Source organism: Hydrogenophaga soli, from assembly GCF_054777695.1.
This window is the reverse complement of sequence record NZ_BAAHAK010000012.1, coordinates 56,167-111,043: the sequence shown is the minus strand read 5'-3', so window position 1 is coordinate 111,043 and position 54,877 is coordinate 56,167. Positions and strand designations below refer to the sequence as shown.

Below are 54,877 nucleotides of genomic sequence, written 5' to 3'. Positions count from 1 at the left end.
GTCAAGGTGTGGGTCTACAAGGGTGACACGTTGGGCCGTGCCGATGCTGTTTCTCTGGACAGCACGCCGCGTCCTGAAGAAGAGCGCCGTCCTCGCGGTCCTCGTCGTGACGGTGCCCGTCCGGGCAGCGACCGTCCCGCACGCGGTGCCCGTCGTCCCGCCGGTGGCAATGCCGCTCCGGCTGACGGCAGTGACAAACCTGCAGAGGCTGGTGCCAATGCAAATGCCGCCGTTAAGCGCGTACGCAAAGCCGCGCCCGCCGCAGCCGCGGACGGTAAAGGAGAATAAACATGCTGCAACCTTCCCGCCGCAAGTACCGCAAGGAGCAGAAGGGCCGTAACACGGGTGTTGCCACCCGCGGTGCGACCGTGGCCTTCGGTGATTTCGGTCTGAAGTCCACGGACCGTGGCCGTCTGACCGCTCGCCAGATCGAGTCTGCTCGTCGTGCGATTTCCCGTCACGTCAAGCGTGGTGGCCGCATCTGGATTCGTGTCTTCCCCGACAAGCCGATTTCCAACAAGCCCGCTGAAGTGCGTATGGGTAACGGTAAAGGCAACGTGGAGTACTACGTGGCCGAAATCCAACCCGGCAAGGTGTTGTACGAAATCGTCGGTGTGCCCGAGCAACTGGCCCGTGAGGCGTTTGCCCTTGCTGCCGCCAAGCTGCCCCTGCGCACCACGTTCGTTGCCCGTCAATTGGGTCAGTGATCAGGAGAATCCACATGAAAGCTGCTGAACTGCGCCAAAAAGACGTTGCCGGCCTGGAAAACGAAGTGAAGTCCTTGCAAAAGGCCCACTTCAACCTGCGCATGCAAAAGGCCACCCAACAACTGGCCAACACCAACACGCTGCGTCAGACGCGCCGTGCCATCGCTCGCGCCAAGACCATCTTGGCCGAGAAAACCCGTGCCGCCTAAGGAGTGACCATGACGGAAGCCAAACCCTCCCTCAAGCGCACCTTGATCGGCAAGGTGGTCAGCGACAAACGCGCCAAGACCGTGACGGTCCTGGTCGAGCGTCGTGTGAAGCACGAGCTGTACGACAAGATCGTGATCAAGTCGTCCAAGTACCAGGCTCACGATGAAGCTGGTGAATACAAAAACGGCGATGTGGTGGAAATCACCGAAAGCCGTCCGCTGTCCAAGACCAAAAACTGGGTGGCCACCCGCTTGGTTCAAAAGGCCGCCGCGGTGTAAGCCTGTTCCGGCCTCGGGGCACACGCCCACGAAAAGCGACCGACAATTCGGTCGCTTTTTTTATGCCCGTTCGCATTGGTGTGAACGGGTTTTACCCTGAGGACCCCCATGATCAAGATCGGCGATTCCCTGCCAGCAACCACCCTGATGGAGTACAACGAAGTGGAGGGTGAAGGCTGTTCCATCGGTCCCATGCCGGTGGACGTGACGCAGGCCACGCAAGGCAAGACCATTGCGTTGTTTGCGCTCCCTGGTGCTTACACGCCCACCTGCTCCGCCAAGCATGTGCCCGGCTATGTGGCGCACGCGGATGCTTTCAAGGCCGCAGGCGTGGATGAGATCTGGTGCGTCAGCGTCAACGACGCGTTTGTGATGGGCGCATGGGCCAAAGACCAAGGCACCCAAGGCAAGGTGCGCATGCTGGGCGACGGCTCGGCTGAATTTGCCAAGGCCACGGGCCTGACCCTGGACTTGACGGCGCGCGGCATGGGGTTGCGCAGCAACCGCTATTCCATGCTGGTGAAAGACGGGGTGGTGAAGACCCTCAACATTGATGGTCCTGGCCAGTTTGAGGTCAGCGATGCCGACACGCTGCTGGCACAGGCCAAGCAACTGAGCTGAGCAAAAGCCCTCAGAGCTCGGCCATCAGGTGGTGGGCGCCCGGAATGGGGCTCTGGGTGTACGGCGGAATGGGGACGAAACCCATGTCTTCGTACAGGGTTCGTGCGGCTTCCATCTCGGTCAGGGTGTCCAGCAGCATCACGCCGTAGCCGGCGACCCGGGCCGCGTCCATCACGGCCTCGACGAGCCTGTGCCCCAGGCCCAGCCGCCGGTAGGCAGGCGCCACGAACAGACGCTTCATTTCGCAGGCGTTGGCATGGTCGGCGTCGTGGAGCGCTCTGAACGCGCAACAACCTGCGGCCACGCCATCCACCCATGCCATGTGAAACCCACCAGAGGGTGAAGGGTAGGCATGGGCCAAGTCGGCCAACTCCACGTTCAGGCCGGGAAAACACTCGGGCTGCTGAACGTTGGCCACGTAGGTCTGGATGAGCTGGACCGCCCGTTCATGGTCAGAGGGCCAGACCGCGTCGGTCACCAGGATGAGGGGCGTTGAGGGGCCGTCAAACATGGGGCGACTATAGCCAAACCGCGCGTTCATTCGGTTCGTCAACCGCCCAAAGACACCACCCAGGCAACGGCACCAGCACAGAGAAGGGCGACTCCCAGCGCGACCAGTCGCTGCATCGGACCGTCAGCAGCGTCCACGGGAACCTGCTGGGGGGGCACGGGCCAGTCGCCTGACAGCATGCCCTGGACAAGCGGCTTCTTCTTGAACCGCTGGTGGTACACGATGGCGGCAACGTGCAGTGCCACCAGGCTGAGCAGAAACAACTTGCCCAGTCCCTTGTGATACCGGGTGGCTGCCGAAATGGCGTCACCCGACACCAGGGACACCAATGGACCGGTGAAGGCGATTTCATCGTCGCTGATCAACCCGGTGCCGACCTGAGCGGACAGCACAACCATCATCGCCAACACGGACAGTGCTCCCAACGGGTTGTGCCCGACGGACTCCGTGCCATGGCCCCGCAGATAGGCCCAAAGCCGGGCGGGAGAGGGCACAAACACCACAAACCTCGACCAATGTCCGCCGACCAGGCCCCACGCCAGCCGGAACAGCAGCAGCCCAAGCACGGCATACCCCAGTCGCATGTGCCAAGTCATGGCATTGCCGCCGACGTTGCCGGTGATGACCAAGCCAACAACCGCGATCACCAACGCCCAATGAAAGAGTCGGGTGGGCAAGTCCCATACTTTGACCGTTGCCATGTGCACATCTCCAGCGGTGGTTGGTACAGCGTGGATTGTGTGCCAAGGTGCCGGACACTGTCTTGGTGACGGAGGTCACACAACGCGGCGCGGCAGGAATTCGTTTGCCTCACTACACTTCCGTGCACAGGCGCTGTTGCCTGACAACCCCCTTTGATCAAGGAGCTTGCATGAAGATCCGTTCGCGAATCGTATTGCTCACCGCGCTGGCATGTGCCGCTGTTCCCGCGATGGCGCAGTTTCAAAAGCCCGAAGACGCGGTGAAGTACCGCCAGAGCGCGTTTTCAGTGATGGCCAGCCACTTTGGTCGCCTGGGGGCCATGGCCAGCGGCAAGGCGCCGTATGACGCCAAACTGGCGCAGGAAAACGCCGCCGTGGTGGAGTTCATGAGCAAATTGCCGTGGGCCGGTTTCACGCCCAGTACCGAAGGCGTGAAATCCAAGGCCAAGCCCGAAGTGTGGATGGACAAGGCCAAGTTCGACCAAGGGGCCGAAAAAATGGTGGCGGAAGTGGCCAAGCTGAACACCGCAGCCAAGGCGGGCAACCTGGATGCGTTGAAGGCCGCGTTTGGCGAAACGGCCAAGACCTGCAAGGCCTGCCACGACGCGTTCCGCGAGTGACAATTCCATAGCAAAAACCCGTTCATCTGAAAGCGATGGACGGGTTTTTGTTAGGTTTCTGCCAGGAGCTTGTCCAGCAGATGGTGCAGCGCCTCGAAGTCCGGCGGACCCACATACCGTTTGACGATCTGTCCCTGCTTGTTCACGATGAATGTGGTGGGGGTCAGCCGGATCTCGCCCCAGGCCTTGGCCACCGCCCCGGTGTTGTCAATGGCCACCTTGAACGGCAACTGTCGGGTTTGCGCAAAGTTGACCACATAAGCTGGCGGGTCGTAGGCCATGGCCACGGCCACCGTTTCAAAGCCCCGGTCTTTGAACTTCTGGTAGGTGGACACCAGCTCGGGCATCTCTTGCACACAGCTTGTGCAGGTGGTGGCCCAGAAATTGACCAGGGTCACCTTGCCTTTGAGCGCTTGTGTGCTGGACTGGCTGCCATCCAGCAGCGTGAAGGTGGCCTCTGGCGCTGACTCCGCACCCGTGCACCCTGATCCCAACACCACGGTCAGCGCACAGGCATTCAGAACAAGCAAACGACGCAGGACATTCATGGACGCGTGACCTCAAGGGCGGAAAGGGGGCTGCAACATGGACACTGTACCCGGCGTTGCCAGGCCGCACGGTGTTTCATGGCAAATGTGACCGACGACGAGGGACAAAGTTCAGTGTTCGTGAGCGCCACAGGACAGGCGGTGCCGTGGCACCCCGCTATAGTGGTGAGCGGCAAAGGACCCACCTCGCAGACAGGGGGCCATGCCCAGCTGCCGTTCAGAGCAACATGGAGACAACCGTCAGGGACTTTCAGGTCGAACGATGAACAACGAACCTCGGTCTTCAAGGCCTTTGCGCGTGCTGGTGGCAGACGACAACCCGGTCAACCTGCGGGTGGCAACCCGGGTGCTGCGGGACATGGGCCACAGCGGCGTGTTGGTCACCGACGGCGAAAAGGCGCTGAAAGCCCTGGAAGCGCAGGCCTTTGACGTGTGCCTGTTCGACGTGACCATGCCCAACCTGGACGGCATTGGTGCATTGACCGAGCTGCGCCGCAGGGAAGCGCGCGGCCAACGCAAGACGCCCGTCATCATGGTGACGGCCTTCGACCTCCCCTCTGACCGCACACGGCTGATGGCGCAAGGGGCTGACGGCTATGTGCCCAAGCCCTTGGAGCGTGGCGCGCTGGAGACCGAGCTGCAGCGTGTGTTGGGCTGAGCATGGGGCGGTACAAGTCTTGGTTTCCCGCTTGGCTCGCCACCCTCACCTTGCTCGTGGGGCTGGTGGGCACGGGGGTGTCGGTCAAGGTGGTTCGGCAAACGCTGAACGCCAAGGCCGAAGGGCAGTTTGACCGGGAAGTGGAGCGATTGAAGCTGGCTCTGCAGACGCAGCTGGACCAGCAACACACGCTGTTGACGGCGGCCCGGGGTGCTTTTGCCGCCAGCCAGCAGATCAACCGGGAAGAGTTCACCCAGTTTGTGGCGTCTCTGGATCTGCCGGTTCGCTACCCGGCCGTGGACATGTTTGCGTTTGTGCGCACCGTGCCCGCGGCGGACTTGGCGAGTTTTCTGGCCCAACGGCGCGAGGAGAACGCGCACTACCACTTCCGCTACATGGTGCCTCCCGCACAACCCCTCACCTTGGATCATCAGGTGGTGGACTACATCGAGCCGGTGGCCAAGCGGGCGTTGATCGGGCTGGAGCTCTCCACCAGCCAAGAACGCAAGGGGGCCATGGAGCGGGCGATACGGTCGGGGACGGCCGTGCTCACGGCGCCGCTGAAGGCGGCGATGGACCCAAACGGCGCCCCCATTTTTGGGTACTTCATGCCGGTGTACGCGTCGGGGCAAGTGCCCAACTTGATGGACGACCGATTCCGTCTGATTTCCGGTTTTGTGGTGACGGTGTTCACCGTCAAGGGCGTGGTGGATGCCGCCCTGATGGGGGTCAACATCAGCATCGACTTCACCCTGTCCGATCCGTTGGCACCTGCGGCCGACGGGTCCGGTTTGGGGCTCACGCTGTACGACCGGACCACCGAGGTTGATTTGCCGGAAGGACAGGCGCACCTGCTGGAGCGGCGCGAACAGTTCTTTCTGGGCAACCGGTCTTTCGAGTTGCATGCCCACAGCACGCGCACGTTTGAAGCCCAGCTGGACCGCCGCTTGATCATGCTGCTGGGCGCTGCAGGCCTGGTCACCAGCGTGGCACTGGCCTGGGGGGTGTTTGTGCTGGCGCGCAGTCGAAGCCAGGCGGAGCGGGAGGTGGCCAGCCTGTCTGAAGACCTGGAGCGTTTGTCGCTGGTGGCGAAAAAGACCACCAATGCCGTGTTGATCCGCGATGCCCAAGGGCGCATCAACTGGGTCAATGCCGCGTACACGCGCATCACCGGCAAGACGTTGGAGGACGTGCGCGGTTTGACCCCGTCCCAGGCGGTCCACACCCCACGCTCACCCAACGACGGGGTGGATCGCCTGACGGCCGCCGAAGAGCGAGGCGAACCGACCCGTGAAGAGTTGACCATTGTGGACACCCAGGGCCAGACGCACTGGTTGGACATCGAGTTGATGCCGCTGCGCAGCGCCGGGGGGGCGTTGAGCGGGTTCATCTCGATCGAGGTGGACATCACCGCCCGCAAGCTGACCGAGCAGGCCCTGTTGAAAGCACAAAGAGCCTTGGAGCTGTCCAACCACGCGGCCCGCATCGGCACCTGGGAACTGGATGTGGCACAGGACAGCCTCACCGGGTCGGCCACCACGCGGGAGATTTTTGGGGTTTCGGCGGATTTCAACCTGAACCGCCAGACGGCCTTGCAGCTGTTCCCGGAAGGTGAAGTCAGGGAACGCGCACGCGCCTTGATGGCACGAGCCTTGTCCGAAGGCGTGGGCTGGGACGAGGAAATGCAGGTGGTTTCCCTGGGCGGGGAGCGCAAATGGGTTCGGACCATTGGCGTGGTGGAGCTGGACCAAGGGCGGAGCCTGCGGGTGTACGGCACGTTCCAAGACATTCACGAACGCAAGCAGCGCGAGGTGGAGCTGGCCCAGGAGCGGGAGCGCCTGCAAAGCATCATCGAAGCCACGCGGGTGGGCGTCTGGGAATGGAACCTAGAGACCGGTCAAGCCAGCTACAACGCCCGCTGGGCCGAGCTGCTGGGGTACACGCCTGATGAGCTGGGCCGCGACGCCTGGGCCATCGTGGCGCGGGTCACCCACCCGGACGACCATGCCATGGCGCAGCGGGCCTTGCAGCGCCACTGGAAGGGGGAGACGGACTACCACGACCTCACCTTGCGAGCCCTTCACAAAGACGGGCGGGTGATTTGGGTGCAGGACCGCGGGCGGGTGTTGCGGCGCGCCGAGGACGGGCGGGCCTTGTTCATGACCGGCACCCGCGCAGACGTCACCGACCTCATGGTGGCCAAGGAGGCAGCCGCTGAGAAAGCACGCACCCTGCGCGGCGCCATCGACGCCTTGGGTGAGGGTTTTGTGCTCTACGACGACCAGGACCGGCTCGTCTACTGCAACGACCGCTACAAGCAGCTGTACCCCAAAGCCGCCCCCGCCATGGTGCCGGGCAACACGTTTGAACACATCATCCGGCACGGCGCAGAGCGTGGCGAATACGCGGCGGCCGTGGGGCGGGTGGACGACTGGGTGGCCGAGCGCATGGCCTCCCACCTTCGTGCGTCCGAGGACGTGGTGCAGCAATTGACCTCGGGCACCGTGTTGCGCATCGTGGAACGGTTGACGCCGGATGGCTTTCGGGTGGGGTTCCGCATCGACATCACCGAACTGGAGCGAGCCCGGGCATCGGCCCAGGAAAAGGAGCAACTGCTGGTGCAGTCGCTGGACGCCGTGGGGGTGGCGTTGGCACTGTTCGACACCGAAGAACGGTTGGTGTGGGCCAACGAAATCTTCTACGCCATGCACGAGCTGGCGCGGCACCTGATGCACGAGGGCATGACCTTTGCCGAGTTCATCCAGGCCAACCTGGACGTGAATGGGGTGAGTTGTCCGCCAGAGGATCTGCCCCACTGGAAGGCCATGCGGCTGGCGACGTTCCGCAGCGGACAGGGGACCTTGGTCACGCGCACCACGTCCGGGCGGTCCATGCGCGTGGTGGAGCGGCGCCTGCCCTCGGGAATGACGGTCAGCCTGCGCACCGACGTCACCGAACAAATCCGGGCGCAAGAGCAAGCGGAAGCGGCCAGCCAGGCCAAGAGCCAGTTTGTGGCCAACATGAGCCACGAAATCCGCACGCCCATGAACGCCATCCTGGGCATGCTGCACCTGCTCCAGACCACCTCGCTGTCGGCGCGCCAGAAGGACTACGCCGAAAAAAGCGAAAGCGCGGCGCGCAGCCTGCTGGGCATCCTCAACGACATCCTGGACTTTTCCAAGGTTGAGGCGGGCAAGCTGGAACTGGACCCCGAGCCGTTTGCCTTCGACAAACTCATCCGCGACCTGGCCACCATCTACGCCAGCAACCTCAAGGGCAAGCAGCTGGAGTTGCTGTTCGACATCGACCCGCGGGTGCCCCGGGTTCTGGTGGGGGATGCCTTGCGCTTGCAACAGGTGCTCATCAACCTGGGGGGCAACGCCATCAAGTTCACGGCGCACGGTGAGGTGCTGCTCAAGGTGTCGGTGCAAAGCCAGGTGGTGCGCGAAGACGGCGGCGGCGAAGTGGTGTTGCTGTTTGAGGTGCGCGACAGCGGCATCGGCATCGCCCCGGAGGCCCAGTCCAAGATCTTCAGCGGCTTCACCCAGGCGGAAACCTCCACCACCCGCAAATACGGCGGCACGGGCTTGGGCCTGGCCATCAGCCAGCGGCTGGTGAACCTGATGGGCGGTGAGCTGGGTCTGCAAAGCACCCTGGGCCAGGGCAGCACGTTCTCGTTTGCGCTGCCCCTGCGTGTGCCTGCCACGGTGCCCACCGAATTTACGCCGCAAGACCGCAGCGCCCTGCATGACCTGCGGGCCCTGGTGGTGGACGACAACCCGGCCGCGCAACACATCATGCAGGGCATCCTCGACGGCGTGGGCTGGGGGGCGACGGTGGTGGGGGGGGCCGACGCGGCGCTGACCGCGGTGGACGCCAGCCTGACCGACGGGGGCGAGCCGTTCGACGTGATCTTCCTCGATTGGGACATGCCGGGCATGGACGGCCTCACCCTGGCGGCCCAACTGCGCAAGCGCCTGGCGGGACGACCGGTGCAGCCGCTGCTTGTGATGGTCACCGCCAGCGGGCGCGACATCTTGCACGCGGCCCCGGACCATCAGCAGTCCGTGCTCGACGGTTTCCTGGTCAAGCCCGTCACCGGCTCCATGCTGTACGACAGCGTGGCCGACGCCATGGCCCTGGCCCGGGGCACCGCCCCCCAGGCTGCGGTCCAGCGCACCAGCTGCCAACACCTGTCGGGCATGCGCCTGCTGCTGGTGGAGGACAACCTCATCAACCAGCAGGTGGCGCAGGAGTTGTTGTCCAGGGAAGGCGCGGTGGTTGACATCGCCCACAACGGGCAGGAGGCGGTGGACCGTTTGCGTGACGCACCCGAGGCGTTTGACCTGGTGCTGATGGACATGCAGATGCCGGTGCTCGACGGCATCCAGGCCACCCACGCCATTCGCCAACGGCTGCACCTGCGCATGCCCATCGTGGCCATGACGGCCAATGCCATGGCCAGTGACCGCGAAGCCTGCCTGATGGCCGGCATGAACGACCACGTGGGCAAGCCGTTCGACCTCCAGCACCTGGTGGACACCTTGCTGCGCTGGGCGGGAGACGCGGTGCGTCCTGCCACTGCTTCCGCAGGGGAGGGGTTGATCACTCCTGAATGGATAGCTGAAACACCAATCACTGAAAGCGCTGAAGTCCAAAATCACCCCAGTGTTTTTGTGCCACCCTTGATCCGGGTGGACCCCGCCCTTGTCGATGTGGCCGGGGCCTTGCAGCGCCTGGGCGGAGACGTGGCGTTTTACCTGCGCATCGTGGGCAACTTCTGCCAAGACCTCCGGTTGCAGCCCGCCCGCGTGGCCGACGCCTTGGCCCAGGGCCATGTCCAGGGTGTCACCGGGGTGCTGCACACCCTCAAAGGCATGGCCAGCACGGTGGGGGCGCAGGCCTTGGCGCAGGCGGCTGCGGCGGCCGAGCAGACGGTGAAGGCTGCCGCGTCCGACCCGGATGCCCCCCTTGCGCAGGACTGGCGCGACGGGCTGCTGGCCGAAATGGCCCGAACCGCCGAGGTGTTGCAACAGGTGCAGGCGGATCTGGGGATGCCTGCGTCTGCTGCGCAGGCCTCACCCGAGGCCGATCCTCAAGCCGTCTTGCAACACTGGTTGCCACGCTTGCAACAGTTGGCGGACTTGTTGGCGGTGTCCGACATGGAGGCACTGGAGTTGCACGATGAAATGCTGCAAGATGCAGCCGTTGCCAGCGATCCGCGTTGGCAGGCGTTGCATCAGGCCATGGAACAGATGGATTTCGAGCAAGCCCTGGTGGCCGCCCGGGCCCTCATGCCGCCCACTGACGTTCGGTGACCGTGACTTCCTTTCCCCTCGATCCTTTGGCCCACCCCAGCAAGTTGCTGGTGGTGGACGACCAGCCGTTGCACCTGCAGGTGCTGCACCGCACCCTGTCGGGCGAACACCAGATGTTTGCGGCCACCCAGGGCGAGCAGGCCCTGAAGGTGGCCCGCGAGCAGCGCCCGGACCTGGTGTTGCTGGACGTGGTCATGCCCGGCATGGACGGCTTCGAGGTGCTGCATCGCTTGCGGTCGGAACCCGAGCTGGCCGACATTCCCGTCATTTTTGTCACCGCGCACGGCGGAGACGACATCGAGACCCAGTGCCTCAGTGCGGGGGCGGTGGACTTCATCTCCAAACCCATCAACCCCAGCGTGGTCCGCGCACGGGTCAAGACCCACCTGACCTTGAAATTCCAATCCGATCTTTTGCGCAACCTGGCCTTTCTCGATGGGTTGACCGGCGTGTCCAACCGCCGCCAGTTTGACGAACGCCTGGCGGTCGAGTGGGGGCGGGCGCAGCGCCATGGGGCCGCGTTGACCCTGGTCTTGCTGGATGTGGACGCCTTCAAGCGCTTCAATGACCACTATGGCCATCAGGCGGGTGACGATTGCCTGCGCCAGATGGCCTCGGTGCTTCAGTCCGAGTTGCGTCGGCCCGCCGACTTGGTGGCCCGCTACGGGGGGGAAGAGTTCGTCTGCCTGCTGCCCGACACCGCGTTCGACGACGGCCTGGCCATGGCCCACCGGATGCTGACGGCGGTCAAGAACCTGGCCATCCCGCACCACTTTTCCGAGGCGGCGACCGTGGTCACCGTCAGCCTGGGCGTGGCCACCCGGGAGGGCGCGGGGGTGGACAGCCGTGCCAGCGACCTGCTGGCCCTGGCCGACGCCCAGCTGTACCTGGCCAAACGCGCCGGGCGGGCGCGGGTGTGTGGCGCACGCCTGCCCACGGCGTCAGCGTCCGTGGCCTGAGCCGAGGTGATGGCATGCGCGTCATGAAGCACTGGCTCCACATCGTCCGGTCGTGGCGACCACGCACCCTGGCCCTGCTGGTGTTGCTGGCGTCGGCCGTCGCCTCGCTGTTCTGGATGGTGGACAGCGAACAGCAACACCGCAGCGTGCTTCGCGCCACCACCACCCGTGCCGCGGCAGGGGCCGCCTTCAACCTGCGCCAGGCCCTGGATGCCGACCTGCGGGTGCTGGACCTGGTGGTGGTGCTGCTGCAGCAAGGGCAGGGAGAGGTGGCGGGCTTCGAAACCCAGGTGGGCAAACTGCTGCACCGGGCTCCCGACGTGATGTCGGTGGGGCTGTTGCCCGACGGCGTGCTGGCCCACTCGGCCCCTGCCGAAGACATTCCCCGCGACATGGGGCGCAGCGTGTTGGAGGGGCCGCACAAGCACCCCGACGCCGTGCGGGCGTTCCAGGAGGGGCGGCGCATCGTGTCCGAGCCCGAACGCGGGGCCGATGGCAACTGGGTGGTGTGGGTCTACCAGCCCATCTACCTGGGGGCGTCCGAGGCGGCGGTGGGCGGCTCTGCTCCCCCGCCATTCCCTGGCGACTGGTGGGGCCTGGTGCGCATGGCCATCGACCTGGAGGGGTTGCTTTCATCCAGCCGCCTCGATCAGGTGGAAGAACAGGGGTATGACTACGAGCTGGTGAGTTGGGCCGATCCGGTGTCCCCCCAGGACACACGGGAGGCGCTGGCGGCTTCCCAGGCGCTGAAGGGCGCCATGGACGACCCGGTGGAAATGGACACCAGCCTGTACGACCTGAAATGGCGCTTGCGGCTGGTGCCCACCGGGGGGTGGAGCAGCTCGTCCACCCTGCGCCTGAAAATCGCCTGGGCGCTGGTGTTCAGCGGGGCCATGTCGGGTTTGGCCTACCTGCTGGGGCAGCGCCTGCAACTCACCCGCAGCCTGTTGCAGAACCTCACGGACCATGTGCCCGGCGTGTTGTACCAATACCGGGTGCAGCCCGATGGCCGTGCCCGCTTCCAATACCTGAGCCCGGGCATTGAAGCCCTGGTGGGGCTGAGCCAGGAGGCGCTGTCCCGCTCCGACGCGTCGTGGTGGGAACGCCTGGTGCAGGAGGATGGAACCTCCCTGCAAAGCGCCCTGAAGCACGCGTTGGTGGACATGAACACCTTCGAGACCGACTTCCGCATGCACATGCCCGATGGCAGCGTGCGCTGGTTCTGGACCCGGGCGCAGCCGCAGCGGCAGGACGACGGAGCGGTGGTCTGGCACGGTTACCTGGCCGACTGGACCACCGAAAAGCAGACCGAGGACGCCCTGCTCCAGAGCAGCCATTTGCTGACCGAGGCGCAGGAGGTGGCCCGCCTGGGCTACTTCTTCACCGACGTTCGTTCGGGCCGGTGGACCAGCTCCACGCTGCTGGACGACATCCTGGGCATTGGCGCGGATTTCGACCGCACCACCGAGGGCTGGAACAGCCTGGTGGACCCGGCCTACCGCGACAGCCTGCGCGACGCCTACCAGGCCGCCGTGGCGGCCCGCACCGGCTTCAACGTGGAGTACCCCCTGTGCCGCCCAGTGGACGGACGCATGATCTGGGTCCACCTCATGGGGCGGCTGGAGTTCGACGACCAGGGCCGCCCCACGCGCCTGGTGGGCACCGTCCAGGACATCAGTGCCCGCAAGAAGGCCGAGGCCGACATCCGCAGCCTGGCCTACTACGACCCCCTGACCGGTCTGCCCAACCGGCGCTTGCTGCTGGACCGCCTGAGCCAGGCCTTGGCCGAGCGTGCGGCGGACGGCCAACACGGGGCGCTGATGTTCATCGACCTGGACCACTTCAAGGACCTCAACGACACCCTGGGGCACGACAAGGGCGACGCCCTGTTGCGCATGGTGGCCTTGCGTTTGCTGAGCTGTGTGCGCGAGCACGACACCGTGGCGCGGTTGGGGGGCGACGAGTTCGTGCTGCTGCTCGACCGGCTGGAAGTTGCCGCCCCGGACGGACAAGGCCCGATGGACCCCACCCGCGCGGTGGAGGACCTGGGACTCACCCTGGTGTCCACCCTCAGCCGTCCCTACCCCTTGGGTGGAGGCCAGCACACCAGTACGCCCAGCATTGGCGTGGCCCTGTTCTCCAACGACGGCCTGTCGGTCGACGACGTGCTCAAACGCGCCGACGTGGCCATGTACCAGGCCAAGGCCGCCGGGCGCAACACGCTGCGCTTCTACGACCCGAGCATCCAGGCCGAGCTGGCCGATCGGTTGCGTTTGGCCGAAGACCTGCGCGCCGCCTTGCTGGGCGATCAACTCTTCCTGCAGTACCAGCCCCAGCACGATGCCAGCGGTGCGCTGGTGGGGGCCGAAGCCCTGCTGCGCTGGCGCCACCCGGTGCGGGGCATGGTGTCACCTGCGGTGTTCATCCCCTTGGCCGAGCAGGTCGGGCAGATGGAGGTGCTGGGCCAATGGGTGCTCAACACCGCCTGTCGACAACTCAGCGAGTGGCTGACCCACCACCCGCTGGCCCAACGGCACCCGGGCTTCACCCTGGCCGTCAACGTCAGCGCCCACCAGTTCCGCAGCCGCACGGTGGTGGCCGACGTGCAGCGGGCCCTCAGCCTGACGCAACTGCCCCCGGGTGTGCTCAAGCTGGAGCTGACCGAGAGCCTGATGGTCCACGACGTGGAAGACATCATCGCCAAGATGAACGAGATCCGCCTGCTGGGCGTGCTGTTCTCCCTGGACGACTTCGGCACCGGGTACTCGTCGCTCACCTACCTCAAGCGCCTGCCGTTGGACCAGCTGAAGATCGACCAGTCCTTCGTGCGCGACGTGCTCACCAGCGCCCACGACGCGGCCATTGCCCGCACCGTGGTGGCCCTGGGGCAGACCCTGGGCCTGGAGGTGATGGCCGAAGGGGTGGAGACCACGGCCCAACGCGCCTACCTGCACGACCTGGGCTGCACCCGCTACCAGGGCTACCTGTTCAGCAAACCCCTCAACGCCGACGATTTCCTGGCCTACGCGCTGCGAGAAAGTTATGTATAAAAATGGCCTCTAGCGCTTTGTATGAAAGCGTGAGCAGCTATTGTTTTTGAATTTACTGTCACTGGCCAACGTTGATTCGGTTCAACTCCGCCAGGGTTTTGACGGCGCTGCGGTAGGCCCCGCAGCCGATCAGGCGGTTGTCGTCCAGCGGCAGCACATACGACGCCTTGCCCTTCACCTCGCCCGTCACCAGGTTGATGATGTTGTATTCCACCCAGCCGCCCCCTGAGTCTGCGCGTTTCCAGGCGTCGGTGATGAGCTGCTGCGCATCCAGGCCCGGGGCGGCGCTCAGGTGGGTGCCCACCTTCTTTTCGTCCATGCCCATCACGCGGTAGTAGCCCTCGCGGTCGAACACAAACACATACAGGTCGCGGTCGATGAACGGCCCGGGCTTGGTGTGGAAGTCCTTGAACGCCCGGTCAAACCCCACGCGGCGGAGGTGTTCCGCTGCCTTCAGGGTGAGTTTCTTGGCCTCGTCGGCGGTGCCTTGGCGCAGGTGGATGTGTTCCACCGCATGCGCCAGTTGTGTGGCCCGCTCGATGAGGCGGTGCGAGCGGTGCTGGGTGCGTTCCACCAACGCCGAGTTCTCGGCGGTGACCGAGTCCAGGTCGCCCACGGCCACCACCACCTCGCCCAGCGATTGGCTCTGGGTGGCGCTGGCGTCGGCAATGCCCTGCATGCCCTGGGTCACGTCGTTGATGTTGGACACCAGGGCGTCCATGAGTTGGTTGACCGAGGCGATTTCCGTCACCGAGGTGTTGACCCGGCCCGCCGACTCGGCAATGAGCTTGCGCACTTCGGAGGCCGCCTGCTGTGTGCGTTGGGCCAGGTTGCGCACTTCCGAGGCCACCACGGCAAAGCCGCGCCCCTGTTCCCCCGCCCGAGCCGCCTCCACCGCGGCGTTGAGCGCCAGGATGTTGGTCTGGAAGGCAATGCTGTCGATGGTGCCGATGATCTCGGTCATCTTGGTGGAGGTGGTCTTGAGCGTGTCCATGCTCTTGACGGTCTGCCCCATCAGGTTGCTGGCTTCGCCCGTGCGCTGGCGCAGGCTGAGCGTCATGCCGCTGACGTCCTTGGCCACCACGGCGTTCTGCTGCACCATGTCGCCCACCGAACGGACGTTGGAGGTGGTTTCCTCCAGGCTGGAGGCCTGGGCCTGGGTGCGGTCGGCCAGCAAGGTGCCGTCGTTGACCAATGCCGTGCCCACGTCGCCCACCAGGGCCGCGGCGCTGCGCACCTCTGCCACCAGGTCGGACAGCTTGCTCAACATGGTTTCGAACGAGTGCCCGATGTCGGTCAACTCGTCACGGCCTTCCACCTTCACCATGGAGGCCAGGTCCCCCTGGGCGGCTTCGTCCATGGCGCGACGCAATGCATTGAGGCTGCTCAGCGTGGCCGAGCGGAAGCACAACATGCCGTAAACCAGCAGCACCAGCCCGGCCAGTGACACGGTGACCGAGAGGATGAGTTGCCGGGTTTGGGACTGCAACCGCGCTTGCAACTGCTGGCTCAGCTGGGCCTGCACGTCGTGAATGAAGACCACGGCCTTGTCGATGGCACCGGTGCCGCGCTGGAAGTAGGGGGCCGGGTCGCCCTCGGGCGCCCCCGAGGCAAAGGCCTGTTCGGCATCGGCGACAAACCCCAGCGATTGGTCCAGCGCGGGTTTCCAGGAGGCTGGTTCAGCATCGCCCTGGCGTTTCATTGCGGCCAGCTTGCCTTCCAGCGTGTGGGTCATCTGGCGGACCTGGACACCGAGCCCCAACACCTGACTGACCTCCTGGGGCGTGGCCTGCTTGCGCGCCATCAGCCCGGCGCCGGTGCCACGCAGCTGACCCAACAGTTCCACCCACGGGATGCTGCGTTCGACCAGGATGTCCATCAGGAAGTAGGCGCTGGCTTCCGGGTCCAGCAGCAGGCCCGAGGTTTCACCGGCATACACCACCAGCTCGTGCATGCGCTGAATGGCCTCACTGTGTCGGCTCCAGGCCTTGGCGGCCTGGCTGCTGTCCACGTCCTGCATCAGCGTGGTCAGCAGGTTCTTTTCTTCCGCCCACCGTTGTTTCAGATCCAACTGTGGGTACGCCGCCACGGTCTGGTCCATGTGCGCCATGGCGGCATTGAGCTTGCTCCGTGTGGCATCCAGCGGGGCCTTGGCGCTGCTGTCACCCGACAGCAGGCGGTGACTGAGCCCGCGGTGCGTCTGGGTGTTCAACACCACGTCCAGCGCCGTGTCCAGCACGGCCAGCCCCTGGGTTTCTTTCTGCGTGGCCTGACGCCCCTCCACCAGCACCTTGGACAGCAGCACCAGGGCCAACACCAGCGGAATCACGGCCATCAAGGCCATGGCACTGAGTTTGGTGCCCATGCGAAGCCGACGCATTGCAGAAACGCCAGGGCGCATCAGCATGGGAATGCCTGTGCGGCGGGGAGCCGAAGGGGAAGGGGGTGCGCTCATGGGGCCTCGTGAACAATCAATGGGCGAATATGGGGCAGTTTATGCATGCATTGGTGGTTTTGACTGATGTGCAAAGGGTGCGAAGGGGTTTTCCCGTCGGTGTTTTCCCCAGGATGGCTCACCCGCGCAACCACTGGGGGTATCACTCCCGATGGAGGCCTTGCGCGGTGGTGAAATGGCAGCCTTTCAACCGTGACAGGAGAGGGTGATGACGTGGCACCGTGTGCGCCGGTGGGGCTGGGGGTGTGCCCTGGTGTTGTGGGGGTGTTCACCCACGTTCAACTGGCGTCAGGTCCGGGCGGAGGGGTCGTCGGTGGCGGTCTTGTTGCCCTGCAAGCCCGATCGGGCGGTGCGTTCCGTGACCCTGGCGGGGCAGGCGGTCCAACTGTCCATGCTCAGTTGTGATGTGGGGGACTTGACCTTTGCCCTGGCGTCGGCGCCACTGCCCCCAGGCTTGTCGCCCGATGTGGCGCGGCAGGCCTGGCAGCAGGCGTCGCTGGCCAGTTTGCGCGCCGCCCCTGACGCGGCGCGGCCTTGGACGCCGGGCGTGCGGCCTGTCACACCGGCCACCGCGTGGGCGGGCTGGCAGGCGGTGGGAACACGTCCGAATGGCCAGCCCGTGGCGGCCCAGGCCCTGCAGGTGGTGCACGGCGCGGAGCTGCTGCAGCTGGTGGTGTACGGCCCGGTGGCGCCCGACGTGGCCCAAACCCTGTGGGAGGGGGTGCAGCCCGATGCCGTGCGCTGATGTTTCGTTCATTCGGGCCACCGGGGTGGCCGATAATGGCCGCCCATGAACGGCATCCTCGTCATGGCCCATGCGCCGCTGGCCTCCGCCCTGCGCCAGTGTGTGTTGCACGTTTTTCCGGACGCGGGGGCTGCGGTTGTGGCGCTGGATGTCCAGCCCAACGAGCAGCCCGAAGTCACCTTGCTGCAAGCCCGCATGCTGGTGGACCAGATGGGGGCCGAGCAGGTGCTGGTGCTGACCGACATGTTCGGCGCTACGCCTTGCAACGTGGCCCAGCGTCTGGTGGACGGCGTCAAATCCCGCTTGTTGGCGGGCGTCAACCTGCCCATGCTGCTGCGAGCCGTGACCTACCGCCACGAAGCCTTGGACCTGCTGGTGTCCCGGGCCCTGGCGGGAGGCACCCAAGGCATTTTGGCCGTGAGCGTGACCGCTCCTCAGAACCAGAACCGACGACACCATGATCAAGACCACCACCACCATCAGCAATAAGCTTGGACTGCACGCCCGCGCATCGGCCAAACTGACCAAGCTGGCCGGCAGTTTTCCCTGCGAGGTCTGGATGAGCAAGGGCGACCGCCGCATCAACGCCAAAAGCATCATGGGGGTGATGATGCTGGCCGCAGGCCTGGGTTCCACCGTCGAGCTGGAAACCGATGGCCCCGACGAGCACGCCGCCATGGAGGCGCTGCTGGCGCTGATCGCCGACAAGTTCGGGGAAGGCGAATGAGTTTTTCCGTCCATGGCATCGCGGTGTCCAGCGGGGTGGCCATTGGCCGCGCCGTGCTGGTGGCGTCCAGCCGCATGGACGTGGCCCACTATTTCATCGAGCCCGACCAGATCCAGGCCGAAATCGGACGCCTTCGCCGGGCCCGCGACGAAGTGGCCGCCGAAATCGGGCGCGTCCAGGCCAGCCTGAACGGGCTGTCCGGCAAAGATGGTCATGTGGAGCTGGCCGCGCTGCTGGACGTGCACCTGATGCTGCTGCAGGACGAGCACCTGACCGACGGCGTCAAGCACTGGATCGTGGACCGCCGTTACAACGCCGAATGGGCGCTCACCACCCAGCTCGAACAGGTGGCCCGCCAGTTCGACGAAATGGAAGACCCCTACCTGCGCGAGCGCAAGGCCGACCTGGAGCAGGTGGTCGAACGCATGTTGCGGGTCATGCGCGGGGTGGGCTCGCCGGTGGCCTTGCCCCCCGCGCCCAGCCGAAAGGCCCCGCAGGGGCTGCTGCTGGACGACACCATCGACGTGCCCCTGATCCTGGTGGCCCACGACCTGTCGCCCGCCGACATGCTGCAGTTCAAGCAGAGTGTGTTTGCCGGTTTCGTGACCGACGTGGGCGGCAAGACCTCGCACACCGCCATCGTGGCGCGCAGCATGGACATCCCTGCCGTGGTGGGCGCGCGTTCGGCCAGCCACATCATCGAGCAGGACGACTGGATCATCATCGACGGCGAGGCCGGCGTGGTCATCGTCGATCCGTCGCCCATCATCCTGGCGGAATACGGCTTTCGCCAACGCCAGACCGAGGTGGAGCGCGAGCGCCTCAGCCGCCTGCGCAACACCCCCTCGGTCACGCTCGACGGCGAGGCCGTGGAACTGCTGGCCAACATCGAGCAGCCCTCCGACAGCGTGGCCGCGCTGCGGGCGGGGGCTGTGGGGGTGGGGTTGTTCCGCAGCGAATTCCTGTTCATGGGGCGCCAGGGCAACCTGCCCGACGAAGAAGAGCAGTACACCGCCTACCGCGCCGCGGTGGAAGGCATGGAGGGCCTGCCCGTCACCATCCGCACGGTGGACGTCGGGGCCGACAAACCGTTGGACCGGGGCCGCGTGACCGAGGACCACCTCAACCCGGCGCTGGGGCTGCGCGCCATCCGCTGGAGCCTGGCCGAACCGGCCATGTTCCTCACCCAGTTGCGGGCCATTCTGCGGGCGGCCCACCATGGCCCCGTGCATTTGCTCATCCCCATGCTGGCGCACGTGTCCGAGATCCGGCAGACCCTGGCGCTCATCGAGCGGGCACGGGGCCAGCTGGTGGCGCAGGGCGTGCCCCATGGCGCGGTGCAGGTGGGGGCCATGATCGAGGTGCCCGCCGCGGCGCTGATGGTGGACGTGTTCCTGCGCTACTTCGACTTCTTGTCCATCGGCACCAACGACCTCATCCAGTACACCCTGGCCATCGACCGGGTGGATGAGTCGGTGGCCCACCTGTACGACCCCTTGCACCCGGCGGTGCTGCAACTCATTGCCCGCACCATCGCGGCGGGTCGTCGCTTGGGCAAGACCGTCAGCGTCTGCGGTGAATTGGCGGGTGACACCACGCTGACCCGCCTGCTGCTGGGCCTGGGCTTGCGCAGCTTTTCCATGCACCCGGCGCGGTTGCTGGCCGTCAAGCAGCAGGTGCTGCGTTGCGACGCCCGCAAGCTGGAGGCGTTGGCGCAGGCCGTGCTGGTGGCCGAAGAACCGGCGCTGGTGCTGGCGGGCTGAGGGCTTTCATCAGCGGTTGCGCATATACCTGTTTCCTTTGAGCGAAGTCAAAGGCAGATACGGGTGGGAGTGTCAGACTGGTTGTCTCCGGGCGATGTTCGTCGCCGTTGTTCAGCCCCTTTGCCACCCATTGCCATGAGCACCTTCCACCACGCCGACCTCATCCAAGACATCAATGCCAGCCTGACCCCGTTTCGCAAGGCCCAGCCCGAGGCCATGGCGGGTTTTGGACAGCTGGCCCGCGCGGCCATGGCCGAAGGGGCCATCAACGCCAAAAACAAGGAGTTGATCGCCTTGGCCATTGGCATCACCCAACGTTGTTCGGGCTGCATCGGCTTTCACGTGAAGGCGCTGCAAAAGCTGGCATGCACCCGTGCCGAGCTTGAAGAAATGCTGGCCATTTGCGTGTACATGGGCGGTGGCCCGGCGCTGATGTACGCCGCCGAAGCCCTCCATGCGTGGGATGCCATGGCCACACCAGCCCAGGGCTGATTCAAAGCCTTTTTGGCCTCTACCGCTTTTCAATAAAGCGGTAGGCGCTACAAAATCAGGAGTTTTGGGGTGTGGGCGCCAGCACGTGCCCGGCCTGCTGGTCGGCGTGGTAGCTGCTGCGCACCATGGCGCCCACGGCTGCATGGGTGAAGCCCATGGCGTAGGCCTTTTCCTCGAACATCTTGAACGTGTCGGGGTGCACGTAGCGGCGCACGGGCAGGTGGTGCCCGGACGGGGCCAGGTACTGCCCGATGGTCAGCATGTTGATGCCGTGGTCCCGCATGTCCTGCATCACGGCCAGGATTTCGTCATCGGTCTCGCCCAGGCCCACCATCAGCCCGCTCTTGGTGGGGACGTCGGGGAACAGGGCCTTGAACTTCTTGAGCAGGTTCAGGCTGAAGGCGTAGTCCGCCCCTGGGCGGGCTTCCTTGTACAGCCGTGGCACCGTTTCCAGGTTGTGGTTCATCACGTCGGGCGGCGCGGCCTTGAGGATGTCCAGGGCTTTGTCGTCACGCCCGCGGAAATCGGGCACCAGCACCTCGATCTGGGTGTGGGGCGACAGCTCGCGGGTTTTTTGAATGCAGGCCACGTAATGCCCGGCACCACCATCGCGCAGGTCGTCCCGGTCCACGCTGGTGATGACCACGTACTTGAGTTTCAAGTCGGCAATGGTCTTGGCCAGGTTGTCAGGCTCAAGCGGGTCCAGCGGGTCGGGGCGGCCATGGCCCACGTCGCAGAAGGGGCAGCGGCGGGTGCACTTGTCGCCCATGATCATGAACGTGGCCGTGCCCTTGCCAAAACACTCGCCGATGTTGGGGCAGCTGGCTTCCTCGCACACCGTGACCAGCTTGTTGGCTCGCAGCACGTCCTTGATTTCGTAAAAACGGGTGCTGGGGCTGCCGGCCTTCACGCGAATCCACTCGGGTTTGCGCAGCGTTTCGCCGGGAACCACCTTGATGGGAATGCGTGACACCTTGGCGGCAGATTTCTGTTTGGCCGAAGGGTCGTAGGCGGCGGACGGCGCGTCCGGTTGCTGCTCAGGGGAAGACATGGATGTGAGGCGAAAAGCGGGATGAAGTGGCCGGGTGTTCAAGAGCCCAGCAAGGCCTGAAGTTCGTGTGACCAGAGGTTTTGGACCTCTTGCGGTGCGATATGGATGCCGATTGTAGAAAGGTCAACCGTCTGCAAACCCTCGTAACCACAAGGGTTGATGCGCCGGAAGGGTTCCAGGTCCATGGCCACGTTGAGCGATGCGCCGTGGTAGCTACAGTGCCGCGTGACCTTGATGCCCAGCGCGGCGATCTTTCCCAACCCTTGGAAAGACGGCGTGGGCCCGCTGACGGCGGGGGGGGGCAATGCGCGGTGGTCGCGGGGATCATCCAGGCGGACGTAAATGCCGGGGGCGCTGCGCACCCGGTGCCCGGTCACACCCAGGTGGCTCAAGGTGCGGATGACCGACTCTTCCAGCCGGTACACGTATTCCTTCACAAAATACCCGGCGCGTTTCAGGTCCAGCAGCGGGTAGGCCATGACCTGCCCCGGGCCATGAAACGTCACCTGCCCACCGCGATCGGTCTGGACGACCGGAATGTCGCCCGTGTTCAGCAAATGCGAGGGCAGCCCGGCCAGCCCTTGGGTGAAGGTGGGCGGGTGCTCGCACAGCCAAAGTTCATTCGGGGTGGCGCCATCGCGGGCCTGGGTGAACGCCTGCATGGCCTCAAAGGTGGGCAGGTAATCCACCCTGCCCAGGGCTTTGACCACCAGCGCGTTCAAAGCACCACCTTGACCATGGGGTGGCTGGTCAGGGCCCGGTACAGGTCGTCCAGCTGCTCACGGCTGGTGACGCGCACGGTGAGTGTCAGCCCCAGGTAGGTGCCACTGCTGCTGGGGCGCTGTTCCACGGTGTGGCCCAAAAAATCCGGGTCGAAACCGCGTGCCAGTTCCACCATGGTTTCCAGAAAACCGGGCACGGCAGCCCCCATCACCTTGATGGGGAAACGACAGGGGTATTCAATCAGGCTGGCGGTGGTGGGGACAGAGGACATGGGGTGAAAAAGGGGTGTTGACGGTCCGATGGGGTTTCTACTTATAATGGCTGGCTTTGCGGCGCAGGTCAACGGGCCGTAACCTGGATGTAATGCTTGATGAACACAATCGATCAGGTTTCCAGGAAGCCTTGCACAAAGCTCAATGCCAACCCCGGCAACGGCGTTGATGGGGTGGAAACTGAGGATGAAGACAACAACTTCAAGCCTCTGACGGCTCAAGAAGCTGAAGAATGGCGTTTGCGGCAGCGCACGGTGTCCATTTGGCGTGTGCTGGGTTGGCAGTTGCTGGTGGGTGTGTCGGTTGGCTTCCTTTGGTGGGGTCTTTCCGGGCGACTCGTCGGAGCCCTCTCGGTTTGGTATGGCGCTGGGGCGGTTTGGTTCCCCGCCGTGCTGATGGCTTGGGGGCTGACTGCCGGAAGGCTTTCCAAAGCGTTGTCGGTGTTCCCAAAGGGGTCGCTGGCGGCGGTGATGTTTTGGGAAGGGGTCAAAGTGCTTCTTTCCGTGATGCTGATGGCGCTTGCGCCAAAGCTGTTGGTTCAGGTGGACTGGCTGGCTTTGCTGGCGGGTCTGGTGGCGGTAATCAAGGTGAACTGGTTGGCCCTGTGGGGGTTGAGCCGTTCAACTGCAAACTGATGGTTGATGTGAACTATGTCTGCTGAAGCGCATGCTTTGACACCCGGCGAATACATTCGCCACCACCTGCAGCATCTGCAGAATCACAAGCAGACTTCGATTGTTGACTTCTCGGTCATCAACATCGACTCCGTGATTTTCAGTTCCATCCTGGGTGCGTTTGTGTGCTTCGTGCTGTTCATGGCTGCACGCAAGGCGCATGCCGGTGTGCCGGGTCGCTTTCAGGCCGCGGTGGAAATGCTGGTCGAGCTGGTGGACAACCAGGCCAAGGCCGTCATCCACAACGCACAAAGCCGCAAGCTGGTCGGACCTCTGGCGTTGACCGTGTTTGTGTGGATCTTCATGATGAACTTCATGGACATGCTGCCGCTGGACCTGTTGCCTCAGATTTGGGCGGCCATTTACGAAGCCCAAGGCCACGATCCGAGCCATGCCTATTTGCGCGTGGTGCCTTCGGCGGACCTGTCCACGACCTTGGGTCTGTCCACCTCCGTGCTGGTCATGTGCCTGATCTACAACATCAAGATCAAAGGCCTGGGTGGTTGGACGCATGAGTTGGTGTGTGCGCCTTTTGGCACCAGCAAGAACCCTGTGTGGGCTGTGCTGCTGGGGGTGGTCAACTTCCTGATGCAAATGATCGAGTTCGTTGCCAAGACGGTGTCTCATGGCATGCGACTGTTCGGCAACATGTTTGCCGGCGAACTGGTGTTCATGCTGATTGCTCTGCTGGGTGCCTATGCGGCCACTTCGCTGGGTGGTGGGCTGTTCTTCATCGGCCACATCATCGCCGGTACGGTCTGGACGCTGTTCCACATCCTTGTGATCACGTTGCAAGCGTTCATTTTCATGATGCTGACCTTGATTTATCTGGGTCAAGCGCATGACGCGCACTGACCTCGCGCATTGGTTTCCTTTCCCATCCCTTTCTTTCTCAACTTAGTTCCTTAGGAGTCATCATGGAAAACGTTCTGGGTCTCGTCGCTCTGGCTTGTGGTTTGATCGTTGGTCTGGGTGCCATTGGCGCTTCCATCGGTATCGCCCTGATGGGTGGCAAGTTCCTCGAATCCTCTGCTCGTCAACCCGAGCTGATGAACGACCTGCAAACCAAGATGTTCATTCTGGCCGGTCTGATCGACGCTGCATTCCTGATCGGTGTGGCCATCGCCCTGCTGTTCGCGTTCGCCAACCCCTTCCAACTGGCCGCCTGATCGCAGGTCATTCAAGGCTGGGTCGCGGGCGCCCTTCAGCGTGGACAGGTGATTCCTCGCCTGTCCTCATCATCGCAAGAGGCCGCCCAGACGCCGATTGCGTACACCCCCTGAACACACAAAGAAAGGTGTTGCTGTGAACATCAATGCAACGCTCTTTGCGCAGGCGATTGTTTTTGCCATTCTGGTGTGGTTCACGATGAAGTTCGTGTGGCCGCCCATTGCCAAGGCACTCGATGAGCGCGCTCTCAAAATTGCCGAGGGTCTGGCCGCGTCCGAAAAGGCCAAGACCGAACTGTCCGTGGCCAACAAGCGGGTTGAAGAAGAGTTGAGCAAGTCGCGCAACGAATCCGCCACCCGTCTGGCTGACGCCGAGCGTCGTGCCCAGGCTTTGATCGAAGAAGCCAAGACCCGTGCGACCGAGGAAGCTGCCAAGATCGTGGCCGCTGCCCGTCAAGAGGCCGAGCAGCAAGTCGTCAAGGCTCGCGAAGCTTTGCGTGAAGACGTGGCCACTTTGGCGGTCAAGGGTGCAGAGCAAATCCTCCAGCGTGAAGTCAACGCCGCTGTTCACAGCGAGTTGCTGGGTCGTCTGAAGACCGAACTCTGATACAAGGCAGATCACATCATGGCTGAAGTTGCCACCGTTGCCCGGCCCTACGCCGAGGCCTTGTTCCAGTCCATCGGCGTGCAGCCGAATGCGCCCACTGAATGGTTGGACGAGCTGGCGCAAATTTCTTCAGACGAGCAGCTCCGGCAGTTTGCCGACAACCCCAAGGTCACCGATGATCAAATCATGGCGGTGTTCCAGTCGGTTGTGCGTTCGCCGCTGACGACCGAGGCGGGCAACTTCCTGCGGTTGATCGTCGAGAACGGTCGCTTGTCCGCGTTGCCAGAAATTGCCGCTCAGTTTCGCACCCTGTGCAATCAGCGTGCGGGCGTGGCCGACGCCGTGGTTCAGAGTGCATTCCCCATTGATCCCTCGCAACTGTCGGAGATCACGGGGCTGCTGGAAAAACGTTTCGGTCGCAAGCTGAACCTCTCTGTTGAACTGGTGCCCGACCTGATCGGTGGCATTCGCGTGGCTGTGGGTGATGAAGTGCTCGACACCTCCATCAAGGCACGGCTGGAACAAATGAAAGTGGCCCTCACGGCGTGAGCCGAGGTCGCGAGTCACAACACACATGTAAAGAGGAACGAGTCATGCAACTCAATCCAGCAGAAATTTCTGAACTGATCAAGTCCCGGATTCAAGGGGTGTCAGCGTCCACCGACGTCCGCAACCAGGGCACCGTGGTCTCCGTGACCGACGGCATCGTTCGTGTCCACGGCCTGTCGGACGTGATGCAGGGCGAAATGCTGGAGTTCCCCGCGACCAAGGACGGTGTGGCCACCTACGGTCTGGCACTGAACCTGGAGCGCGACTCCGTGGGTGCGGTGATTCTGGGTGAATACGAGCACATCTCCGAAGGCGACACCGTCAAGTGCACGGGCCGTATTCTGGAAGTTCCCGTGGGTCCTGAACTGCGTGGCCGTGTGGTCAACGCCCTGGGGCAACCCATCGACGGCAAGGGGCCCATCAACGCCAAGCTCACCGACGTGATCGAAAAGGTGGCCCCAGGCGTGATCGCCCGCCAGTCCGTGGACCAGCCGATGCAAACCGGCCTGAAGTCCATCGACTCCATGGTGCCCATTGGCCGTGGCCAGCGCGAACTGATCATTGGTGACCGCCAGACCGGTAAGACGGCCGTGGCCATCGACACCATCATCAACCAGAAGGGTCAGAACATGACCTGTATCTACGTCGCCATCGGTCAGAAGGCGTCGTCGATCAAGAACGTGGTGCGCGCCCTGGAACAAGCCGGTGCGATGGAATACACCATCGTGGTGGCCGCTTCTGCCTCCGAATCCGCTGCCATGCAGTACGTGTCGGCCTACTCGGGCTGCACCATGGGTGAATACTTCCGCGATCGTGGCGAAGACGCCCTGATCGTGTACGACGACCTGTCCAAGCAAGCCGTGGCCTACCGTCAGGTGTCCCTGCTGCTGCGTCGTCCTCCCGGCCGTGAAGCTTTCCCTGGCGACGTGTTCTATCTCCACAGCCGCCTGCTGGAACGCGCCGCCCGCGTGAACGCCGACTACGTCGAAGCCTTCACCAAGGGTGAAGTCAAAGGCAAGACCGGTTCGCTGACGGCGCTGCCCATCATCGAAACGCAAGCCGGTGACGTGTCCGCCTTCGTGCCGACCAACGTGATTTCCATCACCGACGGCCAGATCTTCCTGGAAACCAGCCTGTTCAACGCCGGTATCCGTCCCGCCATCAACGCCGGTATCTCCGTGTCCCGCGTGGGCGGTGCCGCTCAGACCAAGTTGATCAAAGGTCTGTCCGGTGGTATCCGTACCGACTTGGCCCAGTACCGTGAACTGGCTGCGTTCGCGCAGTTCGCTTCCGACCTGGACGAAGCCACCCGCAAGCAGCTGGACCGCGGTGCCCGCGTGACCGAACTGCTGAAGCAGGCACAGTACAGCCCGCTGCCCATCAGCTTGATGGGCGCCACGCTGTACGCCGTGAACAAGGGCTTCATGGACGACCTGGACGTCAAGAAGGTGCTGTCGTTCGAATCCGGCCTGCATGCCCACCTCAAGGACAAGCACGCTGCGTTGCTGGCCAAGCTGGAAAGCACCAAGGCCATGGACAAGGACGCGGAAGCCGAGCTGAACGCCGCCATCACCGAGTTCAAGAAAACCGGCACGTTCTGATCTGCCCGACAGATCGGATAAGGAGCATCTATGGCAGCAGGCAAGGAAATACGCGGCAAGATCAAATCGGTGGAAAACACCAAGAAGATCACCAAAGCCATGGAAATGGTGGCCGCGTCCAAAATGCGAAAGGCCCAGGACCGCATGCGTGCGGCCCGGCCTTACAGCGAGAAGGTGCGACACATTGCGGGCAACCTCAGTCGCGCCAACCCGGAATACTCGCACCCCTTCATGGAAACCAACGAAGGCGACACTGTCGGCTTCATCGTGGTCACCACCGACAAGGGCCTGTGCGGGGGATTGAACACCAACGTGCTGCGTGCCGTCACCAACCAGTTGCGTGAAGTGCAGGCTCAGGGCAAGAAGTCACAGGCAGTTGCGTTCGGCAACAAGGGTCTGGGTTTTCTGAACCGCATCGGTGCCAACGTGGTGTCGCACGCGGTGGCACTGGGTGACACGCCCCACCTGGAGCGTCTGATTGGCCCCATGAAGGTCATGCTCGACGCGTACAGCGAAGGCAAGGTCAGCGCGGTGTACCTGTGCTACACCCGTTTCATCAACACGATGAAGCAAGAGCCTGTGGTGGAGCAGTTGTTGCCGCTCAGCGCTGCCACGCTGCAAGGTGAGTCGTCGTCTCACGACTGGGACTACATCTACGAGCCGGATGCGGCCACGGTCATTGACGACCTGCTGCTGCGCTACGTTGAAGCGCTGATTTACCAGGCGGTTGCCGAGAACATGGCGTCGGAGCAGTCTGCTCGCATGGTGGCCATGAAGGCTGCCACCGACAACGCCGGCAACGTGATCGCTGAACTCAAGCTGGTCTACAACAAGACCCGTCAGGCCGCGATCACCAAGGAACTGTCGGAAATCGTCGCCGGTGCCGCAGCAGTTTGACGCACCACGAAAACAACATTCAAGCAAACGTTAAGGATTCAATCATGGCTCAAGCTCAAGGCAAGATTGTTCAGTGTATCGGTGCCGTGGTGGACGTCGAATTCCCCCGTGACCAGATGCCCAAGGTGTACGACGCCCTGAAAATGGAAGGTTCTGCGCTGACTTTGGAAGTTCAGCAGCAGCTGGGTGACGGCGTGGTCCGTACCATTGCGCTGGGTTCGTCCGACGGTCTGCGTCGTGGCATGGTGGTGTTCAACACCGACGCGCCCATTTCCGTGCCCGTTGGCAAGGCCACCCTGGGTCGCATCATGGACGTGTTGGGCAACCCCATCGACGAACGTGGTCCTGTCGACCAGGCCGTCACCGCCTCCATCCACCGCAAGGCCCCCGCGTATGACGAGCTGTCTCCTTCCCAGGAGCTGCTGGAAACCGGCATCAAGGTGATCGACTTGGTGTGCCCGTTTGCCAAGGGCGGTAAGGTGGGTCTGTTCGGTGGTGCCGGTGTGGGCAAGACCGTGAACATGATGGAACTCATCAACAACATCGCCAAGGCTCACTCGGGTCTGTCGGTGTTCGCTGGTGTGGGCGAGCGTACCCGCGAAGGGAACGACTTCTATCACGAAATGGCCGATTCCGGCGTGGTGAACCTGGAGAACCTGGGCGAGTCCAAGGTGTCCATGGTCTACGGCCAGATGAACGAGCCCCCGGGCAACCGTCTGCGCGTGGCCCTGACCGGTCTGACCATTGCCGAGTCCTTCCGTGACGAAGGCCGTGACGTGTTGTTCTTCGTGGACAACATCTACCGTTACACCCTGGCCGGTACCGAAGTGTCCGCGCTGCTGGGTCGCATGCCTTCCGCCGTGGGTTACCAGCCCACGCTGGCCGAGGAAATGGGTCGTCTGCAAGAGCGGATCACCTCCACCAAAGTGGGCTCCATCACCTCCATCCAGGCCGTGTACGTGCCGGCCGACGACTTGACCGACCCGTCGCCCGCCACCACCTTTGCTCACTTGGACTCCACCGTGGTGCTGTCGCGTGACATCGCCGCACTGGGTATCTACCCTGCCGTGGACCCCCTGGACTCCACCAGCCGTCAGTTGGACCCCAACGTGGTGGGTGAAGAGCACTACGGTACCGCACGCGCCGTGCAAGGCACGCTGCAACGCTACAAGGAACTGCGCGACATCATCGCCATTCTGGGCATGGACGAACTGGCCCCTGAAGACAAACTGGTGGTGGCCCGCGCTCGCAAGATGCAGCGTTTCCTGAGCCAGCCTTTCCACGTGGCCGAAGTGTTCACCGGTTCCCCTGGCAAATACGTGCCTCTGAAGGAAACCATCCGTGGTTTCAAGATGATCGTGGCGGGTGAGTGCGATCACCTGCCCGAGCAGGCGTTCTACATGGTGGGCACCATCGACGAGGCCTTCGAAAAGGCCAAGAAGCTGGCAGCCTGATCGGCTTCATGCCGTCATGTCCCCGGCGGGTGCGGTGCACCCGCCATTGACAGGAAAAACACATGAGCTCGATTCAAGTTGATGTGGTCAGCGCCGAAGAGTCCATCTTCAGCGGTCCGGCCAAGTTTGTCGCCCTCCCGGGCGAAGCGGGCGAGCTGGGCATTCTGCCCGGGCACGTTCCGCTGATCACCCGCATCAAGCCCGGTGCCGTGCGCATCGAAAAGGCCGATGGGGGTGAAGAGTTCGTTTTCGTGGCGGGCGGCATCCTGGAGGTTCAACCCAACCACATCACGGTGTTGAGCGACACCGCGATCCGTGGCAAGGACCTCGACGAAGCCAAGGCCAGCGACGCCCGCCGTGCCGCGGAAGAAGCCATCAAGAACGCCAAGAGCGACATCGATCTGGCCAAGGCCACGTCGGAGCTGACCGTGATGGCGGCCCAGATCGCTGCGCTGCGCAAGTACCGCCAGCGCAAGTGAGGCAAACCCTCTTCTCAGAAAATCCGGCCTAGCGCCGGATTTTTTTTGCCATGACCGTTCCCAACCCGTTGTTGTTCGACGCACCACCCCATTGGCTGCCGGGCGGCCACCTGCAAACCCTGGTGCCTGCGTGGTGGGGCCGCCGCAGCCCGCCTGACGTGCCGTGGCAACGAGAGCGCTGGGACACACCGGACGGCGACTTTGTGGATGTCGACTGGTTGGTTCACCGCGAGGAACCGGCGCAGTCTTCGCCTTTGGTGATTCTGTTTCATGGGTTGGAAGGCTCGTCGGAAAGCCATTACGCCAAGGCGTTGGCGTCCGTGCTGCATGCGCACCATTGGGGACTGGGGGTGGTCCATTTTCGGGGCTGTTCCGGAGAGCTGAACCGAGCCCCGCGGGCCTACCACTCAGGCGACGTGGAAGAGGTTCAGTGGATGCTGGAGAGAGTCCGCCGCAGGCACCCCGGGCGTCAGGTGGTGGCTGTGGGGGTGTCGCTGGGGGGCAACGTGTTGATGCGCTGGGCCGGTCTGCGCGGACTGGGGGCTGCTCAATGGGTGGATGCCGCGGTGGCGGTGTCGGCACCTCTGGATTTGACGGCATGTGGAGAGGCCTTGGGACGCGGCTTCAACCGCCGTGTGTACACCCCGTTGTTCTTGCACACCATGTTGCCCAAGGCGCGGGCCAAATGGGCGCAACACCCGGGCCTGTTTGATCTGCATCGGTTGTCGCGTTGCCGCACACTGTATGAGTTTGACGATGCGTTCACTGCGCCCGTTCATGGTTTTGGAACGGCACAGCGCTATTGGTGCGAGGCGTCAGCCAAACCCGTGCTGGGGGCCATTGGCATTCAGACCTTGATGGTCAATGCCGTGAACGACCCGTTTGTGCCGAGTCATTGCCTGCCCCGCCCCCACGAGGTGAGCCGTTGCGTCACCCTGTGGCAACCGCGTCGGGGTGGTCATGTGGGATTCCCCGTGGCTGGGGCCAGGGGGATGTCGGCTTCATTGACCGGAGCGCTGCCTCGCGCCGTGGTCGCATGGGTGGCGCAGGCGCTGGGCGTCGGGACGGACATCACCTGAAGGGATGCATGATGGATGACATTGTCAAAGCCGCCATGGCCAAATGGCCCAACGTGCCTGACTGCCTCGGATGGCTGGGCTTGGATGACCGGGGGCAGTGGTGGATGCGGGATGAGCGGGCGCAAGCGGCTGGGCCGTTTCAGCTGCCTGCCCAACACCCCCAAGCCCAGCAGGCGCGGGGTTCCCGCCTGCAGCACGACAAGCTGGTGGCGTTCATCGGTCGCAACTACCACCGTGACGACCACGGACACTGGTTCTTCCAGAACGGACCCCAGCGGGTGTTTGTGGAATTGATGCGTGCGCCATGGGTGTGCCGGTTGCGCCAGGGCGAAAGCGAACGGGTGAGCCTTCACACGGGGGTGGATGCATCGGTCCAAGCCGTGTGGTTGGATGACCAAGGCTTGTTGTACGTGCATACGCCGCAGGGGTTGGCACTGGTGCACAGCCAGGACATGGGCATTGCCGCAGACCTGTTGGAGGCGGGACTCTGGCATGCCGAAGCGTGTCGTTCAGACCAACTCCAAGCCCAATTCGGCCATGTGCTGAGTCCGGCCCAAGAAAAAACCCCGCGGGCCTGAGCCACAGCGGGGTTGTTCGGTGCGTGCCATGCACGCGAATGTCAGACCGGCTTCAGGGAGCGGCGGGTTCTTCAAACTTGGCACCACCGGCATTGGCCATGTGGGCCACAGCGCGGGAAATTTCCAGGTCGGACAGCAAGCCGCCCTTCTGAGGGCCCATGGCGTTTTTGCCGTTCATGGCGGAGTTGACCAACGCTTTGAACCCAGCGCCGATGCGTGGACCCCAGGCTGCGGCGTCGCCAAATTTGGGAGCACCCACCAAGCCGGCTGCATGACAAGCCGAGCACTGTGCGGCATAAGCGTCAGCCCCGTTGCGCAGCTTCTTTTCACCCGTTTGGAGCTCCACCGAGCCGACGCGCTGGAGGCGAATGGCGGTGGCCAGTTCAGACGTGTCAGCACCCGCCGCAGGCTTGTTGGCGGAGGTCACGTAGTACACCAGGCCGATGATGACGAACACCGGGACGACAAAAGAGAAAAACGACGTCCACAGCAGCTGTGCGGGGGTCTTGATGGGGCCGGTGTGAGAGTCGTGGCTCATGGTGTTCTCAAAGGAAGGGGCAGACTTTGATGCGGGGGAACCCGGAGCGGGCACAGGATTATAGGTGCCCGGGCGTACGGGGCCATGCAGAGGCCCAAGCGCACAATCTGGTGCATCACTTCGCCGCTTTGGTGCATGGCGAGGGGTCACCTTCTGGGGAAAACCACCAGCCGGTTGGCACAGCCATTGCTTTACATTGGACTTCCTGGCCGATTGGTCAGGTTCCTGAGGATTCTGGCTCCCATGACGACATCCATTCCAGCTGCACCCCACGCGGTCCAGGTCCGGCAGGCGCACGTGGTCTACCCCGCCCCGGACGCCCCGGTTCATGCCTTGCAGGACATCCAGCTCGACATTGAGCAAGGGGAGTTTGTCTCCCTCATCGGGCCTTCAGGCTGCGGCAAGACCACCTTGCTGCGGGTGATTGCCGACCTGGAGCCCATCACCTCAGGGGAGGTGCTGGTCAATGGCCTCACGCCGCATGACGCACGCCTGCGCCGCGCCTATGGTTACGTGTTCCAGGCCCCCGCGCTGTTCCCGTGGCGCACGGTGTTGTCCAACGTGATGCTGCCCTTGCAGATCCAGGGCCTGGACAAGGCCACGGCCGAAGCCACCGCCCGCGAGCAGCTGGGGCGGGTGGGCCTGGCCAACTTCGAAAAGAAATACCCCTGGCAACTGTCGGGCGGCATGCAGCAACGGGTGTCCATTGCCCGGGCCATGGCGTTTGAGCCACGCATCCTGATGATGGACGAGCCGTTTGGCGCCCTGGACGAGATCACCCGCGACAACCTGAATGAACAGTTGCAACAACTGTGGCAGCGCGAGCGGCGCACGGTGGTGTTCGTCACCCACTCCATTGCCGAAGCGGTGTACCTGTCCACCCGCATCGTGGTCATGTCGCCGCGGCCCGGGCGCATCGTCAAGGTGATTGACTCCACCTTGCCCGACGAGCGCCACCTGGGGTTGCGCGACACCCCGGAGTTCATGCAGCTGGCGCACGAAGTGCGGGAGGCCCTGGCCGATGGCCACCATTGAACGCGCCCCCTGGAAGGCCAACGCCGGGCCGGTGGCATTGGTGGCGGCGGTGGTGTTGCTGCTGTGGTACCTGGGCGCCTGGGGCTTGAATGCCCAGGGGGCCATTGAACGCGTGCTGGAGCCCCAAAACCAGCCCTGGACCTGGACCGACCTGTTGCGGGCCACCTTGTCGATGGAGCGGCCGGTGTTGCCCTCGCCGCACCAGGTGGCGCTGGACTTCTGGAGCAGCCTGGTCGACTGGCCGCTGAACTCGCCGCGCAACCTGCTGTTTCATGTGGTGGTGACCGGCGAAGCCACCTTGCTGGGTTTTGCCATGGGCACGGTGCTGGGCGTGGTGCTGGCTGCGCTCATCGTGCACTCGCGCTCGCTGGACCGTGCGCTGCTGCCGTGGATCGTGGCGTCGCAAACCATTCCCGTGCTGGCCATCGCGCCCATCGTGCTGGTCATTCTGGGCAGCCTGGGCTTTGCCGGGGTGTTGCCCAAGGCGGTGATTGCCATGTACCTGTGTTTCTTCCCGGTCACGGTGGCCATGGTGCAGGGCTTGCGCAGCCCGCAGCGCATCGAAACCGAGCTGATGCACACCTACGCCGCGTCGCGCTGGCAGGCGTTCTGGATGCTGCGCATGCCGTCGGCCTTGCCCTTCCTGTTTCCAGCGTTGCGCGTGGCCATTGCGGCGGGCCTGGTGGGGGCCATGGTGGCCGAGCTGCCCACGGGTGCGCAAGCCGGCCTGGGGGCACGGCTGCTGACGGGCTCGTACTACGGCAACACGGTGCAGATCTGGTCGGCCTTGCTCATGGCTTCCTTGCTGGGCATGGCGCTGACCGCGGCGGTGGCCGCATTCGAGCGCCTGGTGCTGCAAAAGGGAGGCAAGAAGTGAGATCTCAAAACAATAGCAATATTGCCAATCATGAAAAGCGTGAGAAAGTAAAAACATTGCAAGAAAACGGGCGGGCCAATGCCGTGGATGCGCCGCTGACCGCCGTGCGCACGCCACGCCCGGGCGCGTTGTGGGCGGTGTTGGCCTTGGGTGCCACCCTGTTGTCCCTGGCCTATGGGCTGACGGCACCGACCGACGGCCAGACCGTGGCCACGGCACCCGGGGCCTGGCACCACGGCTGGGGTTTGGCAGGGCTGCTGGGCTTGGCGCTGGCGGGGCTGCTGGGCCTGCAAGTGCCCAGCCGCTGGGGCAGCGTGGCGGTGGCCGTGGTGGCCTTGGCCGCCGGGCTGTGCTGGGCGCAACTGCCGCCCGCCCTGGGCGAGGTGGAAGGGGCCGCGGGCTTCTGGCTGCCTGTGTTGTCGCTGGCGGCGCTGGCCGTGCTGTCCATCCAACGCATGGCCTTGCTGGACGGCCAGTGGATGGACCGCTGGTTGGCGGCGGCGGTGTTCGGGCTGTGGGTGCTGGTGTTCTGGCAGGTGCTGACGCTGGGCCTGGGCGTGCCCCGGGTGTTGTTGCCGGCCCCCAGTTTCATCGGCGTGGCGCTGATGGAGCATGCCGACAAACTGGCGGGCGATTTTGTGCAGACGGTGCTGAAGTCCGTGGTGGTGGGCTGGTTGCTGGGCTGCGGGCTGGGTTTCGGGGTGGCCATCGCCATCGACCGTGCGCCATTCTTGCAGCGTGGGCTGCTGCCCTTGGCCTCGCTCACCAGCACGGTGCCCTTGGTGGGCGTGGCGCCCATCGCGGTCATGTGGTTCGGGTTCGACTGGCCCAGCAAGGCGGCGGTGGTGGTGTTGATGACCTTCTTCCCCATGCTGGTGTCCACGCTGGCGGGTTTGCACGCGGCGGACAAGTTGCAGCGTGAGTTGATGCACACCTACGCGGCCAGCTACACCCAGACGCTGCGCGACCTGCGCCTGCCCTCGGCCTTTCCGTTTGTGGTGGGGGCGCTCAAGGTCAATGCCACGCTGGCGCTCATCGGGGCCATCGTGGCCGAGTTTTTTGGCTCGCCCACGGCGGGCCTGGGGTTTCGCATCTCCACCGAGGCATCGCGCATGAACATGCCGCTGGTGTGGGGGGCGATTGCGGTGGCGGCAGTCACAGGCTCTGTGGCCTACGCCTTGCTAGTGAGGTTGGAACGCCGGGTGGCGTTCTGGCATCCGTCGGTGCGTGCGGCCACGTGAGGGTGGCGGTTCATTTTTTTCCCACAAGGAGTTCCCCATGAAGCGTTCGTTCAAAGTATCGGTGCTGACCACGGCGTTGGCCGCCGTGTGTGCGTTGGGCAGTGTGGCTGCCCACGCAGCAGACAAGGTGACCATCCAGCTCAAGTGGGTGCCGCAGGCCCAGTTCGCGGGCTACTACGTGGCCCAGGCCAAGGGCTACTACAAGGACGCCGGCCTGGACGTGACCATCAAGGCCGGAGGCCCCGACATCTCGCCCGTGCAGGTCATTGCCGGCAAGTCGGCCGACGTGATCGTCAACTGGATGCCCGACGCCTTGGCCGCCCGCGAAGCCGGTGTGCCCCTGGTGAACATCGCCCAGGTGTTCGACAAGTCCGGCCTGATGCTGACCTGCAAGAAATCGGCGGGCATTGCCAGTCCCAAGGACTTCAAGGGCAAGACCCTGGGCGTCTGGTTTGGCGGCAACGAATACCCCTTCCTGAACTGGATGGGCAAGCTGGGCTACAAGCCCGACACCGACATCAAGGTGCTCAAGCAAGGCTTCAACGTCGACCCGCTGCTGCAGAACCAGGCGGCTTGCATCTCCACCATGATCTACAACGAGTACTGGCAGGTGATCGACGCGGGCGTGAAGGAAAGCGACCTGATCCCCTTCTTCTACGAAGAACAGGGCGCCGCTTCGCTGGAAGACGGCCTGTACGTGCTCGACAGCAGCCTGAAAGACCCCAAGTTCGTCGCCAAGATGGCCAAGTTCCTCAAGGCCAGCTTCAAGGGCTGGAACGACGCCGTCAAGAACCCCGAAGAAGCCGCCAAGATCGTGGTGGCGCAGGATGCCTCGGGCAGCGCCACCGTCAAGGTGCAGCAACGCCAGATGGAGAACGTGGCCAAGCTCATCAGCAACGCCAACAGCCCCAAGATCGGCTACCTGGACCCCGCCGCCTACGAGCGCACGGTCAAGGTGCTGATGACGGGCGGTTCGTCCCCCGTCATCAAGAAAGACCCCGGCAAGGCCGCCTACTCCCACGCCGTGTGGGACGCCGCCGCCAAGTGAGCACACAGTCAGGAGGGCCTTTGAGCAGCACCGACATCACCGAAGGCGGGGCCAAGGCCCACATCCGCCAGGCCAACGAAGCCTTGATCCTGGAAGCCGCCGAGCGCGTGTTTGCCGGGGCGGGGTTTGGTGGGGCCACCATGGCCGCCATTGCCGAGGCGTCGGGCCTGCCCAAGGCCAACCTGCACTACTACTTCGGCAGCAAAAAAGAGCTCTACCGTGCCGTGCTCGACCGCACGCTGCGCGGCTGGTTGGAGCCCACCCACGGCATCACCCCCGATGCCGATCCGCGTTCGGCGCTGGAAGCCTACATCCGCGACAAGATGCGCATGGCCATCGAACGGCCCCATGCCTCGCGGGTGTTTGCCAACGAGCTGCTGCACGGGGCCACCGAAATCCAGGACCTGCTCGCCACCACCCTGCGCGCCCTGGTGGCCGAAAAGGCCGCGGTCATCGACCTGTGGGTGTCCCAGGGCCGCATGGCCCCGGTGGACAGCACCCACCTTTTTTTCTCCATCTGGTCGGCCACGCAGACCTACGCCGACTTTGACGTGCAGATCCGCGCCGTGCTGGGCAAGACAGAGTTGACGCCCGCCGACCACGAGCGTGCCACGCGCCATGTGGTGGGCTTGGTGTTGCGGGGCTGCGGCCTGTCGGCCTGAGGCCCTCAGGCGGTTCCGTGCGGGCGTGGGTCGTCGCCCGTCGGGCTCACCGTTGAATGTGCCACCGCCATCAGCAGCGCACAGGCAGGGTCCAGCAACTCGTGCAGGTGTTCGGTTCGACCCTGCTCGATGTGCATCAGCACCAGTTCATTGACGCCCCCCACCACCGCCATGGCCAGCGGCATGGACAAGGCCTGGCCGCCGGTTTGCGCTGCACGGCGGCGTGACATTTCCACCACCAGGTCGGCCAGACGCTCGTAGCCCTGACGCCGCACCGCCAACCCACGCTCCCCCAGTGCCAGGATGTCCATGAACACCGTGCGCAGCAACTCGGGGTGCAGGGCCAGGGTGTCCAGGTACGCGGCCATGGCTTGCCGGACTTGGTGCGGTCCGTCGGCTTGCGGGTCAATGGCACTGCGCACCCGCTCCACCAGCCGGTTGCTGCCGTGTTCATACAGCGCCAACAGGCACTCGGCCTTGTCGGCAAAGTGCTCGTAGAACGTGCGCCGCGACACGTTGGCCGCGGCCACGATGTCGGCCAAGGTGGTGTCGCCATAACCTTTGGCGGCCACGGTGTGCGCCATGGCCTCCAGCAGCCGGGCGCGATGGTCCATGGGGGGCGGAGCGGGTTGGGGTGCCACAAAAAATCAATTGGTACTTGACAGTACCGCGAGTGTAGGTGACGATATTGGTACCGTGTAGTACCAATGCCTGCCATCATGACATTCCCCTTTTGCCCAAGGCGGCACCCCTTGCTGATGCTGGCGGGCCTTCTGGCCGTTGCGTCGCCCGGGGTGCAGGCCGAGCTCCTGGCGTTTGACGACGCCCAGCGCCAACTGCTGGCCCGCTCCGACCGCTTGGCGGCGTCTCACCAGGGGGTGGAAGGGGCCGAGCTGCGCCGCGACGCCACCCGCAACCTGGGGGGGCCGGTGCTCAGCCTGTCCGGGGCCACCTACGTCTACAACGCCAGCCTGAACTTGGACATCAGCCCCTTGGGGCCTGCCCTGGCCAGCACCGTGGCGCACCTGCCCCCGGCCTTGCGCGGGGCCTTTGCCGGGCTGCCCAGCCTGCCACCCAGCTACACCACCCGCCAACACGCCACCCAGACCACCGCCGCGGTCACCGGCGTGTGGCCCCTGTACACCGGGGGGGCGACGCAGGCCGCCCAGCGCCTGATGGGTGAACGCGTGGCCGAAGCACGCGCCGAAGCGGCCCAGGTTCACGAGGAGGTGGATGGCGTGCTGGTGCAGCGCTACTTTGGCGCCCAACTCGCCCAGCGGGCGGCCGACCTGCACCAGGCCGCGCTGGCCAACATCGCGCAGCACGATGCCGCCGCCCAAAAGATGATGGACGCCGGGGTGATGGCCCGGGTGGACCGCCTGCAGGCCAGCGTGGCCCTGGAAGACGCCCGCCGTCAGGCCCGCAAGGCCGACGACGAAGCCGCGCTGGCCGCCGTGGCCTTGACGCGCACCCTCAAGGCCACCGAGCCTGTGCAGCCCACCAGCCCCTTGTTCGTCAGCAGCCAACCGGTGGAGCCGCTGGCGCACTTTGTCGACCTGGCCCTGGCCCACCATCCGGGCTTGGCCAAGGTGGACGCCAAGAAAGGCCAGGCCGAACAGCTGCGTGAGGCAGAGGACGCCTTGCGCCGCCCCCAGGTGTTTGCGTTTGGCGAGCGCCAGCTCAAGACGGGCCGGGACGCCAACTGGGTGGCGGGGGTGGGCGTGCGCTGGTCGCTGCTGGACGCCATCGACCGCAAGACCCTGGCCCAGGCGTCCGAGCGTGACGTGCAGCAGGCGCAACGGCTGAAAGAACAGGCCCAGAGCGACATCGAACTGCTGGTGGAAAAGCGCTGGCTGGCGCTGGAGCAGGCGCGCCGCGCCTATGCGTCGCTGGCCCCCAGCGTGGACCTGGCCCAGGAAGTGTTGCGCCTGCGCCGTGCCGGGGTGAGTGCGGGCACCGCCACGCCCTTGGAACTGATCGACGCCGAACTGAACGTGGCCAAGGTGCAGACCGAGCAGGCCCGTGCCGCCTACGACTACGTCAAGGCCCTGGCCGAACTGCTGGAGAGCTGTGGCCGCACCCAAGACTTCACGCACTACATGGCGAAAGCCGACATCCAGGTGAAATGAACATGACCGCCCCTCGCACCGCTGGCAAAGCCACCCTCGCCGCCACCGCGGCCCTCGTCATCCTTGGGGCCGCGGCGGCCTGGGGGCTTTGGGAGGCCTCGCGCCCCGCCCCCGAGGTGTTCCAAGGCCAGATGGAAGCCCAGGAAACCGACATTGCCGCCAAGGTGTCCGCCCGCGTGTCCGAGGTGCTGGTGCGCGAAGGCGATGTGGTGACCGTCGGGGTTCCCCTGGTCCGCCTCGACAGCCCCGAGGTGGCCGCCAAGCTGGCGCAGGCCACCGCAGCGCAGGACGCGGCCAAGGCCCAGGCGGCCAAGGCCGAACAAGGCGCACGCCCGCAGGAAATCGACATGGCCCGCCTCAATTGGCAGCGCGCCGCTGCTGCTGCCGAGCTGGCCGAACGCACGTTCAAACGCATCGACGGCCTCGCCCGCGACGGCCTGGTGCCGGCCCAGAAGCGCGACGAGGCCGAGGCCAACCACAAGACCGCCCGTGACCAGGCCCTGGCCGCCAAAGCGCAGTACGACCTGGTCAAGGCCGGTGCCCGGGCCGAGGACCGGGCCGCCGCGGGCGCCCAGTCCCGCCAGGTGGCCGGGCTGGTGGCCGAGGTGCAGGCGGCCCAGGCCGAAACCGAGCTGAAAAGCCCCGTGGCGGGCGAGGTGGCCAAGGTGCTGGCCCGGCGTGGTGAACTGTCGCCCCAAGGCGTGCCCATGGTCACGGTGGTGGACCTGCAAGACCAGTGGGTGGTGCTGAACGTGCGCGAGGACAAATTGCAGCGCTTTGCGGTGGGCACCGAGTTCGACGCCATGCTGCCCGCGCTGGGCGGGCAGACCGCGCGCTTCAAGGTCTACCACACCGGGGCCCTGCCCGACTTTGCCACCTGGCGGGCCACCCGCTCGGGCCAGGGCTTTGACGCCAAGACCTTCGAGGTCAAAGCCCGCCCCCTGAGCCCCATCGCCGGGGCCCGCCCCGGCATGAGCGTGCTGGTGCAGTGACGGAGCCCGCATGACCCCCTGCCTCCACAGCGCCCGCCGCGAACTGGCCCGCCTGCGCCGCAGCCCCTGGGAGCTGGCCATGGTCACCTGGGTGCCGATGCTGGCGCTGGCGCTGGTGTGGTGGATGTTTTCCACCGGCGTGCCGCGGCAGCTGCCGGTGGCGGTGGTGGACCAGGACCATTCCGCACTCTCCCGCCAGCTGGTGCGCCTGCTGGACGCGGCGCCCGGTATCCATGTCAGTGCCCACCTGCCCGACACGGCGCAAGCCGACGCCGCCCTGCGCTCGGTGTCCGTGTACGCGGTGGTGGCCATCCCCGCCGACTTCGAACGCGACGTGAAAACCGGCCACGTGGGCGACGTGACGCTGCTGCACAACGCCCAGTTCGCCACCCATTCCGGCATCGTGCAGCGGGACGTGCGCACGGCGGTGGGCACCCTCAGCGCCGGGGTGGAGGCCACGGCCCGCACCAAACGCGGTGAAGCGCCGCAGGCGGTCAAGGCCAGCTTCATGCCCATTCAGGTGCGGGCACACAACCTGTTCAACCCAGCGGGCGATTACGAGCCCTTTCTGGGCCTGTCCCTCATTCCGGCGGTGCTGCACATCCTGGCCATGACCGCCGGGGTGTGGGCCGTGGGCCGCGAACTGCGGGACCGCACCCTGGCCGAATGGCTGAACGCAGCCACCCGTGGCCACGTCGCTCAGGCCCTGCTGGGCAAGCTGGCCGTGCCGGGGTTCAGCCTGGGGGGCATCGGCAGTGTGGCCATGGTGGCTGCCACCCTGGGCCGGGGTTGGGCCCCGGCGGGCAGCCTGTGGGTGGTGCTGGCCGGCCTGTGGCTGCTGGTGGCGGTGTCGTTGTTGACGGGCGCGCTGCTGGTGGGCCTCACCCGTTCCCTGGCCACGGCCTTGTCGGGGGCGGGGTTTTTGTCGTCCCCGGCGTTTGCCTTCAGCGGCGTGGGGTTTCCGCTGGCGGCCATGTCGGGCGGTGCCCGGGCCTGGGCGCTGGCCATGCCGTACACCCACTACATCCGCCTGCAGACCGAGCAACTGCAGATGGGCACCCCGGTGGCCCACAGCGCCGCCACCGTGGCGGGCCTGGCCGTGGCGGCGGCGGTGTTGTGGGGGCTGGCCGGGTTGGCCGTGCACCGGCTCCAGTCCGCGCCCTTGCCCGAGGACGTGCTCGCCCCACTGACCCAACAGGCCGCCTTCACCGCGGCCACCGCCACCGGCTGGCGGCACAGCCTGCAGACCGTGCTGCGCGACAAGGCGGTGATGATGTTGCTGCTGGGCGGGCCGCTGCTGTACGGCTTCTACTACCCCTGGTTCTATGCCCAGGAGGTGGTGCGGCGCACACCGGTGGCGGTGGTGGACCAGGACCACAGCAACCTGTCGCGCCAGATCACCCGCCTGGCCCAGGCCAACCCCAGGCTGGAGGTGGTCCACACGGTGTTGGACGAGGCCGACGCCCGTGACGCCTTGGCCCGGGGCGAGGTGCAGGGCTACCTGCTGCTGCCCGTGGACCTCAAGCGCCACGTCACCCATGGGCAGGCGGCCACGGCGGTCATTGTGGCCAACGGCACCCGGCCCCTGGTGGCCAAGAACGTGGCGCAGGGGCTGGCCGAGGCCGTGGGCGCGGTGTCGGCGGCGGTGGAAATCCGCCAGCTGGAGGCGCGGGGCCAAAGCCCCCGCCAGGCCCACACCCAGCGCGAGCCGGTGCGCCTGAGCACCGTGGCCCTGTTCAACCCCACCGAGGGGTACGGCAGCTTTGTGGTGCCAGCGGTGGCCCTGCTCATCCTGCAGCAAACCCTGCTGATGGGCGCGGCGGTGCTCGGCGGTGGCTGGACACAGGCCGGGCGGCACCGGGTGTCGGCCCGCACCTGGCTGGGCCGGGTGGGGGTGCTCAGCCTGATGGGCTGGATCAGCGGCCTGTTCTACTTTGGCTGCGTGTACCTGATGAACGACTACCCCCGTGGCGGCAACCCTTGGGGGGCGTTGGTGCTGCTGGCGGTGTACAGCCCGGCCATCGCGTCGCTGGGCTGCTTGCTGGGGCTGTGGTTCGGCCAGCGCGAGCGTGCGGTGCAGGTGCTGCTGTTCACCACCCCCATCATGGCGTTTCTGGCCGGGTTCTCGTGGCCCGCCCAGGCCCTGCCGGAGCCCTCGCAGCTGCTGCGCTGGCTGTTGCCCAGCACCGCCGGGGTGCAGGCATCGCTTCGCCTGAACGAGCTGGGGGCCAGCGTGTCCATGGTGCTGCCCCAGCTGGCGGTGCTGGGGGGCTTGGGTGCGGTGGCGTTTGGGCTGTTGTGGGGGTTGACCCGGCAGACCGAGTCCCCCACAGGGCCAGCTGCAGCGGTTGAGTCAGTATGAATTTGATAGCTGCTTGCGCTTGTAAATAAAGCGCTATAGGCCAGTTTTTCTTAAATTTCCACAGGCTCTGGCCGGATGCGTGTGGCCCACAGCACCCCGGCCAGCAGCAGGCCGATGCCCACCAGCGTGAGCGGCGCGGGCCATTGCTGTCGCCACACAAACGCATAGGTCAGCGCAGACAGGGTTTCGAACACGATGAGCTGCCCCACCAGCGCGGTGGGCAGGCGCTGGCTGGCTTCGTTCCAGCACAGCGTGCCCACCCATGAGGACAGCAGGCCGATGGCCACCATCAACCCCACGAAGGCGGCGGGCCGGGGGCCAAAGGGCATGGGGAAGGGCTCGGCCACGGTGGACGGCCCCCACGCCGTCCAGACCCAGAACAGCGCGTAACCCACCACAGCCAAGGGCAGGGTGGTCAGCCCTTGGGCGGTGGCCCAGGCCCGCGGGTTGCGCCCGGGGTGGTCGCGCAGCCAGTTGCTGTTGCGCAGGGGGTACCAGGTCCAGCAGGCCACGGCCACCACGGCCAGTGCGGCACCGCTGGCGTAGCGGGGCAGGTCGGCGTCGGGGTTGTGGGCCAGCAGGCTCAGTTCCACCTGGTTGACGCAGGCGATGCCCGCGGCAATCAGCAGCAGCGAGGGGGCCAGCCGCGCCCAGGGCAGGCGCCCGTCGCGCTGGTGGTTGAGCAGGTTGGCGCTGATGGCAATCACCACCGGCAGCGTGCCGATCATCATGGTGGGCAGTGGCCCGCCGGTGCGCTGGATGGCGCTGGCCAGGCAGATGTAGTACAGCAGGTTGCCCACCACCGAGAGTTTGAGGGCCTCCAGCCAGTCGGCCCGGGTCAGGCGCGACAGTTCGGCCCGGTCCAGCCAGCCCAGGGGCAGGGCGATGAGCCCGAAGGCCAGGTAGCGCCCGAAGGCCTGGAGCGCCGGGGGGTATTCGGGTAGCAGCAACGGCCCCACAAACACCAGCCCCCACATCAGGCCCGCCGCCAGGGCAAACGCCACACCAGTCACCATCGCTCAGTCCATTCGGTTCAAAGGCCGCGAGTGTGACCGAAACGGTGGCGCGGGTCTTGTACCAGCTTGCGCTCAGCCCCTGACCTGGCGCTGGTAGCGGGCGGGGGTGACGCCGTAGCGGCGCACAAAGGCCTTGTTGAGGTGCGACTGGTCGCACAGCCCGGTGGCGGCGGCCACCTCGGCCGGGGCCATCCCTGCGGCCAGGCGCTGCTTGGCGCTGACCAGGCGGCGCGCCATCAGCATCTGGTGGGGTGACACGTGGTGCTGGCGCTGGAACTGGCGCAGGAAGTGGAAGGGGCTCAGGCCCGCCACACGGGCCAGGTCGTCCAGCGTCAGGCGGTCGGCCAGGTGGTCGTTCATGTGGTCCAGCACCGCGGCAAAGCGGGGCGCGGCGCCGTCGTGCCCGGTGGGGCGGCGGCGGGCCAGGGGGCGCAGTTCCATCACCAGTTGGTGCAGCAGGCCGTCGGTGGTCAGCGGGTCGGTGGTGGCCCACAGGGTTTGCAGCAGGCGCGAGACGCGCTGGGCGCGGGGGCGGTCGCTGTCCACCACGGTCTGGTCGAACCACCAGCCGTCCTCGCCCGACACCTCGGCCAGCACCTGCGGGGTGAGGTAGATCATGCGGTAGCGCCAGCCGCCCGCGGTTTCGGCGCGGCCGGTGTGCAGCACGTCGGGGTTCATCAGCACCAGGGAGTCGGGCGGGGCCAGGTGGTCGCTGCCGCTGCAGCGAAACCGCTCCACGCCGTGTTCGATGGCCCCAAAGCCGTAGGCGTCGTGGGTGTGGGGGTCGAACACATGGCGCACGATGTGGGCGCGGTACAGCTCCACCCCGGCGCGGTGTCCGGCGGGGCGGAACTCGGCCTGGTCGGTGGGGCTGTCGAATTGCGGGGGAACGCCCTGCATGCGGGGAGCGGTCACGGGGAGGTGAAGAGGTTGAACGCGGCGGACGCCGTGGAAAAGGCCAAGGGTTGGCGGGTGGGGGGCTCAAAGCCCGCCTCGGCCGATTCTGCGCGAATCTGGATGAGCGGGGGCGGCGCGGTGAAGCTGCCAAAAATGGTGGCGAACGACACGTCGGACGCATCCCGCCCCGTGCCGATGCGGATGAAGCCCATGGGGATGGCGGTGCCCGAGGGGTCGAAGATGTACCAGCGCCCGCCCAGGTACACCTCCACATAGGCGTGGAAATCGGGCGGGCCCAGGGCGGGGTCGGCCCCGTAATCGATGCCGGTGGTGAAGCGCGCCGGGATGTTGAGGGCCCGGCACAGCGCAATCATCAGGTGGGCAAAGTCGCGGCACACGCCCTGGCGGTCGCGCAGGGTGTCCAGCGCCGAGGTTCCCGAGTGGCTGGTGTTGGACTTGAAGGCCACCTGCTGCTGCACCCAGTCCTGCACCGCCTGCACGCGCAGGTAGCCCCGCGGCAGTTGACCGAACAGGCCCATGACCATGCTGCCCAGCGCGTCCGAGGGGCAGTAGCGGCTGGGGTACAGGTAGGGCAGCACGCTGTCGGGCAGTTCGGCCAGCGGCACTTCGGGCACCTGCGCCGGTTCGGCGCGGTGGTGGCGCACGTCCACGGTGCATTGGTAGCTGATGTCCAGTCGCCCCGCCGGGGCCGACAGGCGCAGGATGCGGTTGTCGGTGACGGCGTCGGTGCTCTCGGTCATGCCGCGCGAGGGCTGGATGCTCAACCGCTCGGACACCACGCGCTGCTGCGCGGTGCGTGCGGCCTGGATGTTGAAGATGAAGTCCGCCCCGGGGGCGGCCACGTCGTAGGACAGGCCAATGTGTGCATGCAAACGAACCATGCAGGCATTAGCGCACGAATCGTGCCTGAGGTGCGGATGGCGGCGGGTGTTTCCGCTCAAGCGGTGTTCGGTGGCCCTTGAACCTGGTTGCGTCCGGCCTGTTTGGCCTTGTACAAGGCCTTGTCGGCCTGGTTGAGCAGGAGTTCGAAGGCGTCGGGGCCACCCATGCAGTGGGTGGCCACGCCAATGCTGACGGTGAAGTGCACCAGCTCGCCCCGGTCGTTCACCGACACGGGTTGCGCCGCCACCGCCTGCCGCAGCGTTTCGGCCAGCGCATGGGCTTGGGCGTGCCCGGTTTCGGGCAGCAGCACCACGAACTCTTCACCCCCCACGCGGGCCACCGTGTCCACCCCCTGGCGAACGCGTTGGGCACAGGCGTCGGCCACGGCACAAATGACGTGGTCGCCCACCTGGTGGCCCCAGGCGTCGTTGACGGCCTTGAAGAAGTCGATGTCGATCATCAACAGCGACAGCGCATGGCGGAAACGTTCGACCCGTTTGCATTCGCTCACGCCCAGCTCCATCAGCCGACGCCGGTTGACCAGGCCGGTCAGCGAGTCGGTGGTGGCCAGCAGTTCCAGTTGGAGGTTGTAGCTTTCGAGCAGGGCGTTTTTTTCGGCCAGCTGGCGGTTGATGTCTTCCATCTCCTGCTCGCGGCGCTTGCGGTCGTCGATGTTGAAGGTCACGCCGATGAAGCGCTGGCCCGGCGTGTCGGCATGGGCATCCATCACCTTGCCGTAATTGGCAAACCACACCCAGCGCCCATCCTTGGCCTTGAGGCGGAATTCGCAACGGTATTGCGGTGTGCGGCCCGACAGGTGGGCGTCGACCGACGCCTTGACCTCTCCGACGTCGTCTGGGTGCATCAGTTGAAAGACCTGTTCCAAGTGGGCTGCGGACTCTTGTTCGCTGTAGCCCAGGCTCAGATAGGTCTGAGACGCCTTGCGGGTGACCTCGCCGGTGAGCAGGTTGTTTTCCCACAGGTCCAGGCCCGCGGCTTCCAGGGCCAGGGCCAGGCGGTCACGGTAAAGGTCGGCCTCGCCCATGGTGCTCAGGTCGACGGCAATGCACCGGCGTAGCCGATGCTTCTGAGCAGGCTGGCAAAAGACGCCAGAACCCCCGGGGCCTGGTACAGCGCGGGGGCCGTGCGCACCCGGATCACGCTGACGGCCACCCCGGTGCTTTGCCCGGTGGTGGCGTCGAAGTACAGCGCCAGGTCATCCGACGCATTGGAAAAGCCCTGCCCAGTGCCTTCGGAGTAGTAACAAATGGAGTCGGGGGCCACCGCATCGGGCACCGCGTTCGCCGTGTTGTACATGATGAGGTTCTCATTCATGTTGTACAGGTAGCGGGTGTCGGTGCTGTGGTCGGGGTGGGGCGTGTTGTCCAGGCGGATCACGCCGCAGTCCAGCGACGCGCTGGAGGTGGCCTGCGTCACGCTGGTGATGTAGAAGTTCTGCGCCAGCACATCGGTGCTGCGCTGGGTCAGCAGGGCAATGGCCTCCGCCACCTGGGTGGTGGACAAGGGCTGCGTGGCCCCCAGCAGCAACAGCCCGAGGTCACGGGTCTGCACCAGGGTGTCGGCGATGTAGCTGCCGCTCAGGGCATGGCCGTTGGCCGCGGTGGAGGGCCACATGGCCAGGCCGCTGTAGCCCCCAAAGGCGGCCACCACGCCCCCGGCCAGGGACTCCACCTTGGTGGCCGTGCTGGCTTGGAGCACGGCGGATTCAAGCTGGGCGGGCACTGCTGCATCGCTGGCCAGTGCCGCCGGGCTGGGGGGCAGCGTGGCGCTGCCGGCGTAGGTGGTTTGGGGCAGTTCGGGCACCGCACGCCCGGCCCCATCGCCATTGACCACCCACAGCTTGCCTTGAGACTGTGCCGCCGCAATCAGCGGGGCCAGGGAGTTGATGGGGCCGATTTCCACCGGGATCAGGCATTGCAGCGTTTCGCCGGTGGCGGCTTGCAGCACTTGGGTGGTGTTGGACATGGCCTGCGTGACGGCCTCCAGGCTCAGCTCTTGGGCGGCATCGGGCGACCCCATGATGGCCAGCACGCAGGCGCTGGAGCTGCCGTCATAGGGCTGCACGGTGACGGTGCCGTTCCAGCCGCTGTGGGCCATCTGCTGCAAGATGTGCAGCGCATCCTGGTAACTGCCGCCGCCCCCACTGGCCAGCACGGCGGCACCGGCTGCCACCGCTTGGAAATCCGTCAGCCCAAATTGATGCACGCTCATGAAAAGGCCTTGTCGTGGGGTGCATCGTGTTCGATGCTTTCGAACACTGTAGCAGGCGGCTTCAGAACGGAATGTCGTCGTCCATGTCGTCAAAACCGCTGGACGACTTGGCGGGTGTGGCCGGGGCGGGCGCCGGGCGGGGCGCGCCGCCGCCATAACCGCCGCCGCTGCCACCCCCACTGCCGCCGCCGTAGCCGCCACGGTTGCCCGCGGGCGGTGCGGGGCGTCGGGCGGGTGCGGGGGCGTCGTAGCCGCCTTCGTCGCCGCCACCGGCGGGGCTGCCGCCCATGCCTTCGCGGCTGCCCAGCAGTTGCAGCTCGGTGGCGATGATGTCCACCGTGTTGCGCTCCACGCCGTCCTGGCCGGTGTACTTGCCGTACTTCAGGCGGCCTTCCACGTACACGGGGCGGCCTTTCTTGACGTACTCACCGGCGATTTCGGCCAGGCGGTCGTAGAAGGTGACGCGGTGCCACTGGGTGTCTTCCACCGTTTCGCCACTGCTGCGGTCCTTGCGGCGGCTGGAGGTGGCGATGGTGACGTTGGCCACGGCTTGGCCGGAGGGCAGGTAGCGGATTTCGGGGTCGCGTCCGCAGTTGCCGATGAGGATGACTTTGTTGACCGATGCCATGGCGGGTGAGTCCCTGTCAGGTGGGTGAAACGGGTTGGAGGATTCGGGAGGTGGTGGATTGTGCCAGCCACCGCACGCCTGCAACAGAGGTCAGCGCTGCAACGGCACTTCGGGCACCGGCTGGCCCCAGCCCAGCAGCAGCCACAACACCGCCACCAGCAGGCAGGCTGCAAACAGCACGGGCGAACCGCCCCATTTGGCCAGCGCCCCGCCCATGGCCCCGCCCACAAAAAAGCCCACCGATTGCAGGGTGTTGTACACCCCCAGCGCCGCGCCACGGGCATGAACCGGGGCCATGCGCGACACCAGGCTGGGCTGGCTGGCTTCCAGGATGTTGAAGCTCACGAAAAACAGGAACAGCAGCCCCGCCAGGGCCCACAGGCTGAACTGCCCCAGCGCCTGCCACCCAAAGCCGACCTGCACCAGCACCAGCAGGGCCACCGCCCCGCGCAGCACCGTGCGCAAATGGCCGCGGCGCTCCAGGGCGAACAGCCCGCCCATCAGCAGGAAGGAGCCCAGCACCGCCGGCAGGTACACCTTCCAGTGCTCGGGCTGGGGCAGGCCGGTGGTGGTCAGCATGGCGGGCACGGCCATCCACATGGCCACCTGGATGCTGTGCAGCGCAAACACCCCCAGGTACATCCGCCACAGGCGGGGGTGGGCGATCACGTCGGCCAACCGTCCGCGGGCCTCGGTCTGCTGGCGCACCGGTTCGTCCGGGGTCCACCAGCGCACGGCCACCGCGCCCAGAATGGCCAGCAGGCAGGTCAGCAGGAACACGCCCGACAAGCCCACCAGCCCGGTGAGCGGTGGCGAGAGCATGAGCGACACGGCAAACGTCAGCCCGATGCTGGCCCCCACCAGGGCCATGCCCTTGGTGCGCACCTCGTCGCGGGTCAGGTCGGCCAGCAGCGCGGTGATGGCGGCCGACATGGCGCCCGAGCCCTGCACGGCACGCCCCACCATCAGCCACTGCACCGTGGGGGCCCAGGCGGCCACCAGGCTGCCCAGGGCAAACAGGGCCAGCCCGAGCAGGATGACGCGCTTGCGCCCCCAGCGGTCGCTGGCCAGCCCCAGGGGCATCTGCATCAGCGCCTGCGTCAGGCCGTAAGCCCCCATGGCCATGCCCACCAGCGCGGGGTCGTCACCGCCCGGGTAGTGGCGCGCTTCCAGCATGAACACCGGCAACACCAGGAACAGCCCCAGCATGCGCAGCGCAAACACCGCCGCCAGGGACAGGCTGGCGCGCCGCTCCAGTGGCGTCATGGTGTTGGAAGCGGGGGCTGTGGAGATGGCGGAGGCTGGGCTGGACACGGCAGAGCGCATGGGCAAGGCGCAGGGGCACGAAAAGCCGTGATTCTCCGCCATCCACCCACAAGGCCGGGGGCGCGTCCGATAATGCCCGGTTGCCTTGATCAGACTGCCGCCCGATGTCCACCCCCCACGACGACGCCCCCTACCTTGCCAACGCGCTGCGCCAGCAGCGCATCAGCGTGCGGGGTGCGCGCACCCACAACCTGAAGAACATCGACCTGGACATCCCGCGCGACAAGCTGGTGGTGATCACCGGGCTGTCGGGCTCGGGCAAAAGCAGCCTGGCCTTCGACACCCTGTACGCCGAGGGCCAGCGCCGCTACGTGGAAAGCCTGAGCGCCTACGCCCGCCAGTTCCTGCAGCTGATGGACAAGCCCGATGTGGATTTGATTGAAGGGCTGTCGCCCGCCATCAGCATCGAGCAGAAGGCCACCAGCCACAACCCACGCTCCACCGTGGGCACGGTGACCGAAATCCACGACTACCTGCGCCTGCTGTTCGCCCGCGCCGGCACCCCGCACTGCCCTGAACACGGCGAACCGCTGGCCGCCCTGAGCGTGAGCCAGATGGTGGACACGGTGCTGGCTTGGCCCGAAGGCAGCAAACTCATGGTGTTGGCACCCATTGCCCGCGAGCGCAAAGGCGAGTTCCACGACACCTTCGAGGCGCTGATTGCCCAGGGCTACGTGCGTTTTCGCGTCAACGGCCAGGTGGTGGAAAGCCACGAACTGCCCGAGCTGGACAAGACCCACAAGCACGACATCGACGTGGTGGTGGACCGCCTCAAGGTGCGTGCCACGCCGCCCGCCAACGCCCCGGCGGACGGCGAGGACACCCAGGCCTACCTGGCCCAACGCCAGCGCCTGGCCGAAAGCTTCGAGGCCGCACTGCGCCTGGCCGAAGGCCGCGCCCTGGTGCTCAACCTCGATGGCGCACCGGTTGCTCCTGAAAAAGGAGCTGCTCGCGCTTTTTCTGAAAGCGCAGAGAGGCTTTTTTCCTCTAAATTTGCCTGCCCGGTGTGCAGCTACTCGCTGGCCGAACTGGAGCCGCGGCTGTTCTCGTTCAACTCGCCGCAGGGGGCGTGCCCCACCTGCAGCGGCCTGGGGCATTCGGAGGTGTTCGACCCCGAGCGCATCGTGGCCTTTCCCACGCTCAGCCTGTCCAGCGGGGCCATCAAGGGCTGGGACCGACGCAACGGCTACTACTTCTCCATGGTGGAAAGCCTGGCCAAGCACTACGGTTTCGACCCCGAAGCCCCTTGGGAAGACCTGCCCCAGCAGGCGCAGCAGGTGCTGCTGTACGGATCGGGCGACGAGGCGGTGGCCTTCCAGTACGTGATCGACTCCGGCGCGGGCAAGGGCAAGAAGGTGACCAAGGAGCACCCGTTCGAGGGCGTGGTCCACAACTTCGAGCGCCGCTACCGCGAAACCGACAGCGCCCATGTGCGCGAAGAACTGGGCCGCTACCGCGCCACCCAGCCCTGCCCCGACTGCCACGGCAGCCGCCTGCGCCGCGAGGCCCGCCATGTGTTCGTGGGCGAGGGGGCGCAAAAGCGCGCCATTTTTGACGTGAGCCATGTCACCCTGGGCGAGGCCTACGCCTACTTCCAGGCCCTGCAGCTCACCGGGGCCAAGGGCGACATTGCCGCCAAGGTGGTGCACGAAATCCGCCAGCGCCTCAAGTTCCTGAACGACGTGGGCCTGAACTACCTCAGCCTGGAGCGCAGCGCCGAAACCCTGAGCGGCGGCGAGAGCCAGCGCATCCGCCTGGCCAGCCAGATTGGCGCGGGCCTGACCGGGGTGATGTATGTGCTGGACGAGCCCAGCATCGGCCTGCACCAGCGCGACAACGACCGCCTGATTGCCACGCTGCAACACCTGCGCGACCTGGGCAACACCGTGCTGGTGGTGGAGCACGACGAGGACATGATCCGCACGGCCGACCATGTGATCGACATGGGCCCCGGCGCGGGTGTGCACGGCGGGCGCATCATGGCCCAGGGCACGCCCGACCAAGTGGCCGCCACGCCCGACTCGCCCACCGGCCAGTACCTCAACGGCACGCGCCAGATTGCCGTGCCCAGCGAGCGCCACACCCCGTGGGACTGGGTGACCGTGGTGGGCGCCAGCGGCCACAACCTGAAAAACGTGACCGTGCCCTTCCCCATCGGGTTGCTGACCTGCGTGACCGGCGTGAGCGGCTCGGGCAAGAGCACGCTGGTCAACGACACGCTGTACACCGCGGTGTCCAAACACCTGTACCGCAGCCACGAAGAGCCCGCGCCGCACGAAGAAATTCAGGGGCTGGAGCATTTCGACAAGGTCATCAACGTGGACCAAAGCCCCATTGGCCGCACCCCGCGCAGCAACCCGGCCACCTACACCGGGGTGTTCACCGCCATCCGCGAGCTGATGGCCGAAACCAACACCGCCAAGGAGCGCGGCTACGGCCCGGGGCGCTTCAGCTTCAACGTGGCGCAAGGCAGTGGCGGCGGGCGCTGCGAAGCCTGCCAGGGCGACGGCGTGGTGAAGGTGGAAATGCACTTTCTTCCCGACGTGTACGTGCCCTGCGACGTGTGCCACGGCCAGCGCTACAACCGCGAAACGCTGGAGGTGCAATACAAGGGCAAGAACATTGCCCAGGTGCTGGACATGACGGTGGCCGAAGCGGCCGAATTCTTCAGCGCCGTGCCCAGCATCCACCGCAAGCTGCAAACCCTGCTGGACGTGGGCCTGAGCTACATCCGCCTGGGCCAAAGCGCCACCACCCTCAGCGGCGGCGAAGCCCAGCGGGTGAAGCTGGCGCTGGAACTCAGCAAACGCGACACCGGGCGCACGCTCTACATCCTGGACGAACCCACCACCGGCCTGCACTTTGCCGACATCGAACTGCTGCTGAAGGTGCTGCACCAGCTGCGCGACGCGGGCAACACCCTGGTGGTGATCGAGCACAACCTGGACGTCATCAAAACGGCCGACTGGCTGGTGGACATGGGCCCCGAAGGCGGCGCAGGCGGCGGCACGCTGGTGGTCGCAGGCACGCCCGAGGATGTGGCCGCTTGTGAGGCGAGCTTTACGGGGCGGTATTTGCGGCGGTATTTGCCTCGGCACCACTGATTGCAGCGGGTCGGTTCTGCGGTAAGGTTCCCTGCGTGGCGATGCTGTAAGGATGCGTGTGACGAGTGCTTCAAACCCCGAGCCCGAAAGCCCGCCCGACGCTGCCTTGCGTCGGGTGGTGATGCGCTTTCCGCAGTTGACCCTGGCGTTGGTTTTTGGCTCGGTGGCTCGCGGAACCGCTCGCCCCGACAGCGACCTGGACATGGCTGTTGCCAGCCGGTCAGGGGCACTGACGGCGGAGGAGCGCTGGGACATCGTCGATGCCCTGGCCCAAGAGACAGGACGCCCTGTGGATTTGATCGATTTACAGCTTGCGTCGCCCCCCCTGCTGGGTGAAATCGTGCGGCACGGGCGCAGGGTGTGGGGCGATGATGCCGCCTATGGTCGGCTGATCAGCCGCAACCTGTTCGAGCAGGCCGACTTCGCTCCGTATCGCCATCGTTTGTTGTCAGAAAGGCGGGCTGCATGGATGCCTCCGTTGTAGAGCAAAAGCTGGAGTCACTGCGTCGGTGCTTGCATCGCATCGAGCTCAAATGCCCCGCCGATCCGGTGCAGTTGGAGTCAGACTTTGACCTGCAAGACATCGTCTCTCTCAACCTCAGCCGGGCGGTGCAGCTGTGTGTGGATGTGGGCGCACACCTCATTGCCGGCATGAACACGCCGCCTCCCGACACCATGGGCCAGACCTTTGACATCCTCGCCCGCGAAGGGGTGTTGAGTGCCGAGTTGGCCACCAGTCTCAAAAAGGCCGTGGGGTTTCGCAACATCGCTGTCCACAGCTACAACGCCATCAATTGGCACATGGTCCACCGCATTGCGCACGATCATTTGGGGGATTTCACGGCGTTTGCGCGCGTGGTGGCGGCGCGATTGGGTTGAGCAACAGCACCATCGACCAAACGTTCAATCGTCAATCTCCGTGTCCGCAGGCCGTCTCACGTTCCCAATGTTGTTTGCGGGGACGACCCACTTCACCGGGCAGCATCTGCGGCGGTATTTGAAAACGCCCGCCTGAAGTCGCGGGGTGACACCCCCAGCGTCTGCCGGAACTGGCGGCGCAGGGCCTGCACGGTGCCAAAACCGGCTTGTTCGGCCACCTGTTCGATGGGCAAGGCGGTGGACTCCAGCAGTCGGCGGGCCTCTTGCAGCCGGGCCGTGTCCAGCCAAATGCCCGGGGTGCACCCGGTGGCGGCCTTGAAGTGGCGCAAAAAGCTGCGCGGGCTCATGGCCAATCGGGCCGCCATGCGTTCCACCGTCCAGGGCTGGGCCAGGTTGGCTTGCAAGGTGTCCAGCAGGTGGGCCAGCCGGCCATGCCTGTCGGGCGGCACGGGCCGCTCAATGAACTGCGCTTGTCCGCCCTGCCGGTGGGTGGGCATCACCAGCCGGCGTGCCACCCGGTTGGCGGCTTCCAGGCCAAAGTCCTGGTGCACGATGTGCAGCATCAGGTCCATGCCCGCGGCACTGCCTGCCGAGGTGAGCAGGCGGTCGCTTTCCACGTAAAGCACCTGGGCATCCACCTCAATCGCCGGATGGCGCTGGGCCAGTTGGTTCGCGTAGCGCCAGTGGGTGGTGGCGCGTCGGCCATCCAGCAAGCCGGTGGCGGCCAGCACAAACGCCCCCGAACAGATGGAAGCCAGCCGTGCACCCCGCGCCCAGGCGCGGCGCAATGGCTGCGTCAGCGCGTCAGGCACGGGCACATCAGGGCCCTTCCACCCGGGGATGACGATGAGGTCGGCCTGCTCCAGCAGATCGGCCCGGGCATTAGCCTGCACGCGCAAGCCACCGTGGGCACGCAAGGGGCCGTCTTCGATGGCGGCACTGGCAAAGCGGTACCACCCCGTGCCCATTTCGGGGCGGGGCAGACCAAACACCTCGGCCACGATGGAGAACTCGAACGTGCACAAACCGTCGTACACCGGGGCCACCACCAAAGGGCCGGTGAGGGGCGGCGCAGGGGTGTCGGCGGGCGCGGGCATTGGCGTGTTTCTTTCCATGGTTGTCACTCAGCGCCATTGTGGCGGCGGGTGGGGCCGGGAACACTGGGGGCGTGTCCAACCCTGTTGCGAGCCTTGTTCCCATGACCACCGCCGTGTCCCAAGTTCCTGCCGCATCGGCCAGTGCCGCCCAGGCCCACTTTGCCGCCGAATTCACCTTCGAAACCGATTGCTGGGACGTGCACGATGCCCTGTCCAAAGGCCCCGACTTTGTGCTGCTGGACGTTCGAGGCCCCGCGCTGTACGCCAAAGGGCATGTGCCTGGGGCCGTCAACCTGCCGCACGGCAAGATGGTGGAGTCGGTCATGGCCCGCTGGCCTGCCGACACCTTGTTCGTGACCTACTGCGCCGGGCCGCATTGCAACGGCGCTGCCCGCGGGGCGTTGCGCCTGGCCCA

At 65.5% G+C, this 54,877-nt stretch carries 55 protein-coding genes (2 of these 55 running past the window's edge); 38 read left to right on the top strand and 17 right to left on the bottom strand.

Features of this window, described 5'->3' with window-relative positions; genetic code table 11:
• The 5 genes from rpsC to ACYVB7_RS18455 all read left to right on the top strand — a co-directional run.
• On the top strand, positions 1 to 288 hold the final stretch of the coding sequence (gene rpsC / locus ACYVB7_RS18475) for a small ribosomal subunit protein uS3 (protein ID WP_460510193.1). 591 nt of this gene lie to the left of the window's left edge; only the last 288 of its 879 coding nucleotides appear in the window; its start codon lies off the left edge, out of view; it ends in the stop codon at positions 286 to 288.
• Positions 289 to 290: 2 nt separating this feature from the next.
• On the top strand, positions 291 to 707 hold the full coding sequence (gene rplP, locus ACYVB7_RS18470) for a large ribosomal subunit protein uL16 (protein ID WP_460510191.1): 417 nt from the start codon (positions 291 to 293) through the stop codon (positions 705 to 707).
• Positions 708 to 721: 14 nt separating this feature from the next.
• Entirely contained in the window at positions 722 to 916 is a 195-nt protein-coding gene (gene rpmC / locus ACYVB7_RS18465) for a large ribosomal subunit protein uL29 (protein WP_460510189.1), read from the top strand.
• Between the two features lie 9 nt (positions 917 to 925).
• Positions 926 to 1,195: a 30S ribosomal protein S17 gene (gene rpsQ / locus ACYVB7_RS18460; protein WP_460510187.1), complete on the top strand. Its 270-nt coding sequence runs from the start codon at positions 926 to 928 to the stop codon at positions 1,193 to 1,195.
• Positions 1,196 to 1,303: 108 nt separating this feature from the next.
• Entirely contained in the window at positions 1,304 to 1,816 is a 513-nt protein-coding gene (locus tag ACYVB7_RS18455) for a peroxiredoxin (RefSeq protein WP_460510185.1), read from the top strand.
• A gap of 10 nt (positions 1,817 to 1,826) precedes the next feature.
• Here ACYVB7_RS18455 and ACYVB7_RS18450 read toward each other — a convergent pair whose 3' ends face one another.
• Positions 1,827 to 2,327 carry a GNAT family N-acetyltransferase gene (locus ACYVB7_RS18450; RefSeq protein ID WP_460510183.1) on the bottom strand — a complete coding sequence of 167 codons (501 nt, stop codon included), beginning with the start codon at positions 2,325 to 2,327 and terminating at the stop codon, positions 1,827 to 1,829.
• A gap of 38 nt (positions 2,328 to 2,365) precedes the next feature.
• Positions 2,366 to 3,028 (bottom strand): cytochrome b/b6 domain-containing protein, encoded by a 663-nt coding sequence (locus ACYVB7_RS18445; RefSeq protein WP_460510181.1) that lies wholly within the window; start codon positions 3,026 to 3,028, stop codon positions 2,366 to 2,368.
• 170 nt (positions 3,029 to 3,198) lie between these two features.
• On the opposite strand from ACYVB7_RS18445, the gene ACYVB7_RS18440 reads away from it, so the two are divergent.
• A complete protein-coding gene (locus tag ACYVB7_RS18440; protein ID WP_460510179.1) occupies positions 3,199 to 3,648 on the top strand; it encodes a c-type cytochrome in 450 nt (149 codons plus the stop codon).
• Positions 3,649 to 3,698: 50 nt separating this feature from the next.
• Here the strand turns inward: ACYVB7_RS18440 and ACYVB7_RS18435 are convergent, their stop codons facing one another.
• Positions 3,699 to 4,196: a TlpA family protein disulfide reductase gene (locus ACYVB7_RS18435; RefSeq protein ID WP_460510177.1), complete on the bottom strand. Its 498-nt coding sequence runs from the start codon at positions 4,194 to 4,196 to the stop codon at positions 3,699 to 3,701.
• A gap of 262 nt (positions 4,197 to 4,458) precedes the next feature.
• Between ACYVB7_RS18435 and ACYVB7_RS18430 the strand changes: the two genes are divergently transcribed.
• From ACYVB7_RS18430 to ACYVB7_RS18415, 4 genes are read left to right on the top strand one after another with little or no spacing between them, the layout of a single operon-like run.
• Positions 4,459 to 4,854, top strand: coding sequence for a response regulator (locus ACYVB7_RS18430; RefSeq protein ID WP_460510175.1), 396 nt, complete (start codon positions 4,459 to 4,461; stop codon positions 4,852 to 4,854).
• 56 nt (positions 4,855 to 4,910) lie between these two features.
• Positions 4,911 to 10,172, top strand: coding sequence for a response regulator (locus tag ACYVB7_RS18425; RefSeq protein ID WP_460510219.1), 5,262 nt, complete (start codon positions 4,911 to 4,913; stop codon positions 10,170 to 10,172).
• 2 nt (positions 10,173 to 10,174) lie between these two features.
• Entirely contained in the window at positions 10,175 to 11,131 is a 957-nt protein-coding gene (locus tag ACYVB7_RS18420; RefSeq protein ID WP_460510173.1) for a diguanylate cyclase, read from the top strand.
• Between the two features lie 14 nt (positions 11,132 to 11,145).
• Positions 11,146 to 14,181, top strand: coding sequence for a bifunctional diguanylate cyclase/phosphodiesterase (locus ACYVB7_RS18415; protein WP_460510171.1), 3,036 nt, complete (start codon positions 11,146 to 11,148; stop codon positions 14,179 to 14,181).
• Between the two features lie 58 nt (positions 14,182 to 14,239).
• Here the strand turns inward: ACYVB7_RS18415 and ACYVB7_RS18410 are convergent, their stop codons facing one another.
• A complete protein-coding gene (locus ACYVB7_RS18410) occupies positions 14,240 to 16,636 on the bottom strand; it encodes a methyl-accepting chemotaxis protein (protein ID WP_460510169.1) in 2,397 nt (798 codons plus the stop codon).
• 208 nt (positions 16,637 to 16,844) lie between these two features.
• On the opposite strand from ACYVB7_RS18410, the gene ACYVB7_RS18405 reads away from it, so the two are divergent.
• The 5 genes from ACYVB7_RS18405 (at position 16,845) to ACYVB7_RS18385 (ending at position 20,363) form a co-directional block, all read left to right on the top strand.
• Entirely contained in the window at positions 16,845 to 17,381 is a 537-nt protein-coding gene (locus ACYVB7_RS18405; RefSeq protein ID WP_460510167.1) for a hypothetical protein, read from the top strand.
• A gap of 45 nt (positions 17,382 to 17,426) precedes the next feature.
• Entirely contained in the window at positions 17,427 to 17,870 is a 444-nt protein-coding gene (locus tag ACYVB7_RS18400; protein WP_460510165.1) for a PTS sugar transporter subunit IIA, read from the top strand.
• The gene (locus ACYVB7_RS18395) at positions 17,839 to 18,108 is read left to right on the top strand and encodes an HPr family phosphocarrier protein (protein WP_460510163.1); all 270 of its coding nucleotides are present in this window, start codon (positions 17,839 to 17,841) and stop codon (positions 18,106 to 18,108) included. Before ACYVB7_RS18400 ends, ACYVB7_RS18395 begins: the two co-directional genes overlap by 32 nt.
• Complete coding sequence (gene ptsP / locus ACYVB7_RS18390; protein ID WP_460510161.1) at positions 18,105 to 19,871, top strand: phosphoenolpyruvate--protein phosphotransferase; 1,767 nt, start codon at positions 18,105 to 18,107, stop codon at positions 19,869 to 19,871. The genes ACYVB7_RS18395 and ptsP overlap by 4 nt, the downstream gene beginning before the upstream one ends.
• 135 nt (positions 19,872 to 20,006) lie before the next feature.
• Positions 20,007 to 20,363, top strand: coding sequence for a carboxymuconolactone decarboxylase family protein (locus ACYVB7_RS18385; protein WP_460510159.1), 357 nt, complete (start codon positions 20,007 to 20,009; stop codon positions 20,361 to 20,363).
• A gap of 55 nt (positions 20,364 to 20,418) precedes the next feature.
• Here the strand turns inward: ACYVB7_RS18385 and lipA are convergent, their stop codons facing one another.
• The 3 genes from lipA to ACYVB7_RS18370 are packed head-to-tail and all read right to left on the bottom strand — an operon-like array spanning position 20,419 to position 22,408.
• Positions 20,419 to 21,414 carry a lipoyl synthase gene (gene lipA, locus ACYVB7_RS18380; RefSeq protein WP_460510157.1) on the bottom strand — a complete coding sequence of 332 codons (996 nt, stop codon included), beginning with the start codon at positions 21,412 to 21,414 and terminating at the stop codon, positions 20,419 to 20,421.
• Positions 21,415 to 21,452: 38 nt separating this feature from the next.
• A complete protein-coding gene (gene lipB, locus ACYVB7_RS18375; RefSeq protein WP_460510217.1) occupies positions 21,453 to 22,076 on the bottom strand; it encodes a lipoyl(octanoyl) transferase LipB in 624 nt (207 codons plus the stop codon).
• A 56-nt stretch (positions 22,077 to 22,132) separates the two neighbouring features.
• Positions 22,133 to 22,408: a YbeD family protein gene (locus ACYVB7_RS18370; protein ID WP_460510156.1), complete on the bottom strand. Its 276-nt coding sequence runs from the start codon at positions 22,406 to 22,408 to the stop codon at positions 22,133 to 22,135.
• 99 nt (positions 22,409 to 22,507) lie between these two features.
• Here ACYVB7_RS18370 and ACYVB7_RS18365 point away from each other — a divergent pair, with 99 nt between their 5' ends.
• The 11 genes from ACYVB7_RS18365 (at position 22,508) to ACYVB7_RS18315 (ending at position 31,496) form a co-directional block, all read left to right on the top strand.
• Entirely contained in the window at positions 22,508 to 23,044 is a 537-nt protein-coding gene (locus tag ACYVB7_RS18365; RefSeq protein ID WP_460510154.1) for an ATP synthase subunit I, read from the top strand.
• A 15-nt stretch (positions 23,045 to 23,059) separates the two neighbouring features.
• Entirely contained in the window at positions 23,060 to 23,938 is an 879-nt protein-coding gene (gene atpB, locus ACYVB7_RS18360; protein WP_460510152.1) for a FoF1 ATP synthase subunit A, read from the top strand.
• Between the two features lie 62 nt (positions 23,939 to 24,000).
• A complete protein-coding gene (gene atpE, locus ACYVB7_RS18355; protein ID WP_066157632.1) occupies positions 24,001 to 24,252 on the top strand; it encodes a F0F1 ATP synthase subunit C in 252 nt (83 codons plus the stop codon).
• 136 nt (positions 24,253 to 24,388) lie between these two features.
• Positions 24,389 to 24,859: a F0F1 ATP synthase subunit B gene (locus ACYVB7_RS18350; protein ID WP_460510215.1), complete on the top strand. Its 471-nt coding sequence runs from the start codon at positions 24,389 to 24,391 to the stop codon at positions 24,857 to 24,859.
• Positions 24,860 to 24,877: 18 nt separating this feature from the next.
• Positions 24,878 to 25,408, top strand: coding sequence for a FoF1 ATP synthase subunit delta (locus ACYVB7_RS18345; RefSeq protein WP_460510150.1), 531 nt, complete (start codon positions 24,878 to 24,880; stop codon positions 25,406 to 25,408).
• A gap of 44 nt (positions 25,409 to 25,452) precedes the next feature.
• Positions 25,453 to 27,009, top strand: a complete 1,557-nt coding sequence (gene atpA, locus ACYVB7_RS18340; RefSeq protein WP_460510148.1) for a F0F1 ATP synthase subunit alpha — start codon at positions 25,453 to 25,455, stop codon at positions 27,007 to 27,009.
• A 30-nt stretch (positions 27,010 to 27,039) separates the two neighbouring features.
• Positions 27,040 to 27,906 (top strand): F0F1 ATP synthase subunit gamma, encoded by an 867-nt coding sequence (gene atpG / locus ACYVB7_RS18335; RefSeq protein WP_460510146.1) that lies wholly within the window; start codon positions 27,040 to 27,042, stop codon positions 27,904 to 27,906.
• A 44-nt stretch (positions 27,907 to 27,950) separates the two neighbouring features.
• On the top strand, positions 27,951 to 29,360 hold the full coding sequence (gene atpD, locus ACYVB7_RS18330) for a F0F1 ATP synthase subunit beta (RefSeq protein ID WP_460510144.1): 1,410 nt from the start codon (positions 27,951 to 27,953) through the stop codon (positions 29,358 to 29,360).
• 62 nt (positions 29,361 to 29,422) lie between these two features.
• Positions 29,423 to 29,839, top strand: a complete 417-nt coding sequence (locus ACYVB7_RS18325; protein ID WP_460510142.1) for a F0F1 ATP synthase subunit epsilon — start codon at positions 29,423 to 29,425, stop codon at positions 29,837 to 29,839.
• Positions 29,840 to 29,889: 50 nt separating this feature from the next.
• A complete protein-coding gene (locus tag ACYVB7_RS18320) occupies positions 29,890 to 30,918 on the top strand; it encodes a YheT family hydrolase (RefSeq protein WP_460510140.1) in 1,029 nt (342 codons plus the stop codon).
• An 11-nt stretch (positions 30,919 to 30,929) separates the two neighbouring features.
• Positions 30,930 to 31,496 carry a DUF2946 family protein gene (locus ACYVB7_RS18315; protein WP_460510138.1) on the top strand — a complete coding sequence of 189 codons (567 nt, stop codon included), beginning with the start codon at positions 30,930 to 30,932 and terminating at the stop codon, positions 31,494 to 31,496.
• Between the two features lie 52 nt (positions 31,497 to 31,548).
• On the opposite strand, the gene ACYVB7_RS18310 is transcribed toward ACYVB7_RS18315, so the two are convergent.
• A complete protein-coding gene (locus ACYVB7_RS18310) occupies positions 31,549 to 32,034 on the bottom strand; it encodes a c-type cytochrome (RefSeq protein WP_460510136.1) in 486 nt (161 codons plus the stop codon).
• 243 nt (positions 32,035 to 32,277) lie between these two features.
• Between ACYVB7_RS18310 and ACYVB7_RS18305 the strand changes: the two genes are divergently transcribed.
• The 5 genes from ACYVB7_RS18305 to ACYVB7_RS18285 are packed head-to-tail and all read left to right on the top strand — an operon-like array spanning position 32,278 to position 36,897.
• The gene (locus tag ACYVB7_RS18305; protein WP_460510134.1) at positions 32,278 to 33,069 is read left to right on the top strand and encodes an ABC transporter ATP-binding protein; all 792 of its coding nucleotides are present in this window, start codon (positions 32,278 to 32,280) and stop codon (positions 33,067 to 33,069) included.
• On the top strand, positions 33,056 to 33,946 hold the full coding sequence (locus ACYVB7_RS18300) for an ABC transporter permease (RefSeq protein ID WP_460510132.1): 891 nt from the start codon (positions 33,056 to 33,058) through the stop codon (positions 33,944 to 33,946). The genes ACYVB7_RS18305 and ACYVB7_RS18300 overlap by 14 nt, the downstream gene beginning before the upstream one ends.
• A 56-nt stretch (positions 33,947 to 34,002) precedes the next feature.
• Positions 34,003 to 35,187 (top strand): ABC transporter permease, encoded by a 1,185-nt coding sequence (locus ACYVB7_RS18295; RefSeq protein ID WP_460510130.1) that lies wholly within the window; start codon positions 34,003 to 34,005, stop codon positions 35,185 to 35,187.
• A 37-nt stretch (positions 35,188 to 35,224) separates the two neighbouring features.
• Complete coding sequence (locus ACYVB7_RS18290; protein ID WP_460510128.1) at positions 35,225 to 36,235, top strand: ABC transporter substrate-binding protein; 1,011 nt, start codon at positions 35,225 to 35,227, stop codon at positions 36,233 to 36,235.
• Positions 36,236 to 36,255: 20 nt separating this feature from the next.
• Entirely contained in the window at positions 36,256 to 36,897 is a 642-nt protein-coding gene (locus ACYVB7_RS18285; protein WP_460510126.1) for a TetR/AcrR family transcriptional regulator, read from the top strand.
• A gap of 5 nt (positions 36,898 to 36,902) precedes the next feature.
• Here ACYVB7_RS18285 and ACYVB7_RS18280 read toward each other — a convergent pair whose 3' ends face one another.
• Positions 36,903 to 37,511, bottom strand: a complete 609-nt coding sequence (locus ACYVB7_RS18280; protein WP_460510124.1) for a TetR/AcrR family transcriptional regulator — start codon at positions 37,509 to 37,511, stop codon at positions 36,903 to 36,905.
• Positions 37,512 to 37,616: 105 nt separating this feature from the next.
• Here ACYVB7_RS18280 and ACYVB7_RS18275 point away from each other — a divergent pair, with 105 nt between their 5' ends.
• Genes ACYVB7_RS18275 through ACYVB7_RS18265 form a run of 3 tightly spaced genes read left to right on the top strand, consistent with a single transcriptional unit; the run spans position 37,617 to position 42,380 of the window.
• Positions 37,617 to 39,026: a TolC family protein gene (locus tag ACYVB7_RS18275; protein ID WP_460510122.1), complete on the top strand. Its 1,410-nt coding sequence runs from the start codon at positions 37,617 to 37,619 to the stop codon at positions 39,024 to 39,026.
• 2 nt (positions 39,027 to 39,028) lie between these two features.
• Positions 39,029 to 40,018: an HlyD family secretion protein gene (locus ACYVB7_RS18270; protein WP_460510120.1), complete on the top strand. Its 990-nt coding sequence runs from the start codon at positions 39,029 to 39,031 to the stop codon at positions 40,016 to 40,018.
• Between the two features lie 10 nt (positions 40,019 to 40,028).
• Complete coding sequence (locus tag ACYVB7_RS18265) at positions 40,029 to 42,380, top strand: ABC transporter permease (RefSeq protein ID WP_460510118.1); 2,352 nt, start codon at positions 40,029 to 40,031, stop codon at positions 42,378 to 42,380.
• A 50-nt stretch (positions 42,381 to 42,430) separates the two neighbouring features.
• Here ACYVB7_RS18265 and ACYVB7_RS18260 read toward each other — a convergent pair whose 3' ends face one another.
• The 7 genes from ACYVB7_RS18260 to ACYVB7_RS18230 all read right to left on the bottom strand — a co-directional run bounded on the left by ACYVB7_RS18260 (position 42,431) and on the right by ACYVB7_RS18230 (position 49,382).
• The gene (locus ACYVB7_RS18260) at positions 42,431 to 43,396 is read right to left on the bottom strand and encodes a DMT family transporter (RefSeq protein WP_460510116.1); all 966 of its coding nucleotides are present in this window, start codon (positions 43,394 to 43,396) and stop codon (positions 42,431 to 42,433) included.
• Between the two features lie 72 nt (positions 43,397 to 43,468).
• Positions 43,469 to 44,296, bottom strand: a complete 828-nt coding sequence (locus ACYVB7_RS18255) for an AraC family transcriptional regulator (RefSeq protein ID WP_460510213.1) — start codon at positions 44,294 to 44,296, stop codon at positions 43,469 to 43,471.
• An 11-nt stretch (positions 44,297 to 44,307) separates the two neighbouring features.
• The gene (locus tag ACYVB7_RS18250) at positions 44,308 to 45,195 is read right to left on the bottom strand and encodes a transglutaminase-like domain-containing protein (RefSeq protein WP_460510114.1); all 888 of its coding nucleotides are present in this window, start codon (positions 45,193 to 45,195) and stop codon (positions 44,308 to 44,310) included.
• 56 nt (positions 45,196 to 45,251) lie between these two features.
• Positions 45,252 to 46,241 (bottom strand): sensor domain-containing diguanylate cyclase, encoded by a 990-nt coding sequence (locus ACYVB7_RS18245; protein WP_460510112.1) that lies wholly within the window; start codon positions 46,239 to 46,241, stop codon positions 45,252 to 45,254.
• Positions 46,242 to 46,246: 5 nt separating this feature from the next.
• Entirely contained in the window at positions 46,247 to 47,428 is a 1,182-nt protein-coding gene (locus ACYVB7_RS18240; protein ID WP_460510110.1) for an S-methyl thiohydantoin desulfurase domain-containing protein, read from the bottom strand.
• A 61-nt stretch (positions 47,429 to 47,489) separates the two neighbouring features.
• Positions 47,490 to 48,056 (bottom strand): single stranded DNA-binding domain-containing protein, encoded by a 567-nt coding sequence (ssb, locus tag ACYVB7_RS18235; RefSeq protein ID WP_460510108.1) that lies wholly within the window; start codon positions 48,054 to 48,056, stop codon positions 47,490 to 47,492.
• A gap of 90 nt (positions 48,057 to 48,146) precedes the next feature.
• On the bottom strand, positions 48,147 to 49,382 hold the full coding sequence (locus ACYVB7_RS18230) for an MFS transporter (RefSeq protein ID WP_460510106.1): 1,236 nt from the start codon (positions 49,380 to 49,382) through the stop codon (positions 48,147 to 48,149).
• 104 nt (positions 49,383 to 49,486) lie between these two features.
• On the opposite strand from ACYVB7_RS18230, the gene uvrA reads away from it, so the two are divergent.
• The 3 genes from uvrA to hepT are packed head-to-tail and all read left to right on the top strand — an operon-like array spanning position 49,487 to position 53,365.
• On the top strand, positions 49,487 to 52,486 hold the full coding sequence (gene uvrA / locus ACYVB7_RS18225; protein ID WP_460510104.1) for an excinuclease ABC subunit UvrA: 3,000 nt from the start codon (positions 49,487 to 49,489) through the stop codon (positions 52,484 to 52,486).
• A 58-nt stretch (positions 52,487 to 52,544) separates the two neighbouring features.
• Positions 52,545 to 52,970, top strand: a complete 426-nt coding sequence (gene mntA / locus ACYVB7_RS18220) for a type VII toxin-antitoxin system MntA family adenylyltransferase antitoxin (RefSeq protein WP_460510102.1) — start codon at positions 52,545 to 52,547, stop codon at positions 52,968 to 52,970.
• Positions 52,952 to 53,365: a DUF86 domain-containing protein gene (gene hepT / locus ACYVB7_RS18215; RefSeq protein ID WP_460510100.1), complete on the top strand. Its 414-nt coding sequence runs from the start codon at positions 52,952 to 52,954 to the stop codon at positions 53,363 to 53,365. Before mntA ends, hepT begins: the two co-directional genes overlap by 19 nt.
• Before the next feature lie 92 nt (positions 53,366 to 53,457).
• Here hepT and ftrA read toward each other — a convergent pair whose 3' ends face one another.
• The gene (gene ftrA, locus ACYVB7_RS18210; protein ID WP_460510211.1) at positions 53,458 to 54,462 is read right to left on the bottom strand and encodes a transcriptional regulator FtrA; all 1,005 of its coding nucleotides are present in this window, start codon (positions 54,460 to 54,462) and stop codon (positions 53,458 to 53,460) included.
• Between the two features lie 101 nt (positions 54,463 to 54,563).
• Here ftrA and ACYVB7_RS18205 point away from each other — a divergent pair, with 101 nt between their 5' ends.
• A protein-coding gene (locus tag ACYVB7_RS18205) for a rhodanese-like domain-containing protein (RefSeq protein WP_460510098.1) crosses the window boundary here: on the top strand, positions 54,564 to 54,877 show its 5' portion. Its footprint extends 88 nt past the window's final position; 314 of the gene's 402 nt are visible here — the first part of the coding sequence; its start codon is at positions 54,564 to 54,566; its stop codon lies beyond the right edge, outside the window.

What these genes read in the sequence shown, in the direction of transcription:
- atpD (WP_460510144.1), top strand. Translation starts at nt 27,951, where the DNA reads ATGGCTCAAGCTCAAGGCAAGATTGTTCAGTGTATCGGTGCCGTGGTG.
- ACYVB7_RS18440 (WP_460510179.1), top strand. Translation starts at nt 3,199, where the DNA reads ATGAAGATCCGTTCGCGAATCGTATTGCTCACCGCGCTGGCATGTGCC.
- ssb (WP_460510108.1), bottom strand. Translation starts at nt 48,056, where the DNA reads ATGGCATCGGTCAACAAAGTCATCCTCATCGGCAACTGCGGACGCGAC.
- ACYVB7_RS18240 (WP_460510110.1), bottom strand. Translation starts at nt 47,428, where the DNA reads ATGAGCGTGCATCAATTTGGGCTGACGGATTTCCAAGCGGTGGCAGCC.
- ACYVB7_RS18300 (WP_460510132.1), top strand. Translation starts at nt 33,056, where the DNA reads ATGGCCACCATTGAACGCGCCCCCTGGAAGGCCAACGCCGGGCCGGTG.
- ftrA (WP_460510211.1), bottom strand. Translation starts at nt 54,462, where the DNA reads ATGCCCGCGCCCGCCGACACCCCTGCGCCGCCCCTCACCGGCCCTTTG.
- rpmC (WP_460510189.1), top strand. Translation starts at nt 722, where the DNA reads ATGAAAGCTGCTGAACTGCGCCAAAAAGACGTTGCCGGCCTGGAAAAC.
- ACYVB7_RS18305 (WP_460510134.1), top strand. Translation starts at nt 32,278, where the DNA reads ATGACGACATCCATTCCAGCTGCACCCCACGCGGTCCAGGTCCGGCAG.
- ACYVB7_RS18325 (WP_460510142.1), top strand. Translation starts at nt 29,423, where the DNA reads ATGAGCTCGATTCAAGTTGATGTGGTCAGCGCCGAAGAGTCCATCTTC.
- ACYVB7_RS18230 (WP_460510106.1), bottom strand. Translation starts at nt 49,382, where the DNA reads ATGCGCTCTGCCGTGTCCAGCCCAGCCTCCGCCATCTCCACAGCCCCC.
- ACYVB7_RS18445 (WP_460510181.1), bottom strand. Translation starts at nt 3,028, where the DNA reads ATGGCAACGGTCAAAGTATGGGACTTGCCCACCCGACTCTTTCATTGG.
- atpE (WP_066157632.1), top strand. Translation starts at nt 24,001, where the DNA reads ATGGAAAACGTTCTGGGTCTCGTCGCTCTGGCTTGTGGTTTGATCGTT.
- ACYVB7_RS18415 (WP_460510171.1), top strand. Translation starts at nt 11,146, where the DNA reads ATGCGCGTCATGAAGCACTGGCTCCACATCGTCCGGTCGTGGCGACCA.
- lipB (WP_460510217.1), bottom strand. Translation starts at nt 22,076, where the DNA reads ATGCAGGCGTTCACCCAGGCCCGCGATGGCGCCACCCCGAATGAACTT.
- ACYVB7_RS18365 (WP_460510154.1), top strand. Translation starts at nt 22,508, where the DNA reads ATGAACACAATCGATCAGGTTTCCAGGAAGCCTTGCACAAAGCTCAAT.
- ACYVB7_RS18260 (WP_460510116.1), bottom strand. Translation starts at nt 43,396, where the DNA reads ATGGTGACTGGTGTGGCGTTTGCCCTGGCGGCGGGCCTGATGTGGGGG.
- atpG (WP_460510146.1), top strand. Translation starts at nt 27,040, where the DNA reads ATGGCAGCAGGCAAGGAAATACGCGGCAAGATCAAATCGGTGGAAAAC.
- ACYVB7_RS18395 (WP_460510163.1), top strand. Translation starts at nt 17,839, where the DNA reads ATGATCAAGACCACCACCACCATCAGCAATAAGCTTGGACTGCACGCC.
- ptsP (WP_460510161.1), top strand. Translation starts at nt 18,105, where the DNA reads ATGAGTTTTTCCGTCCATGGCATCGCGGTGTCCAGCGGGGTGGCCATT.
- ACYVB7_RS18450 (WP_460510183.1), bottom strand. Translation starts at nt 2,327, where the DNA reads ATGTTTGACGGCCCCTCAACGCCCCTCATCCTGGTGACCGACGCGGTC.
- ACYVB7_RS18315 (WP_460510138.1), top strand. Translation starts at nt 30,930, where the DNA reads ATGGATGACATTGTCAAAGCCGCCATGGCCAAATGGCCCAACGTGCCT.
- ACYVB7_RS18250 (WP_460510114.1), bottom strand. Translation starts at nt 45,195, where the DNA reads ATGGTTCGTTTGCATGCACACATTGGCCTGTCCTACGACGTGGCCGCC.
- ACYVB7_RS18255 (WP_460510213.1), bottom strand. Translation starts at nt 44,296, where the DNA reads ATGCAGGGCGTTCCCCCGCAATTCGACAGCCCCACCGACCAGGCCGAG.
- atpA (WP_460510148.1), top strand. Translation starts at nt 25,453, where the DNA reads ATGCAACTCAATCCAGCAGAAATTTCTGAACTGATCAAGTCCCGGATT.
- ACYVB7_RS18455 (WP_460510185.1), top strand. Translation starts at nt 1,304, where the DNA reads ATGATCAAGATCGGCGATTCCCTGCCAGCAACCACCCTGATGGAGTAC.
- ACYVB7_RS18310 (WP_460510136.1), bottom strand. Translation starts at nt 32,034, where the DNA reads ATGAGCCACGACTCTCACACCGGCCCCATCAAGACCCCCGCACAGCTG.
- ACYVB7_RS18435 (WP_460510177.1), bottom strand. Translation starts at nt 4,196, where the DNA reads ATGAATGTCCTGCGTCGTTTGCTTGTTCTGAATGCCTGTGCGCTGACC.
- ACYVB7_RS18280 (WP_460510124.1), bottom strand. Translation starts at nt 37,511, where the DNA reads ATGGACCATCGCGCCCGGCTGCTGGAGGCCATGGCGCACACCGTGGCC.
- ACYVB7_RS18270 (WP_460510120.1), top strand. Translation starts at nt 39,029, where the DNA reads ATGACCGCCCCTCGCACCGCTGGCAAAGCCACCCTCGCCGCCACCGCG.
- uvrA (WP_460510104.1), top strand. Translation starts at nt 49,487, where the DNA reads ATGTCCACCCCCCACGACGACGCCCCCTACCTTGCCAACGCGCTGCGC.
- hepT (WP_460510100.1), top strand. Translation starts at nt 52,952, where the DNA reads ATGGATGCCTCCGTTGTAGAGCAAAAGCTGGAGTCACTGCGTCGGTGC.
- ACYVB7_RS18385 (WP_460510159.1), top strand. Translation starts at nt 20,007, where the DNA reads ATGAGCACCTTCCACCACGCCGACCTCATCCAAGACATCAATGCCAGC.
- ACYVB7_RS18320 (WP_460510140.1), top strand. Translation starts at nt 29,890, where the DNA reads ATGACCGTTCCCAACCCGTTGTTGTTCGACGCACCACCCCATTGGCTG.
- rplP (WP_460510191.1), top strand. Translation starts at nt 291, where the DNA reads ATGCTGCAACCTTCCCGCCGCAAGTACCGCAAGGAGCAGAAGGGCCGT.
- ACYVB7_RS18430 (WP_460510175.1), top strand. Translation starts at nt 4,459, where the DNA reads ATGAACAACGAACCTCGGTCTTCAAGGCCTTTGCGCGTGCTGGTGGCA.
- rpsQ (WP_460510187.1), top strand. Translation starts at nt 926, where the DNA reads ATGACGGAAGCCAAACCCTCCCTCAAGCGCACCTTGATCGGCAAGGTG.
- ACYVB7_RS18275 (WP_460510122.1), top strand. Translation starts at nt 37,617, where the DNA reads ATGACATTCCCCTTTTGCCCAAGGCGGCACCCCTTGCTGATGCTGGCG.
- ACYVB7_RS18410 (WP_460510169.1), bottom strand. Translation starts at nt 16,636, where the DNA reads ATGAGCGCACCCCCTTCCCCTTCGGCTCCCCGCCGCACAGGCATTCCC.
- ACYVB7_RS18370 (WP_460510156.1), bottom strand. Translation starts at nt 22,408, where the DNA reads ATGTCCTCTGTCCCCACCACCGCCAGCCTGATTGAATACCCCTGTCGT.
- atpB (WP_460510152.1), top strand. Translation starts at nt 23,060, where the DNA reads ATGTCTGCTGAAGCGCATGCTTTGACACCCGGCGAATACATTCGCCAC.
- lipA (WP_460510157.1), bottom strand. Translation starts at nt 21,414, where the DNA reads ATGTCTTCCCCTGAGCAGCAACCGGACGCGCCGTCCGCCGCCTACGAC.
- ACYVB7_RS18245 (WP_460510112.1), bottom strand. Translation starts at nt 46,241, where the DNA reads ATGGGCGAGGCCGACCTTTACCGTGACCGCCTGGCCCTGGCCCTGGAA.
- ACYVB7_RS18405 (WP_460510167.1), top strand. Translation starts at nt 16,845, where the DNA reads ATGACGTGGCACCGTGTGCGCCGGTGGGGCTGGGGGTGTGCCCTGGTG.
- ACYVB7_RS18345 (WP_460510150.1), top strand. Translation starts at nt 24,878, where the DNA reads ATGGCTGAAGTTGCCACCGTTGCCCGGCCCTACGCCGAGGCCTTGTTC.
- ACYVB7_RS18265 (WP_460510118.1), top strand. Translation starts at nt 40,029, where the DNA reads ATGACCCCCTGCCTCCACAGCGCCCGCCGCGAACTGGCCCGCCTGCGC.
- ACYVB7_RS18400 (WP_460510165.1), top strand. Translation starts at nt 17,427, where the DNA reads ATGAACGGCATCCTCGTCATGGCCCATGCGCCGCTGGCCTCCGCCCTG.
- ACYVB7_RS18290 (WP_460510128.1), top strand. Translation starts at nt 35,225, where the DNA reads ATGAAGCGTTCGTTCAAAGTATCGGTGCTGACCACGGCGTTGGCCGCC.